Genomic DNA, 57,671 nt, shown 5'->3' with positions numbered 1-57,671 from the left:
GTTTAATTTCATTTTTAAAATCCTTACTAAACAAAATTTGAGATGCTTTTATGGCATTATCATAATCGTCCCTACTATGTACAAAAACGGTGACCTCTTCCGCCAAACGCTTTTGCAATAAACGTAAATGAGGTGTTGCCTTATGCTTTTCAATTACAGACTCTATCGTTGCATTATCTAAAAATGTAAAAATTTTGATATACTTTTCGGCATCTTCATCTGTAGAATTGAGCCAAAATTGGTAAAATTTATAAACAGACGTTTTATCTGCATCCAACCAAATATTTCCACCTTCAGATTTTCCAAATTTAGAACCATCAGCTTTTGTAATTAAAGGACAAGTCATGGCATAGGCTTTTGCTTGATCGTCACCATCGTGCATGCGTCTTACTAATTCGGTGCCTGTGGTGATATTTCCCCATTGATCGCTGCCACCCATTTGTAATTTACAACCCATGGTTTTATACAAATAATGAAAATCGTAACCTTGAATCAATTGGTACGTAAATTCAGTAAACGACATCCCAACATTCCCTTCGTCACCACTTAAGCGTTTCTTTACGGAATCTTTAGCCATCATGTAATTAACAGTGATGCGTTTGCCGACATCGCGTGCAAAATCGATAAAGCTGAAATCTTTCATCCAGTCGTAGTTATTCACTAAAACTGGTGCGTTTTTTTCACTGGAATTAAAATCCAAAAAACGGGATAATACCGTTCTTATACCAGCGACATTGTGGGCTAAAGTTTCTTCATCCAACAAGTTTCGTTCATCACTTTTCCCAGAAGGATCACCAATCATACCTGTTGCTCCACCAACTAAAGCAATAGGTTTGTGCCCTGCTTTTTCTAAATGCACCAATAAAATTATAGGTACCAAACTCCCAATATGCAACGAATCTGAAGTAGGATCAAAACCAATATAGGCCGTCGTCATCTCTTGGTCTAATTGCTCTTCGGTTCCTGGCATGATGTCGTGGACCATACCTCTCCAACGTAATTCCTCTACAAATTTATTCGCCATTATTTTTTAGTTTGAAAATTGATTGGCGCAAAGATATGTTTCCGTGGTTAAAGACAAAAGACAAATCTAAAAAAGCGTAACTTTACCCTATGATTTTAGTCACAGGAGGCACAGGTTTGGTGGGTTCACATTTACTTTTTCAACTTTTGAAAAGTAACGTGTCCATTCGTGCTATATATAGACGTGAAAAGACTTTAAATCGTGTTAAGCATGTTTTTTCCTATTTTACGGATGATGCTGAAGCACTATATAACAAAATTGAATGGATTGAGGCAGACATCAATGATATTCCTAAACTTCAAGTGGCTTTTAAAGGTATAACCAAAGTTTACCATTGCGCTGCTTTTGTCTCTTTTGAACCTGACAAATACAAATTGTTGCGAAAAATAAATATTGAAGGCACAGCTAATATTGTCAATTTATCCCTCAGCCATCAGGTTAAAAAATTGTGCTATGTCAGTTCTATTGCAGCAATTGGACATCATGTTAATCCTGACAAATTAATTCATGAGAAAACCGATTGGAACCCAGAGGCTGACAATAGTGTATATGCCATTACTAAATATGGAGCGGAACTTGAAGTTTGGCGTGGCACTCAGGAAGGTTTGGATGCGATCATTGTAAATCCTGGAATTATTATAGGTGCTGGTTATTGGAATGGTGGAAGTAGTGGTAATTTATTTAAGCGCATTTACAGAGGTATGCCTTATTATACCAATGGTGTTACTGGTTGTGTAGATATTTGGGATGTGGTAAATATTATGCAACGGCTTATGGATAGTACTATTAAAAATGAATCTTTTGTATTAGTCTCTGAAAATTTAAGTTTTAAAACCTTACAAACCAAAATTGCTAATAGTTTAGAGGTCAAACCACCGAAGAAAGAAGCGAAGCCGTGGCTCTTAAACATTGCTTGGCGATTAGATTGGTTAAAACATCAACTTTTTGGTAAACGCAGAAGTTTAACTAAACAAGCCGCTAAATCTACCGTAAGTATTACAAAATATGATAATTCTAAAGTGAAAAATGCTTTGAATTTTGAATTTAAACCTATGAACGAATCAATTACTGAAGTGAGTCAGCTATATTTAAAGGAGGTTTAGAGCGCAATTCCTTCATATCGATACTATCTAGGATTTTTTTTAGTGAATCTTTTTTTCGTTTTCCCTTTTCATTAATGGAGTCTCTACGCTTTTGTATGGAGTCATCTCGTTGTTGCTTTAGAGCTTCATAAATATTCTTGTTTTGTTCCAATCTGGCTTTTACCTGCTCCACAATAGCGCTATAGGTTTCAGTATCAAAAGCATAATAGGTATTACTATCTGCGAATTGGGTGCTATCTATATTATATTTTTCTAAAATATAGTTTTCTGGGTTGAAACCATTGGTTTCCAAAGTTTTTCGGTTTACGCCTTTGGCAGCGTTAATAATATATAAGTCGTACAAAAGTTCGGTCATTTGTTCCTTTGAAATCAAATTAGCCGGTTTTTTAGGTCGGTCAAAATCCTGGCATGCCACCATCAAAAAACTTAGTACTATTATTAAGCTTATGCGTTTTGTCATATCTATCTGTCAAAAGTCAATCGTTGTCCTGCTTTAACGTCCAAAACCTTGAAATTGTTATAAGCCAATTGACCATTTACAAAAGTGTGCGTTATTCTACTTTTAAACGTATTGCCTTCAAAAGGGGACCAACCACATTTATACAAAATATTACTTTTATTAACTGACCAAGGGCTTTGAGGGTCGATAATAACCAAATCGGCAAAATAACCTTCTTTTATATAACCACGCTTTTCTACATTGAATAAAATAGCTGGATTATGACAGGCTTTTTCCACAATTTTTTCAACCGATATTTTACCTTGATGATGTGCTTCCATTAAAGCCACTAGCGCATGCTGCACTAAAGGCCCTCCAGAAGGTGCACTTGTGTATGGATTGTTTTTTTCTTCGAGTGTATGTGGCGCATGATCTGTGGCGATGACATCTATTCTATCGTCCATTAAAGCTTTCCAAAGCTGGTCTCTGTCTTTTGCCGTTTTTACAGCCGGATTCCATTTAATATGACTCCCTTTTTTAGCATAATCTTCATCCGAAAACCATAAATGATGCACACAAACTTCAGCGGTTATCTTTTTATCTTTTAATGGGATTTTATTTGAAAACAAACTCGTTTCCTTTCCTGTTGATAAATGAAATACATGCAATCTTGCGCCTGTTTTCTTTGCTAATTCAATCGCTTTTGAAGACGAAATATAACAAGCCTCTTCGCTTCTAATAATGGGATGCATTTTCATAGGTATGTTATCTCCATATTCGGCTTTATATTTGGCTAGATTTTCTTTAATCGTCGCTTCATCTTCACAATGTACGGAAATGACCATATCTGTACTCGAAAATATTTTTTCAATAACTTTTGGGTCATCGACCAACATGTTTCCGGTAGAAGAGCCTAAAAATAACTTTAATCCAGCTACGGTTTTAGGGTCAACTTTTAAGATTTCGTCTAAATTATCGTTGGTACCACCAAACATAAACGAATAGTTGGCATAAGATGAATTGGCTGCAATGGCAAATTTTTCTTCTAACTTTTCTACAGTTGTGGTTTGCGGATTGGTATTAGGCATTTCAATAAAAGACGTAATTCCTCCAGCGATAGCTGCTTTAGATTCCGATTCGATATTAGCTTTATGGGTTAAGCCTGGTTCCCTGAAATGCACTTGATCGTCAATCATACCAGGAACGACGTAATTTCCTTCGACGTCAATCACAGTCATATCTGCAGATTTCACGCTGATTGAAATGTCTATTTCTTTAATTATTTGGTTTTCGATGAGAATATCTCCTTCAACAATTTTTCCTTCGTTGACAATTCTGGCGTTTTTTATGAGGGTATTTTGCTTCATGTTCTTCTACTTACTGGCAAATAAACTTTTTAATCTTAAACTAATGACACCAAAAATAGCTTCGGAAATTATACTTCCGCTCATTTTCGATTTTCCTTTGGTTCTATCTTTAAAGATAACAGGAATTTCTACAATTCGAAATCCTTTTTTATAAGCTTTAAATTTCATTTCAATCTGAAATGCATAACCTACAAATTTTACTTTCTTTAAATGAATTGCTTCTAAAACCGATCTTTTATAACAAACAAAACCAGCTGTGGAATCCTTAACTTTCATACGTGTTATAAATCTTACGTAACGAGATGCTCCATAGGATAAAATAATACGAGACATTGGCCAGTTGACCACTGTAATTCCTTTAACATATCTGGATCCAACTGAAATATCAGCACCATCAATCTCGCATGCATTGTACAATCGAATTAAATCCTTTGGGTTATGCGAGAAATCAGCATCCATTTCAAAAATGTATTGATAATCGTTTTCTAAAGCCCATTCAAAACCTGCAATATACGCTGTTCCTAAACCACTTTTTTCTTTACGCTCTAATAAAAACAGTTGGTTTTTAAATTCTTGCTGTAAAGTTTTAACCGTTTCTCCCGTTTTATCAGGCGAATTGTCATCTACAATAAGTACATGAAATCCTTTAGGTTGCGAAAACACAGATCTGATGATTGATTCAATGTTTTCAATCTCGTTATAGGTAGGAACAATGACAATGGCGTCAGACATCAACTTACTTTTAAACTATGCTTTTGTGTCGGTATTAGAATTTTAACAAAAGTAAAGTTTTTAATGGATTATATGTTGGAATTAACTTTTTTGATAGAAATAGGGAAAAAGATATTAGACCGCTCCGCCGTTAGAGATTAGACATAAGACTTTAAGACCATAAAAACCATTTGAAATCAGTTAGATTAAGATAGAATTAGCGAATCCATTGTACCTTCTAACCGATATCAAAGAGGAATTATGTATTCTATTGAATGTAAACTTAAAATTCTTTTTAATTTAGCCACATGCGAAATTATGTCACACACGAGTGGTTTACCATCTTTACAATTATGGGATTGTTTGCCATCGTTGTTGCAAAATATTTGAACACCTTAAGATTCAATGATTTTTTAAATGTGATCGGCAATTCCAAATACCTTAAAATCTATAGTAAAGACCAGAAATTTATTGATCAATTTGATAGTTTTCTATTTGTAAACCTCAGTCTTTCATTGAGTATTTTTGCTTATTTTGCGTATTCTACATTTGTCTCGCCACAAGTTTTTGAACTTGAATCATTCCTAAAACTATTGTTTGCAGTTTCTGTCATTATCATTATAAAAACACTTTTGGAACGGCTTATTGGTAGTCTTTTTGAAATGGATAGTTTAATAGACCATTACCTGTTTCAAAAAACAACCTTCAAAAACTGGTCTGGTTTCGTGTTTTTGATTGCCAATTTGTTTTTGTTGTATACACATCGTTTTGATTGGTTATACTCAGATTATTATAACGAAATCATTATCATCATTGCCTTTTCATTGGTTTGTATTATAAATCTAATAGGCTTTTTAAGCACAGTTAAAAGCTATCAAAAGTTAATAAATCTTAATTTTTTCTATTTTTTGTTGTATCTTTGCGCTCTCGAAATTGGGCCTTATGTACTTTTATATAAGGTTATTACAGAGTATAACGCTTAAAACACAAGGTTTACGTATGAAAGTGAAAACAATTTTAGTATCCCAACCAGAGCCTAAAATAGAGAACTCCCCATATTTTGATTTGCAAGAAAAGCAAAAAGTCAAGGTGGACTTCAGACCCTTTATACATGTAGAAGGTGTATCTTCCAAGGATATAAGACAGCAAAAAGTTGATCTCAGTAAATTTACAGCCATAATTCTTACCAGTAGAAACTCCGTAGATCACTTTTTTAGAGTTGCAGACGAAATGCGCTTCAAGGTACCAGATTCCATGAAGTATTTTTGCCAATCTGAAGCGGTTGCCTATTATTTACAGAAATATGTGGTTTATCGAAAGCGTAAAATCTATGTCGGTAAACGTACGTTTGAAGATTTAATACCTTTAATCAAAAAATATAAAGACGAAAAGTTTTTACTGCCAACGACTGACAAAGTAAAACCTGTAATACCTGAAATTTTAGACGATTTAGGTGTGAATTGGAAACAAGCCACGTTTTATAAAACCGTAATCAGTGATTTGTCCGATTTATCAAATGTTACTTATGATATCCTAGTATTCTTTAGTCCTTCTGGCATAGAATCCTTATTCCATAATTTTCCAGATTTCAAACAAAACGAAACGCGTATTGCAGTATTCGGGAATACGACAGTTAAAGCTGTTAAGGAAAAGGGCTTGCGTGTTGATATTTCTGCACCGACGCCTGAAACACCTTCCATGACTATGGCTTTGCAGAAGTATATTGATTCTGTTAATAAGGGAAAATAATTATTTAACTGTACTGTTTTAAATAACTGAGACAGGATTGTTATAAGAAAATTAAAAATTCCGAAATTGTAATTATTGCGTAAAAGTACATTTCTGATAATTCCAATGTTATTACTCTGTTTTATAATCAACCAATCGCGTCGGTCCTTCCAACAAAAAGCGATCAATCTTTAAATTCCCATCTTCAGAAGTTACAATTTGCCATTTTATCAGCGAAATTGCTCCGTTTTCAATTTCAAGTCCTGTGATACTTCTTGGATGTACACAACTACCATCATTAAAATAGGCGATATCTCCAGGTTCAGGAAATCGTGGTCTGTGTGTATGACCAACAACAGTAATTAAGTTGTTGTTTTCTATAATCCATCGTTTGGTTCGTCGTTCTATTTTTATGAGTTCTGTATAATTTTTTGCGGGACTTGTTGGATCTGCGATGCCCATCACATTCAAAGGTTTCCACAGAATGCGAACCATAAAACGGCTCCATTTCCAGAATAGAAAATTCCACCAATCGGCTTGATGACCATGGGTTAAAAATAATTCTTGTTTGGTTTCTGCATGTTCTAAAATAAGGCCTTCATGATATTTTATATCGCAAAATAAGTCTTCATCCTTACCTGTTTTGGGATCAAAAAAAGTGTTTAATTGTTTCTCAACATATTTTGGATCACGATAGACCATATCGTGGTTGCCCCAAATCATATGTAAACGTTCGATATCGTGAAATTGCTTCATGAGCATATATACGTTTTTATGGGCGCGAAAGATAGATTCAAACGATAGGTTTTCCCATAACTCATCGCCATCACCGAGTTCACAATAACTAAAACCTTCAAGAAAATAATGTCTTAAAGCATGATAGTAAATGTTACGGTTATTGGCAAAATCATCCGCAAAACTGTTGTCGCCACGATGGCAATCGCTAAACAATATAAATTTAGAAGAATCGTCAAAGGGTATGCGTTTGGCATTTTTGTAAGCACGATCTAATCTCGATTTAGAGGACATGTAAAATGTTTCAACTAAAATAGTAAATCTTATTCGATTTTTATCTGTGCGATAGGAAGCAAACGTTCCACAAATTTAGCGTATGCCAGTTCTGAAGGATGTAATCCGTCTGAAGCTACGAGATCTGTATTTATTAAGCCTTCCCTTGTAATATCAGTAATATTTACAAATGTGATGTTTTCTTGATTACAATAATTTTCAGCAAAATTATTATACATATCAATTTCTGAAGAGGTGATTTCTGGATTTCCACTATTTTGTCCAAAAGGTGTAAAGGCATAATCAGGAATGGAAACAACAATAACATTCGCTTTATCATTTTGCGCAAATTGAATCGCTTTGGAAACCAATAAAGGAAACTCAGTTTCATAAAGAGAAAACGGTTTACTTTGGTATTGATTATTGACTCCAATGAGAAGTGTCACTAAATCATAGTTATTGGTAAGATTTTCATTTTCTATAGCATTGATAAGGTTAGTAGTTGTCCAGCCTGTTTGCGCAACAACTTTAAGGTTGAAGGTGTCTACAGTTGAAAATACCGAAACCAAACTATCTTTTAACTGTTCTGGAAAACGACAAGTATCGCAAACGCTTTCACCAATTGTATAACTGTCGCCAAGAGCAAGAATATTATAGGTTTGAGGAATTGTTACTTCGTCATCTTCGGCCTCCTCTTCAACAAATGCAATATTATCATCACTTGTTGAACAAGCAAAAAACAAAATAAGAACGTAAAACACAGTTTGATATAATCCTTTCATAATTAAATATACGATAACTGATTCATATAGGTTTTTATATGACACCTGTTAAGAGTGAAACCTATAAAAATGCTTCTCAATTATGAGAAGCATTTTAAGGTATAATCCCAACTTTATCTTTTATATAAAGGATCTCTACCAATTGTGCCGACTAACCGCTTTAAATATTCTGGGGATTTTGCTTCGTTATATAATTTTTTGGTATTCTCTAATCACGTATTTAATTGAAGTTCTTCAACCAAAATGTCATTTTGAGGACTCTTAATAAATGATTCTAAATACGCTATCTGAGAACCGTAATATTCAATGTCCTTTTGTTGTTTCAACGTTAGTCTTTCTTTGTACCAATCTGAATTAATGACATAATTTCTGTTGAAATAGGTTCTTAATTCTAGGTCGCTAATGTCTTTACCTTCATAATGTCCATAGGCCATAATATGTAATAGAATTTTTAAAGGTGGAATAGCAGCTTCTATACTACCATCTTCAAAATAATTTAAAGCGACTTTTTGTTGCGCTTCAGTGATATTTTTAATACCATCTACAAAATCATCTAAATTTTGTAATTCTGGTTTCAGCATGCGCTCATTAAATACAGCTGTAGGCTCATCAAACAATCTATTTAGACATAATAAAGAGAATGTTTTAGTGATTCTATAGCCTAAACGGCTAGCTAATATTTTTTCACCATTATGCTCAAAATCTTCAAGTTTTTCTAAAGAACCATTGGAGATTAAATTTTTAGGATCTCTATCTTCTGGAGCCATTCTCGCCCAAATCTCTGGGATTAATAAACTCACATCATGGTCTATTTTATTTTCTGCACCAACATAGCCTGCTGCTGTACTAAATCCGTTAGACTCTGTTAAGATATGAGATAATAAAGCGTTATTTAAATCTGTGGTTGGTGTCAACATATTAAATGGTGCTTTGGTTAACGCACCCTCAGATCCTGCTCCTGTGGTTGATGGTGATTTACCTGTTAAGCTACAAATAAAGTCCATAAACAACTCTGGAGTTTCTTGGTAATGGATTGGATTGTAAACTGCTAGTGGTCTAATACCAACTTCTCTTTCTGCTGGGTTATTTCTTCGGCCTGGTAATACCGCATTTACAACGTGGATAACTGGGTCTTCAGGTTTAATTCTTCTACATAAACGCACACCAATATCCGAAATATAAGTGGCTTCAGTTTCAGTATAAACTTGATTTGGTTCTAAATACCGTGGGTTTTTAGTAGGTTCACCATCCACAATTCTTGGATGGGATGGTAAAACAAATTGTATGTCATCTTCATCAGAATCGATGATTTCCTTTATAAAATCTTTAACGGGTTGGGTATATTTATCGTAATTTATGGTGTCTTCATAAATGGCAATAGCATCGGCTTTATTTAACATTTCATAATTAGTTAAAAATCTACCGTCAGTAACAATATCCAATTCAGCCAATTTATCATAACCTCTTACAATAGCTTCATCTGGTCGTTGAAATAAATGCGCTTCACAATTGGTTAAAACTTTGACACTTTGATTAGGGTATTCTGGATTTAGATTTTTAAAGCGTTCTTTTGGAAGGGTTATCGATGCCGTAATATCATCTTCGGTCTGAATCTTTTCAGAAGCAGCAAAATCTGAACGTAATTTATTAAGCATCCAATTGCCATCTTGATTGAAACCAATACGAACATAACTACCTACAACAGGTGTATGGTTGTACATTAAAGAGGTTCCTTTTACACCATTGATAAACTCTACAGACATCATATCTTTCCAATTAAGATTGGCGCCATGTGCTTGTCTGAATAAACGCTTTACAAATAAGACTAAAGAACGAATATGAACAGGAATGTTATTTAAAAATTCATTGAATTCATCAGAATTCTCATCATTTGGTGTTAACAATTTCACCACAGAACCCAAAGTTCGTTTTTCACTTAAGAATGATCTCGATTTTGGTCTATTAGGATCTTTAACTTTCCATCGTGTTGAATAATCGAATTCAATAATTTCATCGGCTTTCTTAAAATCTTCATCAATATTATGAATATTAAATGCGCTATAGGTAATGGCATTTTGCATGGATTTAGAAATCTCCGATTTACCACCACCAGAAACGGTACAAGGCTTGTGGCAAAAGACACCTTCAGGATAAGTTTCTATAAAACGCCATAAATCGATGGACTTATGTTTTTCTAGTCTCAACTTATTGCCAGAAGGATGAATATAAGTCTTAAAAGGCGAAATAGTTAATTGTTGCTCTTGGCCTTTATAGTTCCAAGTGATACTATTTGTAGCCGTATTAAAATAAGATGATTCAGGAATATATACGATATTGGGATAATTTTTATCTATCGCATAATTTTCAGGTTTTACATCAATTCTGTCACCTATTAAGGTTTTAACCTCTTCAAAAGTGTGGTCTAGTCCATAATAAATAGAGTAGTCTTCGCAATTTACGGTTTCTCCCATAACACGTCTGGCATAGGCTATCGCTCCACCAGCATGTTCTTCTTCTGCGAGACCAAAAAGGTTTGCAGAATAACTAATTTGGGTTTTTATTTCTTTTTTAGAATAGCCATAGTAGTTATCTGCAATTAGTGTTACCACAACACCTCGCTCATCTCTACAGGTAATTTTAAACGCACTACCTTCATTATAAAGTTCATGTTCCTGTTGCCAGCACATACCGTCTTTTCTCTGACGCTCAGTAGCATCGTCATAATGCGGAAGACCTACATCTTTCTTTTTCAGCTTTAATAATTGAGGTGCAAGAATGATACAGCCGGTATGGCCTGTCCAGTGTTCTGGATCTAAAGCCGCATCATTATGTGCTAAGTTAGGATCGCCAGCGTTGCCGAAAATAGATTCAACAAAATCGAGATTACTCACTAAAGTACCTGGAGCAAAAAAGCGAATTTCCAATGATTTTTCCTTAAGAACACCTTTTACTTCTGGACACACAACAGGTCTCAAGAGCATAGAGACCATAGTTTGAGCTTTCTCAGCTTGATGGGATGTAAAAGGTAATGTTTTTAAGTCCTCTGATGGATTGAAAGCCGCATGCAAAAAGTGAGCTAAAACAACTCGAGGAACTTCTTTTTTGTCTAATGGCACAGGAAGAGGTCCTTCTACGATATGGAACGTGCCCTTGGTGGTTCTTTTATCGTGTAAAGGATTGTTTAAAATCCCTTGTTTAAGACGTTTTGAGGTGACCAAATCGCTTTCGAAGGAATTGCCATTTGGCGGTAAACTAGCTTCTCTAGCTTGTCCTTTTCGTGAAAGTATCAACGTATTATTTGGAATTACATACGATTTATCGATGCTTACATCTTTCAAATAATCGTCTATAAAATTTTGAATTCTTGAATCCGCAGGACAATGATGACTCGCTAAAAGTCTTGATTTCTCTCGAATACTTCTAATTAAACCATTTGTGAGAGCTTCAAATTTAGGGTCGTAAAATTTATCTTTACTATCCTCTGTATCTTTATAAATGGGTTGTCCTATAGACGCTAATTGTAAGTTAATAAATTGAATAAGTTCTTGTCTTGTCCCTGCCATGATATTAAACTAAATAAGTGGTTGCATATTTTGATTAGAAGGCAAAAATAAGTCTCATAAGACAAAAAAAACCTGTCAAATGTCAGTATTTCAATAATTTATTAAGAAAACGATTGAGTTAAAATAATTATTTAAAAGCGTTTAAACCTGTAATATCAAGACCTGTGATGAGCAAATGAATATCATGAGTCCCTTCATAAGTAATTACACTTTCCAAATTCATGGAGTGACGCATAATCGAATATTCTCCGGTAATTCCCATACCACCAAGCATTTGTCTGGCTTCTCGAGCAATAGTAATAGCCATGTCCACATTGTTACGTTTTGCCATTGAGATTTGCGCTGAGGATGCAGTTCCTGCTTCTCTCATAACTCCGAGTCTCCAAGCTAATAATTGTGCTTTGGTGATTTCGGTAATCATTTCAGCTAACTTTTTTTGCTGCAATTGAAATTGTCCAATAGGCTTCCCAAACTGCATACGTTCTTTACTATAACGTAAAGCCGTATCGTAACAATCCATAGCAGCACCAATCGCTCCCCAAGCAATTCCAAAACGAGCCGAATCTAAACATCCTAAAGGTGCACCTAATCCCGATTTGTTTGGTAATAAATTTTCTTTGGGCACTTTGACGTTATCAAAAATTAGCTCACCTGTTGACGAGGCGCGTAAAGACCATTTATTGTGTGTTTCTGGAGTAGAAAACCCTTCCATTCCACGTTCTACTATTAGTCCATGAATTCGTCCACTTTCATCCTTAGCCCAAACCACAGCGATTTGACAAAAAGGTGAATTGCTAATCCACATTTTGGCGCCATTCAATAAATAATGGTCACCCATATCTTTAAAGTTGGTTGTCATACCACCAGGATTAGAACCATGGTCAGGCTCTGTTAACCCAAAAGAACCCATCCACTCTCCAGAAGCTAATTTTGGCAAGTATTTTTGACGTTGAGCTTCGTTTCCATATTTCCAAATCGGATACATTACTAACGAGGATTGAACCGAAGCCGTACTGCGTACGCCAGAATCTCCACGCTCAATTTCTTGCATTATTAGACCATAAGAAATTTGATCTAAACCTGCGCCACCATATTCTTCTGGAATGTAAGGACCAAAAGCGCCGATTTCTGCCAAACCTCCAATAATTGACTTTGGAAATTCTGCTTTTTGAGCTGCTTCTTCTATAATTGGCGACACATCACGCTTCACCCATTCTCTTGCAGCATCGCGCACTAATTTGTGCTCATCAGTCAATAGTTCGTCAAGGTTATAATAATCTGGTGCTTCGAATAAATCTGGTTTCATGTGTTGTTTAATTTATGAAAGCAAAAGTAACGAAAACGTTTTCAGCGAACAATTTAAATTGTAATTTTCATAGGATTTGATGTGCCTAAAGAACATTGAAATTGATAGAAAAACGGGCCTTTTCATCTTCAGCTTAAAAAAGTCAATCCTCTTTATTTAATATATAGGCATAGGCTTCCATTCCTTTGGTATGATCAAAAATCACTTTTAATACGCCTATTAGTGGTAATGAAATAACTGCGCCTACTATTCCCCATAGTGCAGAAAACAAAATGACCCCAAAAATTGTGATAAATGGATTTAGGTTTATTTCGTCACCAATAATCCAAGGCGTTAGTAAATAGTTTTCTATCAATTGTGCTGCACTTACAACGCCAATTACGATGAGAGCTGGTGTTTGACCTGCATATAAAAAGGAAAGTATCACTGCGACTCCGCCGCCAATGAAATTACCCAAATAAGGAATGATGGAAAAGAGTGCCGCAAATAGCGCTAAAAATAAAGCGTAAGGTACCGATCCAATAGTAAATCCGAGATAGTAAATTCCAAAGAGAAATAGCATAATTTTACCTTTTCCGAGAAAATAACCTTTGACAATCTTGGCTGCATTCATTAAAAGGGAGTCTATCGCTTCATTATTGGAAAAAAGTTTTCTGAAAAAATTGAGGAATTGCTTCTTTTGAATCAAAAACAAGATAATATAAATAAAAACAATAAACGATTGTGATAGTAGATTCATTAAGGATGATAGAAAAGAACTAGCAAATACTTCAGCTTTTTGAACCAGTTTTTTATTGTTTTCAATATAATCTTTATAATCCCACCTCAATGTGTTATTTGCCCATTGGGATAAGGTATTTAATTTTTCCGTTGCTTTTTCTTTGATAACAGGCCAGTCATCTGCCATGTTATTGATTTGCGAACTTATCAACCAAAAAAGTAGAAAAAAAACAATGAGCATCAATAAAACCGATACTGTAATGGAAAGCCATTTAGGTAATCCAAATGTACTGAGTTTCTTCACGGAAATATCAAGTAAAATAGCAATAATTGCAGCAACCAACAAGGGCATAATTAAGCTTTGACCAAAGTATATCAGGGTTAGAATACATCCTGTAATTAAAAGTGCCTTAATGAAATGAGTAGCTGAAACATTTATTTTTGGAGTGTTCAAAGCATTTGGTTTAAACGTGTTCAGTATAAAATTACTGGAAAATTCAGTAAAACCTGAGATTTTAAATCAAATTTTATAGTAATTATTGCTATTGAGTCCCTTTAAAGTGCAAGAAGAGTTGAATAAAAAGTGTTTATTGTCTACATTTTAAGATAAAATTCTTGAGTCAAATTAATGTAAGCCTCTGTATATTGATGTCGGGCACTTTCTATGACTAGCTCGGAAGTTTCAATTTCAGTTTCTTCAAACGAGAACTCCAACAAACTTCGTTTAATTTCTGAATTTGGATGTCCTTTTACACGCAGTATGCGTTTAGGGTATAAATCTACTTTTGAAGTTAAATTTACAAAGTTGTCTTCCGCTTTATATGGAATGACCACAGCGAATAATCCAGTGTCCGATAATAAATTTACCACTGCATAAATTAAATGTTCAAAAGGCATGGCATCATTAAATCGTGCTAAATCTCTCGCTTTGCTATCTGTTTTGTAATCTTCGGTATAAAAAGGCGGATTACAAATGATGAGGTCATATTTATCTTCAATTTCTTCAACAAATTCCAATAAAGACGCATGATAACAAAACAGACGATCCGCCCAATCCGAGTTTTCAAAATTTTCGGAGCATTGTTCAAAGGCATCATCGTCAATTTCAATGGCTTCAATAGTCTCTGCTTTACTTCGCTGAGCAATCATTAAAGATAAAACACCAGTTCCTGCACCAATATCTAAAACTGAAAATGGATTATTCGCTATAGAAGTCCAAGCACCGAGTAAAACGCCGTCTGTACCAATTTTCATGGCACAACGGTCTTGGTTGACTGTGAATTGTTTGAATTGAAATGGCTTTGACAAAAAGTTAGGATTTATTCAATATAAAGATCAATCAACCCTTCAGGAGTATCTACCTCGATGGTTTTATTTTTTCGATCTACTTTAACTATAAATTCATCATTCATAGGAATAAGAATTTCAATACCATTTCTATCAATTTCAAATAACGCTTGTGCAGTAGAATCGTTGATGCCTTTTAAAACACCAACTTTACCATAATTTTTGTCTTTTATGGTAAAACCTATAACTTCATGGAAATAAAATTTATTACCGTCTAATTTGGGCAATAAATCTAAGGGTAAATACAATTCGGTCTTTATTAAAGCATCTGCATCAGCTTCCGTATTAACGTCTTCAAATTTTAAACGGAGTAAATTTGACTTATGTAATTGAGAGGATTCAATAAAGAAAGGTACTAAATTCCCTCTAAGATCTATAAAAATAGCATCTAGGCCATCGTACAGATCAGGTTCATCAGTATCTAGTTTTGCTAAAAGTTCACCTTTAAAGCTGTATTTTTTTACGATTTTACCTAAATAAAAACATTCTTCTTTTTTCATGACAAATTTTATTTGTCATCCTGAACTTGATTCAGGACCTCTTAGTGTTATGTATAAATATTTTGAGAGCCTCATTTGTATGAGGATTATTACATAAAACCTTATATTCATTTTATGTAATAAAAAAACCCTGACGATACAGGTCAGGGTTTAAAAGTATAAAAAATAATTTCTTTATTCTTCTTCGCTAGACGCTTTTGCATCTTCTGTTGTAGCCTCAGCTTCTTCAGCAACTTCTTCTTCAACAACTGGAGCTGCTGCAGCAATACGTGCTTCATTTACAGCTTTTTCAGCTTCATGTGCTTTAGCTTTTGCATCAGCATCTGCTTTAGACAAACCTTCAGATTTAGCTTCAATCTTAGTTGCTTTCTCTTCCAACCATGCGTTGAATTTTTCTTCGGCTTGCTCTTCAGTCAAAGCCCCTTTTCTTACGCCACCAGCTAAATGATTTTTTAGCATTGCTCCTTTATAAGATAAAATTGCTTTTGCAGTGTCGGTTGGTTGTGCACCGTTTTGTAACCATGTTACAGCTCCGTCAACATCTAATTCGATAGTTGCAGGATTGGTGTTTGGATTGTAAGCACCTAGTTTTTCTAAGTATTTACCATCTCTTTTAGCGCGCGAATCCGCTGCTACGATCCAGTAATAAGGTTTTCCTTTTTTACCGTGTCTTTGTAATCTAATTTTTACAGGCATAATAATTAATTAGTGAGGTTCTCGACCTCTGTTATTAATGAGAGCCAGCCCGACATTAAAATTATGTCGCTCAGGCGGGCGCAAAGGTACTAATTAATTTTAATTTAGATCTCATTTTAGCCTTTATTTTAATGCTGTTTTTTATTGGTTTTAAAGTTATTTAAAAAGATGTGCTTTAGTATATCTAGTTTTAGCTTCCAATTCTAAAAAAAGTTTAAATCATTTCAATTATCAAACACTTTTCAGTCATTAAAAGACGCATTATAAAATGCCATTCCTAGTGTGGCTTTGTTGTTTTGGTCAAATAGTGTGGCATTATCCCAATGTGATCCTTGTGCCCATAAAGTATAACAATTGGTAGAAACCCAAGCCGGCTCCCAGTATACTAAACCTTGTCCACCTGCATTTTTTATAATTGATTTCAGTTTGTTGAGATAATCTAACTGACCTTGTTGAGAAGCAGGATAGTCATTGACCAGAGCATCAGATCCTAAAATATTATTGGCGCTATCAGCATTGTCTAAAGTAAATGGATAGGCAGTTTCAACAATCATCAATTTCTTATTGTAAGTATTAATAAGAGTTGAAAGTGGTGATTGTACCTCGTTTAAATCGTAATCTGACCAGATAGGGTAGTAGGACAACCCTATCCAATCAAAATCTATAACGCCATTATCTGTAGCTTGTTCAAACCACCACAGACCATTTTCGGGTTGTGCGATATGAAGCATTACCTCAATCGTTTCATTTTGATCTTCAGCAATAGTCCTTACGGCGTCAATGCCTTTATTTATTAAGTGCGAATTCCGAACCCAATCAATTGGCCATTCTAAATCTCCATCCTGAAGAATCATTGGGTTAATTTCATTGCCCACTTGTACAATGTTGGGCAGTAAATTTTCATTGGCTAATTCTAACAAGGTAGTATAGGTATAATTGTAAAGCGCATTTCCTAAAGTTTGGGTATCATCAATAATATTAATCCATGCTGCAGGTATTTGTTGTTTTGAAGGATCTGCCCAAGTGTCTGAATAATGAAAATCTAAAAGTACATGCATACCTTGATCTTTAGCACGCTGAATAGACTGTTTTACATCTAGAAGATTAGAATAATCAGTCCATGTTGGGCTATGCCATAATCTTAGACGGACTAAGTTAGCCCCTTCATTTTTAAAAATCTCATATGGATCTTGAACGATGCCGTTACTATTTTTGTAGGTAGCTCCGCAATCTTCCATTTCGTTAACGTACGATAAATCAGAACCATAATAAAATGAGATAGGTGGTTCATCCAGAACCGAAATATCAATTGAATCATTATTATTACAAGAAAAACTACATAAAATGAATATTAGCAATAACATTTTATTGATTTTTCGAAATGCTGATTTGGTGCTCACCATGATTTTTTATTAGAAATCTTGTGTCAAGTAATAAATAGGACAAGAAAATAGAGTCAATTTAAGTAAAATTAGAAATTTGCATTAAATATATAAAAAGAGCTTCTCAATTGAGAAGCTCTTTTATGCTCAAATAACACTTAATAATTAGAGCTTGACTAATTTTGTTGTCATCGTTTGATTAGTATCGTTTTGGACTTTGACCATATACATGCCAGAATTTAAAGATGAAATATCAAAAGTATCTGTTCTTGTAAATGAGCCTTTAAACGATTTTACCAGTTTTCCTGTTAAATCGTAAACTTCAACATTTGAAACATTGACATTTATACTAAAGGATATGGAAGAAGGATTTGGATAGATGTTAAACCCAAATAAAGCTTCGTCATCAACACTTAAAACTGTAGATGCTTTGTTTCCAAAAATCCTGAACTGACCAGCTGGAATAGAAATAGTACTCGCAGAATTACTTAGTGTAGTGTTCCCTGTGGCATCCATGAGGTCATACCAAGTTGTAGTTACGCCAGCTGGAAAATTAGTGTTAACCGTTTGGGCAGTCACATCAAAATTGGCAAAAATGATCACATTTTTCAATTCTGAAGTTGGTATAGAATTATCGAAGACATCTATCCTAGGAGTTAAACCTCCTGAGGTAATTGCATAATCGCCTTCAAAGACAGGTTCTTCAATTTTTAATTTGTTTAGTTTTGCCCAATCACTGTAAATCTGACTTCTTAAAGCATCATTTAACCAGTTATTATCCCATTGCGGTTGCGGTTTAGTCGAAAGCTTACAGCCATCATTATTATAACTACCGTCTGAACATGTAAAAATTGAATTATCCATGCCTAAATCAGCAAAGTGCCATATCATTTTTGGTCCTGGAATAGTTAAACTTACGGCGCCTAGTGCAGACATTCTTGATAATGCGATACTTAAATCTCTGACATTGTGTGACCCATTTGAGTTGTTACCAAATTCAACAGCCTCATACATTACGCGTTCTTCATCATGACTTTCTGGATATCCCATTAGTCGAGGAGCATTATAACCGCGACTTTCATGTCCCATCCGGTTAATACTACTACTAAAGCCCTGGAGTAAATCAGTATATTCACCTGTCATTTTACCCCACATCATAATACCTTTAGGGTTGGCATCTCCAAGACGATAATTTGCCCATTCACGCTCTTCATTATCTGTTCCTAAATGCTCAAAAATAACATAATGGTTCTCATCTATATTCCATGAATGATCGGCATATTCTTTTAAAACCTGCACGCGATCTGCCTGATATGTATCCGTACAACCTCCAGCAGATCCTGGTCCACAATTTTGTGTGAATCCTTTGGTTAAATCCCATCGGAAACCGTCGATTTTGTAGGCTTCAATCCATTGAGAGATGACGCGTTTTGTGTAATCTTTGGTCAACGTACTTTGATGATTAAAATCGTTGAAAACACTGTATGCATGCTGAGCTTCGGTATTAAAATATGGATTTTCTGTAGAAGGTCCTCCCCAACCGTCATCATCAGGATCGTCCATCCACATTCTTACTAATGGATTTCTACCAGTGGCATGGTTTAGTGCTATATCCAAAATGACAGCAATACCATTTTGATGACATACATCAACCAATTCTTTAAATTTATCTGGAGTACCATAAAATTTATCTAATGCCATATGAAAAGACGTATTGTATCCCCAAGTCTCATTACCATCAAATTCCATAATTGGCATCAATTGAATGGCATTAACATTTAGGTTTTTAAAATAGTCGATTCTATCAATTAAATCTTGATAATTGCGATCCGCATCAAAATCCCTTACAAGAACTTCATAAACAACTAAATCTTCTTTTTTCGGTGCGTTAAAATTGGCAACCTGCCAATTATAAGGCGTTTGTCCGGTTTGTAAAACAGTAACTTCACGATCTTGACCATCAGGATACGTTGGTAGGTTAGGATAAGAGCTTGCAGGAATGAAAGGGTCATCAAACGGTGATAAAACAAGGGTTGAAAAAGGATCTGCAGTTTTTACCAATGAAGGAGAATTTGAAATAGGATTGGTGTCGAATACCCAATATTGATATGTTTCAATTGCACCTGAAGTTAATCCTGATATTTCCAACCAATATTTACCTGTGGATGGATCACGTTTCATCACATCTGTATTTGATGGCGTATAGTTGTTCCAACTTCCTGCAACTTGTATAAATTCTTTTCCTGGAGCTGTTAAAACTAATGTCGCTTTAGTAGCATCTGCATGATAATTAATACCATCAACTACGTTTGCAGGTAGTACTGCTTCAATAACAGTTGGTGCTACAACAACATCAAAACTAACTTCTCCTGTTTCTGTTGATCCGGGAGGTGTGCCTACAAATTTAACGGTACCGCTTTCTGTAATATTTGAAATGGTTGAGTTACATGCAGGAAAACCACAAGATCCAGTTGCTATAGATACATCGTTGTAAAAAATCTCAAAACTGCCTTGAACTGTTGAAGAGCCTTGGAAAATAATTGTGGCACTTACCGAAAGATTGCTGCCAGAATTTACTACAACTACATCACTAGAAGGTTGTGTTAAATTGATAATAACGCTTCCAATAGGAAAAATAAAATCGAGACAACCATCGTCTTTAAATTCTTGAGAGCCGTCAGCATTTCTAAACACCATACCTATTTGAGTTGCGGCATCTGCTTGCGCTTGAGTAATACCGTAATAGGTTTGTGGCGTAATTGTGATACTAAATGTACCGTCTCCATTATTAGTCATTTCACCGACACCATCATCCTGTCCCCAATTACCGATAACATTAAAGCCGAAAGCATCAGAGTTATCACCGATTCCTGAATGCATGTATACTTTGGTAGGATTATTAAATCCATTACAATTAGTGGCTGAACTATTAGTATCCACTGTAATTGTAACAGGTTCATCTACTTCAATAGCACCAACACTCAAAGAAACTTGGGCAAATGCATTTATGGAAATTAGAGTTATTAAAAAGCATAAAATTTTTTTCATAGCTATTTTGTTTTTAAAAAAAAAGCCATGCGTAACGCATAGCTTTTTTTAGTATATTAAAATTTACTCAACAGTAATTGTTAAGTTTCCAGTATCAACTGTAAGTGTATAAGTTCCTGGTGTACCATCAAAATAGAAATTACTATCGCCATCCATGGCATTAATTAAATCTGAATCAATAGTATAGCCATTGCCTTCATAAGTTGGATAATTTGTTCCTGAATCCCAATCACTATTTACTGAAAAGAATCTAAAGGCATCATTAGTTAATGCGACTTGCCCAGAATAAATTCCTGCTCCAGTACAAGGTAAAGCCACAGGAGTATCCCAAGCCCAACCAGCATCAACAACACCTGCACCTACTAACCATAGTTGTTCAAATTCGCATTCTAGCTCTTCTGGACCTAGAGTTATTGTTTTGTTGATATCATCTACAGTCAAGAAATAAGTTCCTGGTGTACCATTGAAATAGAAATTACTATCACCATCCATAGCATTATTAAAGTTGCTATCAATAGTATAACCATTTCCTTCGTATGTTGGATAATTAGTTCCAGTATCCCAATCATTATTAACTGAGAAGAATCTGAAAGCATCATTTGTCAAAGCAACATTTCCTGAGTAGGTTCCATTACCTGTACAAGGTAATGCTACTGGAGTATCCCATGCCCATCCGGCATCAACAATACCAGCGCCAACTAGCCATAGTTGATCAAAATTACAATTTGGACCAACAACTGGAGGTCCTAATGTAATCGTTTTATCCGCTGTATTAATTTGTATAAAATATTGTCCTGGTGTTCCAGTAAATTGGAAGTTGCTGTCACCATCCATGGCATTAACTAATTCGGTGTCAATTGTATATCCAACGGCTTCGTAGTAAGGGTAGTTCAAACCTGAATCCCAATCTGATGCTACGGTAAAGAATCGAAATGCATCGTTAATTAAATTAATATTTCCCGAATAGGTATTACCTTGTAAAGGTAACTCAACAGGAGTTGTCCAATCCCAGCCTGCATCTACAGCACCAGCACCAACTACGTATAATATTGGAGCTAGTTCTACACTGAAAGGCGTAGCGGTAATGGTAACAACATCAGAGAAGCGTTCCATATTTCCTGCAGTCATTTCTATGGTTGCTTTAACTCTAATATCTAAACTTCCTGCTTCTTCTGCAGTTAGACCAGCATTCAAAACAAGCTCGTTAAAAGCTTCATGAGAACTAGAAAATGACATGCCGTCAGTACTTTCTGTTATGGCACTAGCAAAATCTGTTCCTGCTTGTGCAAATTGCACTTCGTAATTAACAGTTACAGAGCTATTAGCTCCAAAGTCTGGATCATCCCAAGAAATTGCAATGGCTTCTTCTTCTGGAGTAGTTTCGAGCAGCACAAGTTCAAATGTATTATCAGGACTTGTAATTACCGGTGGAGCTTCTGAATACGAAGAAACGCTAAAGCTAACACTATTAGAAGAGTTGGCTCCTGCAGTTACTCTTATATATACTGCAAAAGGTTCAAAGGCATCACCTCCTGCACCTAAGACAATATTATTGAATTCAGCTACTGACATCGTAAAACTATCTGTAGTAGAAGAACCAATTACCGTAGATGAATCAAATTCGCTATCTGATGATAATTCGATCATATAGCTATCTCCGGAAGATAACTGATCTTCCCATACAATTGTAAATGCCGGATTATTAGGCAAATTGTAATTTAAATTGATATTAGAAGCCGTAGGTTCTAAAAGTTTAAATGAAGCATCTGGCTCTGTAAGTACGAGACCGTCGTCAGTATCGCACGCTGTAAAAACCAGGAATAAACTTAGTATAAGCGTAGTGATTTTATTAATTTTCATAGTGTTTCTTTTTATAAGTTAAGTGGGATCATTATATAATCTCCAGTTAAGTCGTTAAACCAAACCTCATAGTCATCTTGAACAATCACTGGAATTGGTCCTCCACCTTCAGTAGCTACACCAGAAAAGGATGTACTTCCTCCCCAAGTTGCTCCTGTATTAGTTGTAAATTGAACATCACCAGAACCAAGATTTATACTATTGATATACCATAAATGGCTATCAAATGTGGATTGTGTAAAATCGGTATCTGTTCCAGCGGCACTTCCTTGAAGCGTTATACTTGTATAATCAGTAGCGCCAGAAGCATCATAAGGAACCGTTGTATAGGTGTTAGATGAAAAATTGATAGTAAACGTATAATAGCCATTATCTGGAACTCCGAAACGTCCAGGATCACTATCCTGAGTACCAGGATTCCCCGCGATATCACCAGATTCTACAATGTCGTCACTGCCTTCGTCAGCTGCAGTTCCCCATTGTGGCTGCCATTGTCCTCTTTCTTCTAAAACTTTAAATCTTCCATCATCGTTACCTCCACCACCTTTGGTAAAGTAGCCAGTATAGGTGTAAAGATTTTCATTTCCTACATCTCTAAACAATGGTGGGTTATCATTGTTATTGTTCCAATCTGCAGAAGTACCATTTCCAACTAAATAATAGTCATTAAAGTCATAACTAAATGAAGGGGTTACCAAAAAATTAATAATGTTGGAGGTAACTGCCAATTCATCCTGAACACCTAAAGATGCAATTACTCGCGCATATACTGTATTTTCTTGTAATGGAGGTAAACCTATTGCACTTGTCGCAGTGTTTAATGCAGCCATCGACATTGATATAGAGCTCACACCTACAGCACTCGCTACGTCTGAAGATTCTGTAAATTCTTGATTACTTGAAAATTGTACCGTGTAATTTTCTACTACGGCTTGATTATAATCAGCATTGTTCCAATTAAAGGTAATAGCCGGATTGCTCAAATTGCCACCATCAACAACAATTTGAGAAATTGGCAATTCTTCTAAAAGAATAGGCGTTGATTCAGTTGCATAAAATTCAGGATCATCCTCACACGACATAGTGAAGGTAAGCGCTCCTAAAGCCAGCAAAACATATTTTATATTTTTTATAAACTTCATAATATAGTCTTTTAATATCCTGTGTTTTGTTCTAAATTGGTGTTAATACCTAAATCCGTAGAAGGTATGGGCATTACATCTCTAAATGATTCAGTGGTGGTTCCTTGTTGCACACCACCTTTCCATTGCCAAATTCCGTTACTTGAAAATTGATTGAATCGTATTAAATCTGTTCTTCTATGGCATTCCCAATACAATTCTCTAGAACGTTCACTAAGGATAAAATCTAAATCCATATCGGCGGCACTTATATCACCACTATTATCTCCATAAGCACGTTCTCTAAGTTCATTGATATAACCGACAGCAGTATTCATATCACCACCGCCATCTTGTAAAACAGCTTCGGCATACATTAAATAAACATCGGCAAGTCTAAACATCGGAAAATCAATATCAGTATGATCACCTGATGTATCTGATCCTGGATTTCCACTCACATCAACATTTCTGTATTTAGATACAGCATAGCCATCAGTAAATGTTGAAACCGAACTGATATTTTTAGTTTGACCTTCTGTAAAAAATAAGGCACGTCCATCTGCAGAATTTTCTTCACCTGGAAACTGCTCTACAAAGGTAGGTGTTGTTCTTACTCCAGCCCATCCGCCGTTAATTCCAAAATTTGTAGGGTCCATTTCGCCACCTACAGGCGCATGGGTTAAAAAGGTCATCCCACCAAAAACTTGCGTTCTCAGACCATCGTAAGGTATTGTAAATATTACTTCATCTTGAGCACCATTAGTATTATTATCTGCTAAGAAGGAATAATAATAAGGTATATTTGGAATTGAGTAACCTGCTCCTATAATATTAGTTGTGTAAGTAATAACATCGGTATAACGTGGTGTGCCAGTATATACTTCAGCATTAAGATATAATTTAGCCAATAGCATCCAAGCTGCAGCTCTATCTGCTCTGCCATAGTATTCTACAGGGTCTGCATTTGGCTCTGCTAAATCATCTAAAATCTCCAATAGTTCGGATTCTACATAATTAAATAAATCTGCTCTTTGAATCTGAGGCGGTAAGAATGCTCCAACAGGATCATTTTCAGTTATAAACGGCGGATTCTCATACAGGTCTAAAGCATGCCAATACGTCAAGGCTCTCATAAAACGTACTTCTGCTCTATACGTTTGGATTTCTGCTCTTAAATCACCAGTAACGCCTCTTCCGTCCAGTTTGGTGTCGGTAGTTTGACGTAAAAACTCATTGGTTAAAGCCACTTGATACATCAAACGGCTATACATGGTTCTGATAAATTCATTACCAGACGTCCAAACTTGTGCATGTAAGTCTTGTATGGTACCATCATTCCAAGCAATAAGTGCTTCATCCGTGGTTAGTTCTTGCATTTTCCAATACAATCTTAAGTAATTGGAAAATCCTTCATCTAGACCTTGTAAATCTGCTGATCCTGCAGGACCTTCTTGTCCACTCAATGAAATTCCAGCATAAATCTTTGCTAAAAATTGCTGATAGGAGTCTGGGTCTTCAAAAGCTGCTTCGCCAGTGAGACGACTGTCTTCGGGTTGTAAGTCTAGTCGTTCTTCACACGATTGCACAAATAGCGCAAGGGTAAAGACAACCAGAATACCTTTAATTGTTCTTAACATCATAGCTTTGTTATTTATATATTTAGTTTTCATATTTTTTAGAACGTAAAGTTTAAGCCTAAAACAACATCTCTTGTTCTAGGATAAAAGTTGTTTTCAATTCCATTCGAAATTTCTGGATCTAAGCCATCGTATTTTGTGATTACAAATAGATTCGATGCCGTCAGTGATGCTCTCAAGGTGATTTTTTCAAACGGAATAGTATAACCAAGTGAGACATTATCCAATCTTACAAAATCGGCACGTTGGATATAATAATCCGAAAATAAATTTTGGTTGGTAAAGCCTGTATCCAAATAGTTGGCATGGGCATTAGCCTGATAACCTGGTTGATTTACAACTGCATTAATGTTTCCACGATCAGAAGCACTATTATTGTAAACATAGTTACCAAAACTACCTCTAAAAGTAAAATTCAAATCGAATTTTTTATAATTAAAATTATTTGTGAAACCAATAAATGCGTCTGGTGTTGCTTTTTTATAAGGTTGTCTATCCGCTTCTGTAATTTGATTATCTCCATTGACATCTACGTAAGAACCTTCGATAGGGTTTCCTTCACTATCATAAACTTGACGGAAAACGAAGAAAGTCGATGGGTCATAACCAGGTTTGAAAATTTGTATTTGATTTCCGACACCACCACTAATGCCGCCAGTAGGTATAAAATAATCAGGGTCATCATTTAAACTAAGAGATGTAATTTCTTGTTGTTGAAGGGTAATATTAAAATTAGTATCCCATCCAAAATTTTCTTTTTGATAAATAACACCGTTTAAACTTACCTCTAAACCTCTACTTGTAACAGCACCTACATTGGTTAAGAGTATATCTGTTAGGTTAGCTCCTGCAGGTACTGGAACCCGAGATAATAAATCTTCGGTCTCTCTATAATAACCATCAATAGTACCATTAAGCCTATTGTTGAAAAAGCCAAAATCTAAAGCCACGTTATATTGTGTGGTTTCTTCCCATTTCAAATTCTCATCAAACCCTTCAGGACGTAATGTTGAGATAAAAATTGGTTCACCGGTTGATGTAGAACCGATTTGTATGTTCGCAGCGTTATTTCTAGAAGGCGTATAAATTCCTAAGTATCCGTAATTAGAACCTATTTCCTGTTGGCCTGTAACTCCCCATCCAGCTCTAAGTTTTAAATTAGAAAAGAAAGAATCCTCTAAAAAACTCTCATTCATCAATTTCCAACCCACAGAAACTCCCGGGAAATAACCTACACGATTATCTTCACTGAAACGAGAAGAGCCGTCTCTTCTGAAACTTGCAGAAATTAAATATTTATCGGCAATATCAAAACTCGCTCTTGCAAAATAAGACTCTAAAGCATTTCGGTTAATATCGGTTTGCGTGATGTTTGTATTTGTAGTTCTATCAAAAAAGCCTTCGATATAAAACTCCTGAAAGGCATGTCCTGCAGTTAGATCGATTTTTGTATTAATCGATTCGATATCTTTCTTATAATTTAAGTAGAAATCTAAAGACGTGTTTCTATTTAAACCATTAGAGACTTCATCAGTAGGGAATCCTCCAGCATTGTTTGGATTAGCTGCAATGAATTTGAAACCATCATTTTCTGCGTAATCTATACCAGCGTTTAAGTTAAACGTTAAATCTTTTAAAAACCAAAACTTATAATCGATATTAAAGTTAGATATAACACGTTTAATCGTTTGCCGATCTTCATAATTCTCTAGTAAAAATAATGGATTCACGGGTGCTAAATTCGCACTTGTACCATATTGTGTGTAATCACCATTCTCATCCCTAACAGGTTGTGTGGGATCAAACGAGATTGCCGCACCAATAGCACCAGCATCTCTTTTATATGAATATTCATCTTGAATAGCTTTACCAACGAAAGTTAGTTTTAAATCATTGTCCAAAAGTCTTTGTACATAAGATACATTCAAACCATTTCTTTCATATAAATCCTCAAGTGCACCCTCTTGCGAAGCATGATTAAAATTGATGCGGTAATTTGAATTTTCAAAACCTTTAGATACAGTTACGTTATGGATTGCACCAACACCAGTGGAATAAATTTCATCCTGCCAGTTAGTACTAGCGTTTCCAAGTGTGGTAGAATCAAAATTTGGATTAGAGGCTAAATCTCTATACTCTTCGCCACTTAAGACATCAACCGTATTTGCAACACGCCTTGTTGACACTTGTAAACCATACTCAATTTTTAGTGGCTGGTTTACAGAACCTTTTTTAGTTGTAATTAAGATAACACCGTTTGAGGCTCTTGAGCCATATATGGCCGTTGCAGAGGCATCTTTAAGAACAACGAAGTCCTCAATATCAGCTGGATTAATGGCATTCAAAGCATTTGCACTTCCTTGAGCACCTCCCCTTTGATCAATAGGCAAGCCATCAATAACAATAAGAGGGTCGTTTGTGGCTGATAAAGAAGCGCCACCACGAATTCTAATTTCACCACCTTCACCTGCAGCACCACCATTTGATGTAACACGCACACCAGCGGCTTTACCTGAAATAAGTTGTTGAGGCGCTACAATAGCACCACGGTTAAATTCTTCATCACCTACTTTTTCAACGGCACCCGTTGCATCTTGTTTGGTAGTTGATCCATAACCAATCAATACCACCTCATCCAATTGAGCAGCATCTTCTTCAATAGCAACATCAATAGTTGATTGCCCAGTAAATTCAATCTCTTTCGTGGTATAGCCAACATAAGAAAATACAAGAATTTCACCTTCACTAATTTCTATGGAATAATTACCATCAAAATCTGTTGAGGCGCCTCTGGAAGTACCTTTAATAATAACGTTTACACCTGGTAAAGGCATAGCATTTGCTTTATCTGTAACAGTACCTGTGGCAGTAGACTGGGCCATCAAGGTTGCTGGTAGCATAATGAGACAGAATAGTAAAGCATTTAAAACTGTTTTCATACAATGTTTTTAAGTTAATTACTTAGTTTATTGATTTATATTTTCACTTCTCGGGATAAATCTATGTAAATTTAATGTGATTCGAATGTTAATTTACATGACGAAAGTCACGAAAACGTTTTCGTGTTAAAAACTTTTTCGATTTTATGAAGATTGGTAGTGAAATAATGAAAAACTGAGCTTTTTTCAATAAATATATAGAAAAATTATCAAGTCGGAAATAGCGAAACTAAATTTTAACTTATCTTCGTCCGATTTTAAGTTAAAAAAAATGAAGCGAAAAATAACCTTAAAACAAATAGCTAGAGAATTAGATGTGTCTATTTCTACGGTATCAAAAGCCTTAAAAAACAGCAAAGAAATTAGTGCTGATACCATTCAAAAAGTTCAAGCATTTGCTAAGCTTTATAATTATAGGCCTAATAATATCGCTCTCAGTTTAAAGAACAGAAAAACAAATACAATCGGCATCATTATTCCTGAAATAGTCCACCATTTCTTTTCTAAAGTGATCAGAGGTGTAGAGCTAGTAGCGAATAATAGAGGCTATAATGTTATTATTGGTTTGTCCAATGAGTCTTTTTCTAAAGAAGTCATAAATATGGAAATGTTGGCCAATGGAAGTATTGACGGTTTTATTCTCTCCATGTCTAAAGAAACTTTACAACAGCAGGATTACCATCACTATAACGAAACGATGAATCAAGGCATGCCAATTGTAATGTTTGATCGTGTAGTTTCTGAAATTAAATGCGATAAAGTGATTGTGGATGATTTTAATGGTGCCAAAAATGCGGTAGAAAAATTAATTTCTAACCAATGTAAAACTATTGCATTAATTACCACTAAAGATTATGTAAGTGTTGGAAAACTCAGGACACAAGGCTATTTAGAAGCGCTGCAGGCAAACAAGATAACTCCTCAAGCCGAATTAATTCTAAAAATGGACGATACGCTTGATTATGAAGTTCATTTAGAAGCCTTAGAAAGTGAAATAGAACAGCTTTTTAAAGCGCATAAAAACATTGACGGTGTGTTTGCTGTAAATGAATTATACGCATTGTCTGCCATGAAAGTCGCTCGAAAATTGGGATTACATGTGCCTAATGATATTCAGGTTATTGGCTTTACTGATGGTGTACTTTCTAAACATTCAACACCTAGTTTAACAACAGTAAGTCAACATGCGCAGTTGATGGGAGAGCGAGCTGCTGATCTCTTAATTGATAAAATTGAAAAGGAATATGATACTGAAGAAGAACAGTTTCAGACCGTTGTGATTAATACAGAATTAATAGAACGAGAATCCACCAAATAGAAATTTATCATTGTCGTTTTAAAATCTTTTATATCTTTACGGCATAGAAGTGATTTAAATTTTCAAAAAAGTTTAAATCACTTCTTAAAATCAAAACTTATATTTTCACTTCTCACATAAGTTTTGATAAGCTAAGCTTGTCAGAATAGTATTAATATTAACATACTATTTAATGGAAAAGCGTAGATTAAGTTTCTGGCAAATCTGGAACATGAGTTTTGGGTTTCTTGGAATCCAGATGGGTTTTGCCCTTCAAAATGCTAACGCAAGTAGAATACTTCAAATTTTCGGAGCAGACGTTCACGAACTGTCATGGTTTTGGATAATCGCACCTCTAATGGGACTCATAGTACAACCTATTGTTGGACATTATAGCGATAAAACTTGGGGCAAATTAGGAAGAAGAAAACCGTATTTTTTGGTAGGCGCTATTTTAGCGTCCATTGGTTTGGTGCTTATGCCGCAAGCCGATATGTTTATTGCGTTTTTACCAGCACTATGGGTTGGAGCAGGCATGTTAATGATTATGGATGCTTCCTTTAATATTGCCATGGAGCCTTTTCGTGCTTTAGTTGGAGATAATTTAAGAACAGACCAACGAACTGCAGGTTTTAGTATTCAAACGGCATTAATTGGTTTTGGTGCTGTTATTGGTTCATGGTTACCATATGCCCTAACCAATTGGTTTGGTGTTTCAAATGAAACGGTTGCAGGTGTAGTTCCAACTAATTTAATTTTATCCTTTATCATTGGAGCCGTAGTTTTAATTATTTCAATTTTAGTTACTGTAGTCACAACTAAAGAGTATTCACCCGAGGAATTAAATAGTTTTGAGGATGAACATTTAAGTCCAGATATAACCACAAATGATTCTGAAAAGGAATCTAGTTTGCTAGATATTTTTGAAGATTTTAGAAAAATGCCAACAACAATGCGTCAATTAAGTTGGGTACAATTCTTTTCTTGGTTTGGGCTATTTGGCATGTGGGTTTTTGCAACTCCAGCTATCGCGCAACATATCTATGGCTTGCCATATACAGATAGTAGTAGTTCTACTTATCAAGATGCTGGTGACTGGATTGGTATTTTATTTGGAGTTTATAACCTTATTTCTGCGTTTTATGCATTTGCATTACCTTATATAGCCAAGAAAGTTGGAAGAAAACGTACACATGCAATATCTTTAGTTATTGGTGGACTAGGCTTACTTTCAATTTATATGATGCCAGATAAAAATTGGCTTATTGTTTCTATGGTAGGTGTTGGTATTGCTTGGGCAAGTATTTTGGCGATGCCTTATGCTATTTTAGCTGGATCTATTTCACCTAAGAAGATGGGAGTTTACATGGGGATTTTTAATTTCTTCATTGTAATTCCTCAAATAATTAATGCCTTAATCGGTGGGCCTCTTGTTAAATACGCTTATGGAAATCAAGCCATATTTGCCTTAATGATGAGTGGTGTCAGTTTCTTAATAGCGGCAGCATTAGTATCAAAAGTAAAAGATGTTGATGATGTCATTCAAAATTAACTAAATGAACAAAAAAGGATTTATATTCGATCTCGACGGTGTCATCGTAGATACCGCAAAATATCATTTCTTAGCCTGGAAAGAACTCGCTAAAAGTTTAGATATCGAATTTACAGAAGAAGAAAACGAACAATTAAAAGGCGTCAGCCGCGTACGTTCCTTGGAAAAGATACTAGCTTGGGGAAATAAAACCATTTCCGAAGAATTGTTCCAGGATCTTATGGGTAAAAAGAACGAAGAGTATTTAAGTTACATCTCAGAAATGGATGAAAATGAAATACTTCCAGATGTACCAAGAGTATTAAACGTTTTAAAGGAAAAACAGCAACCAATTTCTTTAGGTTCGGCAAGCAAAAACGCAAGAACTATCTTAGAACGTGTGAATCTAAAATCGAGTTTTGATGCTATTGTTGATGGTAATGATGTGAGCAAAGCAAAACCAGATCCTGAAGTGTTTTTGATAGCTGCGAAGCAAATTAATATAAAACCAGAGGATTGTATCGTTTTTGAAGATTCAGTTGCAGGCGTTACTGCTGCAAATACGGCAAATATGATTTCAATAGGCATTGGAAGCAAGTCAGTTTTAGGGCATGCTAAGTATGTTTTCAAAAACTTTACTGAAATCTCAGATGATTTTATAACATCACTAATCGAAAATTAATCAAAAAAAAAATAAAATGTCTCCTAACAGAGGCTTTTAAATAATATTATAATGAACCTAGATTATATCATCCCAAACAACTGGTCTATCATAGAAGAAGGATTCGACCCAGATCAGGTTATGGCATCAGAAAGTATATTCAGCTTAGGTAATGGAGCTATGGGGCAACGTGCCAATTTTGAAGAACACTATTCCGGACCCACTTTTCAAGGCAGTTATATTGCAGGTGTTTACTATCCAGATAAAACCAGAGTTGGTTGGTGGAAAAACGGCTATCCTGAATATTTCGCAAAAGTGCTGAATGCACCAAGCTGGATAGGAATAGATATCAACGTAAACAATGAACAACTCGATTTATTCACATGTAAAAAAGTAGAGAATTTCAAAAGGGAATTGAATATGAAAGAAGGTTGGTTGTTTAGGAAATTTACAATCACACTTCAAAATGATATAGAATTACAAGTTGAAACCAAACGTTTCTTGAGTTTAGGTTTGGATGAAGTTGGTGCCATCGAATATTCTATTACACCTTTAAATTCTGATGCTAACGTTGTCATTACACCTTATATTGATGCTGGTATCACAAATGAAGATTCTAATTGGGATGATACCTTCTGGAATATTTCAAACTTAACCGTTGAGAATAATCAAGCGTTTATTGAGGCACAAACCATGAAAACTAATTTTCATACTTGTACCTTTATGCAATCCGAGTGTTTTGTCAATGATCAAAATATTGGGTTGCAACCTCAAATTGTGAAGACTGACAATAAAATCAGTTGTATTTATAAAGTATCGATTGAACAAAATGAAACATTTACAATCCATAAATTTGGTGGCTATACTGTAGATCGTAATCACAATCAATCTGAATTGGTTGCTGCAGCAAAATCCACATTGAACAAAGCCACAACAGCAGGTTTTTCGAAATTATTAGAAGACCAAAAGCAAGCTTGGGCTCAGATTTGGGATATGGCAGATATTACTATTGAAGGTGATGTAAAAGCGCAACAAGGGATTCGTTTTAATATATTCCATCTTAACCAAACCTATTTGGGTACGGATGCGACCTTAAATATTGGACCAAAAGGATTTACCGGAGAAAAATATGGAGGAAGTACTTATTGGGATACGGAAGCGTATTGTATTCCTTTCTATATGGCGACCAAAGATCAAGAAGTGGCCAGAAATCTTCTAACCTATCGCTATAACCATTTGGAAAAAGCTATTGAAAATGCCGAAAAATTAGGATTTTCAAATGGCGCAGCGTTGTATCCAATGGTAACCATGAATGGCGAAGAATGCCATAACGAATGGGAAATCACTTTTGAAGAAATCCATAGGAATGGTGCCATAGCCTTCGCCATTTATAACTATTTCAGATATACGGGCGACTTTAGCTATATTCCAGAAATGGGATTGGAGGTATTGATAGGCATTTCACGTTTTTGGCATCAAAGAGCGAATTTTTCAGTACAGAAAAATAAGTATGTAATTCTTGGTGTCACAGGACCCAACGAGTACGAAAACAATGTAAACAATAATTGGTACACAAACTATATCGCCAAATGGTGCATTGATTATACTTTGGAAACCATTGAAAAAGTAAAAGAAGGCCATAGTGATGATTATGCCAGAGTCTCGGGCAAAACAAAAATCACACATGAAGAATTAGACCTTTGGAAAAAAGTAGCGGATCATATGTATTTTCCGCATTCCGAAGAACATAATATTTACTTACAACAAGATGGCTTTTTAGATAAAGAATTGATTACAGTTGCGGATTTAGATAAAGCGCAAAGACCTATAAATCAAAAATGGTCTTGGGACAGAATATTACGCTCGCCATATATAAAACAAGCCGATATTCTTCAAGGGTTTTACTTTTTTGAAGATCATTTTTCCACAGAAGAATTAGAACGTCATTTTGAATTTTACGAACCATTTACAGTTCATGAAAGCTCATTGTCACCCTGTGTACATAGTATTCAGGCAGCGAAGTTAGATCGAATGGATCAAGCATATACCTTTTATTTGAGAACATCAAGATTGGATTTAGACGATTATAATCATGAGGTTCATGAAGGGTTACACATTACCTCCATGGCAGGAACATGGATGAGCATCGTTGAAGGCTTTGGAGGAATGCGTGTAAAAAATGACACCTTGTCTTTTGAACCAAAAATCCCTCAGCAATGGGAAGGCTATTCATTTAAAGTGAATTTTAGACACCAGATTATTAAAGTGAGTGTTAGCCAAGATGAAACACGGTTTGAATTGGAAGGCGATAAAGATTTGGAGATTTTTGTTAATGGTAAAGAAACAACTATAAATCCTAATAAAGTTTTAACAGTTTAAGTGATCAAAGTTCTATTGAATTCGCAGAACTTAACAGGTCTATAATGATGAAAATAATTAATTAACTTGAAAATGAATCAGATTATATCCTGTACTTAGTGACGCATTAATTTCAGATCTATCTTGTAGAATATTATCTTAATAAATATAAAAAAACATGAAAGCACTAAAACATATCATAATAGTTGTCTTGTTATTTAATGTGATGTGCAATGTAGTCACTTCACAAGAAACCGTTACTGAAATAAAAAACGATATTCAAAGAATAGAACCACCAAACTGGTGGACGGGTTTCAAAAATCAGAAATTACAATTATTGGTGAAACATCCAAATATTGGCACAGCAAATCCAATAATCAACTATTCAGGCGTTAGCATAGAAAAATTTCATGGAGCAGATAGTCCTAATTATCTGTTTATAAATTTAAAAATTTCAGAGACTGCAAAAGCAGGAAAATTCAATATTAGATTTCAGCTTGAAGATGACTCTGAGTTAATTCAAAGCTACGAGTTAAAATCAAGAAAAATACCAGCTGAGGATTATGTTGGGTTTGATAGTTCAGATGCCATTTATTTGATTACACCAGACCGTTTTGCGAATGCCAATCCTAAAAATGATGAAGTAGATGGACTACTGCAACAAGGTATTGACAGAACAGATGGTTATGCCAGGCATGGAGGAGATATTGAGGGTATTACCGAACATTTAGATTACATAGCAGATTTAGGATTCACCGCAGTTTGGCCATGTCCTGTGTTAATTAACGATATGCCTTCAGGTTCTTATCATGGATATGCAATGACGGATTTTTATAAAGTAGATCCACGATTTGGAACTTTAAATGAGTATCGAAAATTGGCAGATGAACTAAGAGTACGAGATATGAAACTCATCATGGACCAAGTAGCAAATCATTGTGGTTTAGAACATTGGTGGATGAAAGATTTGCCGTTTAAGGATTGGGTAAATTATCAAGATCATTATCTAAAACATATAGATAATTGGAATCGGGAAACCACAAAAATGTCCAATCACAGGCGAACAACCAATCAAGACCCTTACGCTTCCAATAAGGACTACCAAGAAATGGCAGATGGTTGGTTCGTTCCAGGTATGCCAGATCTGAACCAACGTAATCCATATATGGCGAACTATATTATTCAGAATAGTATTTGGTGGATTGAAACATTAGGATTAGGAGGCATCAGACAAGATACTTATCCCTATCCAGACAAAGAATTTATGAGCAATTGGGCAGGAGCGATAATGACTGAATATCCCAACTTTTCGATTGTAGGAGAAGAGTGGAGTTACAATCCATTGTTAATTGGCTATTGGCAAGAAGGACATAAAAATAAAGATGATTATGATTCCAACTTAAAATCGAGTATGGATTTCGCCATGCAAAAAAACATTGTTGACGCGCTTAACGATGAAGAATCTTGGGACAAAGGACTCGTAAAAATATACGAAGGTTTAGCCAATGATTTTGCCTATACCTCGCCAAAAGATATACTGGCATTTTTAGACAATCACGATAAAAGCCGTGTTTACACAGAACTCAAAGGAGATATTGTCAATACCAAAATAGCGCTGGGTTATTTGTTGATGATGCCAAGAATTCCTCAGATTTATTACGGCACTGAAATTTTAATGGACGACTTTGATAATCCAGGGGACCATGGCTTCATTAGAACTGATTTTCCCGGTGGTTGGAAAGGCGATGCAGTTAATGCATTTACTGGAAAAGGACTCTCGGATGACCAGAAAGACATGCAAATCTATTTGAAGAAAGTTTTGAATTATAGAAAATCAAGTGAAGCGATTCACAATGGGAAAACTATACATTTCGCACCAAATGATGGAATTTATGTGTTAGCACGAATCACAGATAATGAAACGGTTGTGTATATTATCAATAAAAATGAAAGTTCGCAAGAATTAGATTTATCGCGATTTGCAGAGTTGGCATTAGAAGGAAAAAAGCTTTATAACATCATTTTAGACGAAATCATAATTTGGGATACGACGATACAATTAGAAAAAAAAGGAAACATGATATTAACGACGAAAACTAAATAATATGAAAAACGCTCGATTATTTTTATGTTGTTGTTTACTCTTTGTTTCTTGCAAAAACGAGTCTAAAACGAATGAAATTAATCGTCTTGAAACACATTTGGTTTTACCAGATGTCAACTTTCAACACTTAAAATCTGCTGAGCTTTTTAAAGGCGAAATTCATCGTATCGATAGTTTCCCTTCAAAATATATAAAACCAAGACCTGTCGATGTTTGGCTGCCCGAAGATTATATTGAAGAAAAGGACTATGCTGTTATTTACATGCATGATGGTCAAATGCTTTTCGATTCTACAGCCACATGGAATAAACAAGAGTGGAAAGTGGATGAATGGGCTTCAAAATTAATGTTCCAAGGAAAGACTAAAAATTTTATAGTTGTAGGTGTTCACAATATACCAGAAATTCGCTGGCAAGATTTATTCCCGCAAAAAGCTCTTGGTTTTATAGACAAATTAACTAAAGATAGCTTAAGGGACATTTCAGGTTCTAAAGATTTTAAATTAAATGGCGATAATTATTTAAAATTTATTGTTAAAGAGTTAAAGCCAAAAATAGATAAAACGTATGCCGTTCATAACGATAAAAAAAATACATTCGTAATGGGTTCGAGTATGGGTGGATTAATGTCTATGTATACCATTTCAGAATACCCCGAAGTTTTTGGTGGTGCAGCATGTTTATCAACCCATTGGCCTGGGGCAATGCCTGTGGAAAACAACCCCTATCCTAAAGCCATTTTCAAATATATGGAAGCGAATTTGCCAAAAGCTGGTTCACACAGAATTTATTTCGATTATGGCAATCAAACCTTAGATCAACACTATCCGCAGTATGCACCTATAGTTGACGATATTTTAAAGGCAAAGTACTATACAGAATTAGATTCTAGAAATTTGTTTTTTAAAGGTACAGACCATTCTGAAAATTCTTGGAACGAAAGACTGAATATACCAATAGAGTTTTTATTAGGAAAAAAAGCCAATAACGATAATTGACCTGAAGTAGGGTTGTAATATCCTTAAAGGGTTCAAAAAAATTAAGAATGAAAAACATAAATTTATTTATAGTAGCCTTCTTTTCATTTGCGTTTTTATCAGCTCAAAACACCAATAGAGTTTTTAAAAGTGCCGTTAAACAAGGCTTAGATTTAAAAATTGAAGTTAATGATGGCTACTATATCATAAAGCCTTATTCTTCAAAAATTATAGAAACCACTTTTGTACCTAAAGGCGAGTATTTAAAATCACAATCCCATGCTGTAGTAGCGAAACCTTATGGCTCTTATTTTGAAATGGCAGACAATGGCGATGTGGTCATCTTAAAAACAAAAGGTCTACATGTTAACATTAAAAAAAGCCCATTTCAGATTTCATACTATTATAAGGACGATTTTATCATTTCAGAAAAAGAAGGTTACGCTAAAAATGACAGTCTGGAAACCATTCAATTCAACCTTAATAAAGATGAAACGTTATATGGCGGAGGCGCAAGAGCTTTGGGCATGAATCGTCGAGGAAATCGTCTACAACTCTACAATCGCGCACATTATGGTTATGAAACTCATAGTGAATTGATGAATTATACCATGCCAATCGTAGTATCATCAAAACAATATATGCTACATTTTGACAACGCACCTATTGGCTTCTTAGACTTAGACAGTAAAGGCGATAACACGTTGATATATGAAACAATTTCAGGCAGAAAAACCTATCAAGTTATCGTTGGAGACTCTTGGATGGATATGATTGATAATTACACAGATTTAACAGGAAAGCAACCTATGCTACCGCGTTGGGCTCTGGGTAATTTTTCGAGCCGTTTTGGTTATCATTCGCAGGAAGAAGTTGAAATGACCATTGAAAAATTTAAAGACGAAAAAATTCCTGTCGATGCTATTATTCTCGATTTATATTGGTTCGGAAAAGAACTAAAAGGTACGATGGGGAATTTAGAAGTTTTTAGAGATTCTTTTCCAGATTTTGAAGGCATGGTAAAACGCCTCAATGATAAAGGTGTAAAAACCATCACCATTACAGAACCTTTTATATTAACGACCTCAAAAAAATGGGATGAAGCTGAATTTATGAAAGCTTTAGCGAAAGATTCAATCGGAAAACCAGCTACTTATGATTTTTATTTTGGCAATACTGGAATTATAGATTTTTATAATTCTAGTGGAGAATATTGGTTTAAAAGTATATATAAAGATTTAATCAAAAAAGGAGTTGCAGGAATTTGGGGCGATTTAGGTGAGCCAGAAGTTTTACCGTCTTGGGTTAACTTTACAAAAGGTTCAGCAGACGAAATTCATAATATTTATGGACACGATTGGGCGAAATTAGTTTACGAAGCAAGTAAAGAAGAACAACCAAACACAAGACCATTCATTCTAATGCGCGCAGGTTATTCAGGTTCGCAAAGATACGGCATGGTGCCTTGGTCTGGAGACGTCAACAGAACTTGGGGAGGCTTACAGTCCCAACCCGAAATCGCGCTGCAAATGGGAATGCAAGGTTTGGCCTATATGCATAGCGATTTAGGTGGTTTCGCAGGCGATAATTTAGATGACGAACTCTATGTGCGCTGGTTACAATATGGTGTATTTAACCCAATTTTTAGACCACATGCACAAGAAGATGTACCAAGCGAACCCATTTTTAGAAGTGAAAAAGCAAAAGCATTGGCAAAAGAAGCGATCGAATTACGTTACAAGCTATTACCGTATAATTACAATTTGGTGTATGAAAACAGCCAATTAGGAAAGCCACTAATGCGACCTTTGTTTTTTGAAGAGCCAAATAATGAAGACTTATTTGACTATTCCAAGACCTATTTGTGGGGAAATGATATTTTGGTATCACCAGTTTTAGAAGAGGAAATCACAGAACAAGAGGTTTACTTCCCAAAGGATAATATTTGGTTCGATTTTTATACAGATGAAAAGATAAACGGAGGACAAACCAAAACAGTAGAATTAAAAGAAAATTCAATACCAACATACATAAGAGCTGGAGCTTTTATTCCAAACGCAAAAGTGTTTCAAACTACTGAAGCATATGAAGATACTGTTTATAAAATAGATTACTATCACGATGCATCTGTACTATCGAGTAGCCGACAAATTTATTCGGATGACGGTAAATCAGCAAATGCGATGGCGGACGAACATTTTGAAATTTTGAATTTCGAAATGAATTCGAAAGGTAATGTGTTAGAATTTGAAATATCCGATGACATAGGAAAGAATTTTAATCCAAAATCACGTACTTTCTATCTAACCATTCATGGATTGGAAAAGAAACCAAAACGAATTACGGTAGGCAAATACTCAGCATTCGATTGGTCAGAAACTTCAAAAACTGCAACAATTCCTATTGAAAAGAAATCTGGGGAAACGACCTTGATTACTGTTAAACTCAAAAGATAATCCAAATGAAAACCATTAAAAATAGCTTTATACTATTAGTTCTATTAAGTTTTTTAGGATGTAAGAACGAAACTCAAAAAACGGTCACCGAAGATGGTCCAAGTGACAATGAAATAAAAGAAAATATGAAGAAAAAAGAAGTGGTCTATCAAGTTTTTACACGCTTGTTCGGAAATACAAACACGACCAATAAACCGTGGGGAACACTCGAAGAAAATGGCGTCGGAAAATTTAATGATTTTACAGAAAAAGCCTTACAAGAAATTAAAGACTTGGGCGTAACCCACATTTGGTACACTGGAGTTCCGCATCATGATGTCATTACGGATTACACTGAATTCGGTATTTCAAACGACGATCCGGATATTGTAAAAGGTCGCGCTGGATCACCTTATGCGGTAAAGGATTATTACAACGTAAATCCAGATTTAGCTGTAAATGTTGAAAACAGACTGGAAGAATTCGAAGCTTTAATTGAGCGTTCTCACAATGCAGGATTAAAAGTCATAATAGATATCGTTCCCAATCATGTAGCCAGAAATTATCAAAGCCTCACTAATCCCGAAGGCACATCTGATTTTGGGGCCGAAGATGATAAAACAAAAACATACGATGTAAACAACAACTTCTATTACAATCCAGGCGAAGCCTTTAAAGTGCCAGAATGGAAAAACGGTTACCAACCTTTAGGTGGCGAAAACCATCCAATGGCAGATAGTAAGTTTGAAGAAATACCTGCAAAGTGGACAGGTAATGGTTCAAGAGCATCGCAACCCGACATCAATGATTGGTACGAAACCGTAAAAGTAAATTACGGCATAAGTCCTGATGGGAGAAAAGATTTTGATGAATTGCCTAACGGATTTGAGAACGAAGATTACAAAAGTCATTTCGAGTTTTGGAAGGGTAAGACCGTTCCAAGTTCATGGATAAAATTCAAGGACATCGCTTTATATTGGACAGCAAAAGGAGTCGATGGCTTCCGCTATGATATGGCAGAAATGGTACCTGTTGAGTTTTGGAGTTATATGAATTCCCATATAAAAATGAAAAATCCGGATGCATTTTTATTGGCTGAGGTTTATAATCCTAGTTTATACCGAGATTACATCCGAAGGGGAAAAATGGATTATTTATACGATAAAGTTCAGTTATATGATACCTTAAAACATGTGATGCAAGGTCATGGAAGTACAGATAACATTCCGCCAATTTTAGATGATTTAAGCGATATTGAACATCATATGCTACACTTTTTAGAAAATCATGATGAACAGCGCATTGCTAGTCCAGATTTTGCAGGAAGCGCAGAAAAAGGAAAACCGGCAATGGTCGTTTCGGCGACATCATCTACTGCACCAACAATGATTTATTTCGGTCAGGAATTTGGAGAGCCAGGCGCAGAGGATTTAGGTTTTGGCGATCCGACCAGAACGTCGATTTTCGATTATGGTTCCGTGCCAAGTTATGTGCGTTGGGTAAACGATAAAAAGTTTGATGGCGGACAATCCACGAAAGAAGAAGACAAGCTTCGAGATTTTTACAAACGTTTGTTGAATTTTACAATTAACAGTTCAGCATTAATGGGCGACTATCAAGATATTCAACATTACAATCATCAAAATACAGAATGGTATAATGATAAAGTTTTGTCGTTTGTGCGTTGGAGCGATGATGAAAAACTAATCATCATTTCAAATTTTAATGCAGATAATGCCTATGGTTTTGAGTTGCAATTACCAGAAGATTTAGTTCAGAAATTAGAACTTCAAAATGGAGAATACGCAGTAAAAGATCAATTGTATAATAAATATACATCGACCTTAAAGGTTGAAAACGGAAAAGCACGAGTGAGAATTGATATTCAACCTTTGGAATCTTTTATTCTAAATATTGAAGAATAAAGTTGAATTGTTCAAGTCCTTGCAGGTTTCCAAAACCTTGCAGGTCTAAAATGATTAAAGCATTAAATAGCTCTTATGAAAAACCTGATAATATTAGTTTTTGCTGTGTCAAGCATTCTTGCCTGCACAAATGATAAGGGCGTATCTATAAACGCTAACGAAACAATGGAACCAAAACTTGACCCTTTTCCAGAACCTTATGTGAAACTTTCACATCCAGAATGGAGTAAAAACGCTTCGATTTACCAAATAAATACACGTCAGTTTTCAGAAGAAGGGACATTTAAAGGAGCACAAACACAACTGCCACGTCTCAAAGAATTAGGTGTAGATATTATTTGGTTAATGCCAATCCATGCCATTGGGAAAAAAAACAGAAAAGGTAGTTTAGGAAGTCCGTATTCTGTAAAGGATTATTACAGTGTCAATCCAGAATTTGGAACACTTCAAGATTTAAAAGACTTTGTAAATGCAGCCCATGACCAAGACATGTATGTGATTTTAGATTGGGTGGCCAATCACACAGCGTGGGACAATGTTTTGGTCGAGGAGCATCCAGATTGGTATGATAGGGATTACAAAGGCGATTTTCGTCCGACACCATGGTGGGATTGGTCCGATATTATCGATTTGGATTACCGCAAACCTGAAGTTAGACAATACATGACCGAAACGCTTAAGTATTGGGTCGAAGAAGCCGATATTGATGGTTACCGATGTGACGTTGCAGGTTTTGTTCCAATGGAATTTTGGAATAACGTGCGAAAGGAATTAGATGCTATAAAACCTGTTTTTATGCTAGCCGAATGGGAATCTAGAGACCTTCACGCCAAAGCCTTTGATATGACTTATGCTTGGAGCTGGAACGAAGCGGTTCATAAAATATGCCAAGGTCAAGCAGATGTAAATGCGTTATATATTTATTATTCATGGAATGAGAGCGCATTTCCAGATAATAGTATGCGCATGACTTTTGTAAGCAATCATGATAAAAACGCATGGGAAGGCACCATGTACGAACAATTTGGTGAAGGTTTGGAAGCAGCAATTGTATTATCTGTTATTGGAGAAGGTATGCCATTAATTTATAATGGACAAGAAGCGGGTAATTCCAAACGACTTGAGTTTTTTGAAAAAGACCCGATCCAATGGAAGGATCATGTTATTGGAGATTTGTACAAAAAACTATTCGCGCTAATGAAAGAAAATACAGCACTATGGCATGCCAAATGGGGAAGCCGAATGATAAAGGTGCCAAACAATCATGAAAGCGACGTGTTAAGTTTTGTGCGCCAAAACGAAAATGATAAGGTATTTGCAGTGTTTAATTTTTCAGATAATCCTAAATCCGTCGAATTTAAAGAGGAACTTTATCATGGAACTTTCAAGGAGTTTAATGCTAAAGAAACTGTAATGTTAAACACAAATACCGTTTTGGAATTAGCACCTTGGAGCTATAAAGTTTATATAAAATGAGTTCAATAAAAAAGACAATCATAAGATGAAAAAATCTCTTGTATTAATAGTGTTAACACTAATCATGATAAGTTGCAAGTCAAATAAAGAAGAAGCTAAAGAAGTCGATTCAGTAAAGTCCGAAACAATCGAAACACCATTCGTTTGGGAAGGTGCCAATCTCTATTTCTTATTAACGGATAGATTCAAAAACGGAGATACTTCTAACGATGTTAATTTCGGTAGAACCAAAGAAACCGCAAAATTAAGAGGTTTTAAAGGAGGCGACATTAAAGGGATAACCCAAAAAGTAAAAGAAGGTTATTTTACAGATTTAGGAATTAACGCCATTTGGATGACACCAATCGTTGAGCAAATTCATGGCGGAACCGATGAAGGCACAGGAGAGACTTATGGTTTTCATGGCTATTGGGCAAAAGATTGGACAGCTATTGATCCTAATTTTGGCACAAAGGAAGATTTGCATGAGTTAGTAAAAGAAGCACATGCGAGAGGTATCAGAATTGTATTGGATGCTGTCATTAATCATACAGGTCCAGTTACGGAAAAAGATCCAGTTTGGCCAGAGGCGTGGGTAAGAACCGAGCCACAATGTACCTACGATAATTACGAGAATACGATAAGTTGTACATTGGTTGCCAACTTACCAGATATTAGAACCGATAGCAATACCAACACCGAGTTGCCTCCACAATTGGTAGAAAAATGGGAAGCGGAAGGACGATACGAGCAAGAAATTAAAGAACTTGATGAATTTTTTGAGCGAACAGGTCATCCAAGAGCACCTCGTTTTTATATCATGAAATGGTTAACAGATTACATTACCGAATTCGGAGTCGATGGTTACAGGGTCGATACCGTAAAACATGTTGAAGAATATGTTTGGCAAGAATTCAAAAAAGAAGCGGATTATGCATTTTCGGAATATAAAAAGAACAATCCTGAAAAAGTTTTAGATGATAATAATTTTTACCTCGTTGGTGAAGTCTATAATTATGGCGTAAGCACAGGACAGGAATTCGATTTTGGAGATAAAAAAGTGAACTATTTTGATCCACCAAGTTTTCAAAGTTTGATAAATTTTGAATTCAAATACAATTCAAAAGATAAAGATTATGAAAACCTATTTAAACATTATGATTCCATTTTACATGATGAATTAAAAGGGTTCGGAACATTAAATTATTTAAGTTCCCATGATGATGGTAACCCTTTCGATTCTCTAAGAAAAAAACCTTTTGAAACGGCAAATAAATTATTGTTATCGCCCGGAACATCTCAAATTTACTATGGAGATGAGTCCGCAAGAACGCTCGCTGTTCCAAATACAGAAGGCGATGCTAAGTTGCGTTCAATGATGAATTGGGATTCTATTGCAAAACGTCCAAGAACTAAAGAAGTCTTAACACATTGGCAAAAATTAGGAAAATTTAGAGCGAAGCATCCTGGTATTGGAGCGGGAACGCATCAAATGATTACGAAATCACCATATTATTTTTATAGAAGTTATCAAAAAGGAGACTTTAAAGATTTAGTGGTTGTTGGATTAGAATTGAAGAAAGGAGAAAAAGTGATTGATGTTTCTAAAGTTTTTGTAGATGGCGATATCTTACATGACGCCTATTCAGGGCAATCATCGGAAGTTGAAAATGGAAAAATCACGATAACATCACCATTTGATGTGGTTTTATTAGAGAAGAAATAAATTATAAACACCCCTAAAGTCCCCTCAAGGGGACAATCCACTCAGTTGACTAGGACTATTGTCCCCTTGAGGGGACTTTAGGGGTGTAATAAAAGCATACCTAATAGGTTTTCAAAACCTTACAGGTCTTAAAATATTAAATTATGAAAACACATTTATTAAGTTTCGGAATCATATTAACGATATTCTCATGCAATACAAGTGAAAAACAAACCACAGAAATCACATCGCCAAACGAAAAGATGACCGTGAATTTCAATGTAAATAAGGAAGGACAACCATTTTACCTAGTTAAATTCAACAATAAAACAGTTGTAGATACCTCTTATTTAGGTTTTGAATTTAAAAATACTCCAGCCTTCAATAAAAATTTCAAAATTAAAAATACAAGCACTTCGACGTTAAATGAAACATGGCAAATGCCTTGGGGAGAACAATTGGATGTCGTAAACAATTATAATGAGTTAAAAATTGAACTTCAGGAAAAAACAAGTCCTGAACGACTTTTAAATATCGTATTTAAGGTTTATGACGATGGTATCGGTTTCCGGTACGAATTCCCAGAACAAGAGAATTTAAAAGACGATATTTTCATCACAGAAGAACATACCGAATTCAACTTAACAGCGGATTACAAAACCTTTTGGATTCCTGGAGATTGGGATATTTATGAACACTTGTACAACACCACAAATCTTTCGGAAATTGATGCTTTACAATTTGCCAATCACAAGAATTTAGCTCAAACTTATATTCCAGAAAATGCTGTAAACACACCAGTCACTATGGTTGGTAAAGATGGCACGCATTTAAGTTTTCACGAAGCCGCTTTAATTGATTATTCAGGTATGACCTTAAAAGTGGACACCAATCATTTGAATTTAAAAAGTAATTTGGTAGGTTCAGAAAACACAGATTATAAGGTAAAGAAAACAGTGCCTTTTAATACACCTTGGCGAACCATTCAAATTACGGATAATGCACCAGATTTAATTGAATCCAAACTCATCGTGAATCTTAACGAACCAAATAAATTAGGCGATGTGTCTTGGTTTAAACCTATGAAATATACTGGTGTGTGGTGGGAAATGCACTTGGGAAAATCCTCATGGGATTACGGAATGACACAAGATATGAGTACGTGGACCGATGGTGGGAAATCGCATGGCAAACATGGTGCTACTACTGAAAACGTAAAGAATTTCATTGATTTTTCAGCAAAGAATAATATTGGAGGTGTTTTAGTTGAAGGCTGGAATACAGGCTGGGAACATTGGATTGGTTTTGAGGACAGAGAAGGGGTTTTCGATTTCGTAACACCGTATCCAGATTATGATATTGACGAGGTGGTACGATATGGAAAAGAAAAAGGAGTTGACATCATTATGCACCATGAAACCTCTGCGGCAACCGAAACTTACGAAAAGCAACAAGATACAGCCTATGCTTTAATGCAGAAATACGGAATGCATGCTGTAAAATCAGGTTATGTCGGTAAAATTTTACCAAAAGGTGAATATCATCATGGACAATATATGGTGAATCACTATAACAACGCAGCCATAAAAGCAGCAAAATATGAAGTAGCGGTTAATGCTCACGAACCGATTAAGGCAACTGGGTTACGCAGAACCTATCCAAATATAATTTCGAGGGAAGGTTTACGTGGACAAGAGTTTAATGCGTGGGCGAGTGATGGTGGCAATCCACCAGAGCATTTACCAATTGTGGCTTTTACAAGAATGTTATCTGGACCTATTGATTATACACCTGGTATTTTCAACATAAAATTTGATGAGTATAAAAAAGACAATCAAGTCAACACAACCATTGCTCAGCAATTGGCTTTGTATGTGGTCATTTACAGTCCTGTACAAATGGCAGCCGATTTGGTGGAGCATTATGAAGCTAATCCAGAACCTTTTCAGTTCATCAAGGATGTTAGCGTAGATTGGGAAAAAACTGTAGTTTTGAATGGTGAAGTGGGTGATTTTGTGACCATTGCCAGAAAAGAGCGTCAAACTGGTTATTGGTTTGTTGGTGGAATAACCGATGAAAACTCGAGAAGTATGGAGTTAACATTCGATTTTTTAGAGGAGAACCAAAACTACGAAGCCATACTCTATAAAGATGGAGAAAAGGCACATTGGGACAATAATCCTTTGGATATCAACATTGAAAAGATGGAACTTAATGAGGAATCAAAATTAAGTGTAAAGTTAGCTGAAGGTGGAGGTTTTGCCATTAGCCTTATGAAGAAACAATAATAAAATTGATAACGCCTTATGAAAAACATAATTACAATACTTGTTTTGGTGCTGTGCTTCAATGGCGCGTTTGCTCAAGTAGGAGTCGGCACTACAGATCCTAAAAGTACATTAGATATTAATGGGAATTTATCGCTTAAGGTTGTGAGTTTAAATGGTGGACCTGGTGGTTCTGCTACTCCTATAGACGATGGTGTTTATATAAACTTATCTCCAACTCCCTTTAATGTTGAGTTTATTCTGCCTGATGCCACAACAGTTCCTGGAAGAATATATATTCTAAGGAATATATCAGATTCAGAAAACGCACTAATATATACATTCGGAGCAAATGCCACTGCTGGAGCAGGAGTTGAATTTTTTCGAGGAGATGGAAGAAATAGTCAAGGACCACTTGGTTCTGTAACAATGGCGCCAGATATTGGAAATGATGGTGGAGACATTACTAAAACATTAATCTTTATTAGTGATGGCTCCAACTGGACTTATGGACATTTGGGACTTTAGTTTATTTTAATAGACGGATAATATTGCTTTCTTTTTTCATTTAATAAAATTGATGTTTTTAAAATGTTCCTATTATAAGTGTTTAACGTCAAGAGTATCCTTTAATAATTGATAAAACCAATGTAAGATAGTAGAGCTAAAAGCGACTAGTTCAATTATACGTATCTTAGTATACTAAACCAACCACAGTTTTGGACATAAACGAGCACATAGAAACACCCTTTGAGATTAAAATTAGTTTCAATAAAATATTAAATCAGTATGAAAATTTGATTGCTGCTGATAATGATTTTATTGCGGCTAATGCACGACGTGTTTTGAAAATAGCAGAAGAGAATCCCATTTTAAGAGATGGTTTTAGTGATTTTTCATTATTAAAAACCTACGAAAAAGAAATAGAGGGATTGCTTCAAGATGCTTTCAGTCCTTTGTTGACTAAAAACGAGATTAAAACAGCGACTATTCCGTTTCATAATTTTACGTTTAACCGATCAGAACGTTTTAAAAATATATTAAAGACAGCAGGTGATGATTTTGAACTACAAATATTGAATATGCCTGCAGACGAGAAATATATTTTTGTCTGTGCTGTGATTTTAAACTTTTGCTACGGTTACAATATCAATTTCAAGCGTCCTTTTTTCTACGAAATACCAGATGCCAATGGCGTAATGCGCTATTATAAAATGCTGTACAATGCAGATTTTATTGAAATAATTCCAAAAGAAAATGCGCCAAAAATAACAAAATCAGATTTTGACGAACTATTGGATAATTTTGAAAATATAGAATTATGGAAGGAAAAATTTCCGCCAAATAGTTACGTTTTTAAAGGCTTTGTAATTTCAAATCTTTTTGATATTACGGACGACCAGTCCATATCTAATATAAAAACAAGTTTAATAGGCGATGACAAGCGAAAAAGTAAAAGCTTTATGGAAAACTTCCATGAAATATTTCGTTCGCTGTTAGGCTTAAAGGATATTCATGTTGGTTTTTCTACATACAATAAGGATGAAGATTCCTTTGAGCGCGTTTATGGTTCAGGTATGAGAAGTTTTTTATTAAATGATTTAGAAACTTCTCACTGCTCGGATACTTTGTGCAATTGGTCTTACAATCGCTTACTAAACGAAAAAAAATATTTTTCTATTTCAGATGTCAAAAAGCAATTTGAACATCCAGATAGAAATGCACCACACATAAAAATTCTGAACCAACAAGGTATCCAAAGTGCTATTTTTGCGCCAATTGCAAACGATGAAGGTTTAATGGGTATACTCGAAATTGTATCAGAAAAGCCAAAAGTTTTAAACAGTATCAATGCGAATAAATTAGCAGATGTTATGCCTTTTATTGTTTCTGCGGTCGAACGGTCAAAGAAGGAAGAAGAGAATTTAATCGAAGCTATTATTCAAAAAGAATGCACGTCCATTCATAAGAGTGTACATTGGAAATTCGTTCAAGAAGCAAGACATTACATCAAAGAGCAGCTTGAAAATAATGAAACACCAACCTTCAAAAAAATAGCGTTTGATGATGTTTATCCTTTATTTGGCCAATTAGATGTGAAAGGCTCATCTGATGCCAGAAATTTGGCAACTCAAAAGGATTTACAATTGCAACTTGGTTATGCCGAAAAAATCTTGAATAAAACACTGGATGAGAAAAGTCTGCCCATTTACGAACAGATAAAATTCCAAATTTCAGAATATAGTTCAGCTTTAAAAGACCATTTTAAAGTTGATAGTGAGCATGCGATAACTGTATTTTTAACCAAAGAAGTTTTACCAGTATTTCAACTTATCGCTGATACACAACCACTTGTTAAAAAAGAAATAGAGGATTATATTAGTAAGTTGGATAAAGAATTGGGAGTCGTTTATTTTTACAGAAGACATTATGATGAAACCGTGAAGTTGATAAACAACAATATGTCTTCTTTATTGGATGAAAAGCAGCTTGAAGCGCAGAAAATGTACCCTCATTTTTTTGAGCGATTTAAAACCGACGGCGTAGAACACAATATGTATATAGGAGAGTCTATAACCAAGGATGATAGTTTCAATGTGATCTACTTATACAATTTAAGGTTGTGGCAACTTCAGGTGATGTGCGAGATGGAGAACGAATATTATCAAAACCGACACGACTATCCCGTTTCTTTAGATGTAGCTTCCATGATTTTAGTTTTTAATCAGCCTTTATCCATCCGATTTAGAATGGATGAAAAACGTTTTGATGTTGATGGAACCTACAACGCACGTTACGAAGTGGTAAAAAAACGTGTCGATAAAGCGTACATTAAAGGTACTGAAGAACGTATTACTCAAAAAGGAAAACTAACTATAGTATATTCTCAAAAAGAAGACGAAGAAGAATATGAAAGATATATTAAGTTTCTGCAGTCCAAAAAAGTTTTAGATAATGATTTAGAATATCTTGAACTTGAAGATTTACAGGCTATTACAGGCTTAAAGGCCTTGCGAATAAGTATACTCTATCATAATGATAAGGATGATAAAACATTCTATACTTACAATGATTTAATGGAGACGATAAAGGCTTAAAAAGCTTTCGTAATACTGCCTATAGACTTGATAAAAAATGTCAACACATCGTCTATGCGACCTGTTTTTCTATTTAAGACACATCCAAAGATTCAGTAGTATTGTGTAAACCACAAGAAAGTGAGTACTCAACACCCAAATTCCGACATCGTCGAAACCAACGATTTTCAGAAATAATGAGCAACAATGGTGCTACTGACAATGACTCTAGGATTGGAACTTATCGAAAAAAACAATGTTTTATGATTAATGTATTGGCGAATGGTGCTTTTGCAATTTCCTAACAAATCGTTATGATTTTTTGGTTCGTTTTGCATCAAGGCAAAATGAACGTATATAAAAACCAATTCTATATCATGATAACCATGTTAAAACACTTAACGTATAATTTCAATAGAGACCATTAAATCCCAAATAATTTTCGCTATCCTCAAAATATCCTTGATTATAAACCGTCAATACATCATCTATATCAGAACCAGGATTGGTTTTTATAGCAATGGCAAACGAAATTAAGGATACAATAATTCCGATCATAAAGACTGTATAGGTTATACGCAATAATCTGTATTTTCGTTCCAATACAACACCTAAGAAATAGAGATCTTTAGTTAGTGCCTTATAAATATAATCTCGGTCTTTGACCATTTCACCAATAGCCCATTCGTATTCCTCTAATTTCATTTTATGGAAATTACCGAAAAAACTTAAATTTACCTTTTGGTTCTTGACATCTTCCTTGGTAAATTGGCCACTAGTAACATTGGGACGTGTAGCGATTATGGATAAAATCATGGAAACCACACAAAATAACGTGAATATAACTGTAGGCCAAGTTAAATAAGGGTTATTGTCTAATTTAGAAATAAGATTGGCAAGAACAACAGAAATAATAATAGCATTGACGGACAATAAAATATTTGCTTTGGTATCCGCAATATCGCTCAATTTAATGTGGTTTCTGAGTGCCACTCTATAAAACGTCTGCACACCACGTGATGAACTTTCATCTTTGTATTGTGCTTTGTACTTGGCTTTAAGCTTTTCAATATTAAGTTTCTTTTTACGCTTTTTCTTTTTCTTTAGTAGTTTGGCTAAGTTTTTTTCCTTTTGTGCTTGCCAGTTCTTTAAGGCATATTCTGTATAAAACTCGTGCTCTTTAGTGAGGACTTCAATATTCTCTTTTCGCCATTCGGAAGGTGTAAAGCTTACTCTGCCCTGTACTTCCAATTCTTTTCTCAAAAACTCACTAGCCTCTCTAAAATAGTCCTTCCCAAAATGTGAGGAATCGGCATCACGTATTATTTTCTCTAGTTTTTTAGTAGGTTTGGTATCAAACTTAGTCGCCATGATACAGTCAGCCACCGATTTAATAATGTCTTCATCTACCTTTTTGTCTTTCAAAAATTTAGTGGCTATTCTTACACCTTCCTCTTCATGGTTATCACAGCCTTTGGTATAACCTACATCGTGGAGTAAAGCCGTAAGCTCTAATATTTTCGCTTCTTTTTCAGTGACATCAGAATTTTCTATGAGTTCCCTTGTACTTCGCAATACACGTTCGGTATGTGTATAGTTATGATATATAAAAGTACCTGGTAGTTCGTTTTTTATAAGGTTAAAAACGAATTCCTGAGTTTCTTCAATTAGAGACTTTGACATGGGTCTTAATAATTTTTGTATGATGTGAAATTACAAAAAAGATGTAAGACTTAACATTTATTTTGGCATATGAGTTACAATGAAATCGTATTTTTATACAAAACCGAAATGAAATGTTTTAATATCGTAGTCGACCAACTGAGTTCAATATAAAGAACATTTCTTCTGAATCAAATAGTAAACTAATGCGTTTAAACTTAAGTGATACATTTAATGTAGAATTGCCATCTGATTCCAATACGACAAATACGAGACGCCAAGTCTCAAAGGCAGCCTATTCTTATGTGACACCAAAAGTACCGTCTATTCCCAAATTAATTCACGCTTCCAAAGACATGGTTGAAGCAATTGGTTTAGAGCTTGACGATATTGATTCTCAAGACTTCTTAGATATTTTCTCTGGAGCTAAAGTCTATCCAAAAACAAAACCCTATGCCATGGCTTATGCTGGTCATCAATTTGGGAATTGGGCTGGGCAACTTGGCGATGGAAGAGCAATTAACTTGTTTGAAGTAGAGCACAATGCTAAACGTTGGGCAATCCAACTCAAAGGATCTGGCGAAACACCATATTCTAGGCAAGGCGATGGTTTGGCCGTTTTACGGTCTTCAATTCGTGAATATCTATGCAGCGAGGCCATGTATCATTTGGGTGTGCCAACCACAAGAGCATTGAGTTTAATGTTGTCGGGAGATGATGTGCTTAGAGATATGTTGTACGATGGTAATCCGGATTATGAAAAAGGCGCTATAGTGGCGAGAGTAGCACCAACTTTTATCAGGTTTGGTAATTTTGAATTGTTTGCAGCCCGAAAGGACACAGAAAATCTAAAAAAGCTAACAGATTACACCATTAAACATTTTTATCCTGAATTAGCAAAACCTTCCAAAGATACCTATATCAAATTCTTTAAAGAAGTCACCAACCGAACTTTAGACATGATTATCCATTGGCAACGTGTTGGTTTTGTACATGGCGTGATGAACACCGATAACATGTCCATTTTAGGTTTAACGATAGATTATGGTCCTTATGGTTGGTTGGAAGATTTTGATTTGGGTTGGACACCAAACACAACGGACAGACAAAATAAACGGTATCGTTTTGGCAATCAACCTAGTATTGGACTATGGAATTTATTACAACTCGCCAATGCGCTTTTTACGTTAATTGAAGAACCTGAACCCCTAGAATCCATTCTCAAACAATATCAAAGAGATTTAGAGCAAAAATCACTGGATATGATGCGTTCTAAATTAGGGCTGTCACATCAAGAAGAAGCGGATGGAAAATTAGTGACAGATGTGCAAGATTGTTTATTGCTTTCTGAAACTGATATGACGATTTTCTTCCGATTATTAGCCAATTATAAAACAGGAAACCCGAAAAAAGGTTTAGACATAATACATGAAGCATTTTACAAACCAGAAGAAATAAAGGATGCTATTGAAGACCAATGGAAAGTTTGGTTTCAGGCTTACGACCAAAGATTACAAAAAGAGAAGTTATCAGATTCAGAGCGCCAAAAACATATGAACACTGTAAATCCAAAATATGTGCTTAGAAATTATATGGCTCAATTAGCTATTGATAAAGCCAACGAAGAAGATTACAGTTTAGTGGATGAATTATTTCAACTGCTAAAAAAGCCTTACGATGAACAACCTGAAAATGAAAAATGGTTTGCCAAACGTCCCGAATGGGCAAGACATAAAGTGGGTTGTTCTATGTTGAGCTGTAGTTCTTGATCATAAAAACAAAATAAAAATATGGATTTTTCAAAATTAAAAGTACTGTATATCAATTGTACCTTAAAAAAATCGCCTGTGCAGAGCCATACGGAAACGCTGATGAAAGTGTCTCAAAATATTCTGAAAAAGGAAAAGGTCTCGTTTGAAACCGTTCGCCTTATAGATTTTGACGTAGCTCCGGGAATTTATCCAGATATGACAGAACATGGTTGGGACAAAGATGAATGGCCTAGTATTTATAAGAAAGTCAATGAAGCAGATGTGTTAATTGTCGGAACACCGATTTGGCTAGGAGAAAAATCGTCTGAAGCCCAAAAATTAATTGAACGCCTTTATGCAATGAGCAGCAAAACCAATGATAAAGGACAGTACATTTACTATGGCAAAGTCGGTGGATGCATGGTTACAGGTAATGAAGATGGCATAAAACATTGTGCAATGGGAATCCTATATGCATTACAACACGTCGGCTATTCTATTCCGCCACAAGCGGATTGCGGATGGATAGGAGAAGTGGGACCTGGTCCAAGTTATGGAGATACGGAATGGAAAGGAAAAACCGAGGAGCCACCAGTTGGGTTCGATTCTGAATTTACAAATAGAAACACCACTTTTATGACCTATAATCTTCTGCACTTAGCAAAACTATTGAAAGAAAATAAAGGCTACAGCAATTACGGTAATTCGCGTGAAGCTTGGGATAGTGGTACACATTGGGCTTTTGATAATCCAGAATATAGATAAACGCAAAATTCGACTTAACAGTTCCTGCAAAGCACTGTACTCGATTTATTCTCAGTATCTAAAAAACCTGGCAGGTTTATAAAAACACGAACTATGAAAGCCATTTGGAATAATAAAATAATAGCAGAAAGTAATGATACCGTTGTAATCGAAAACAACCATTATTTCCCACATGAAAGTATAAAGGAAGAGTTCTTCAAACCGAGTAAACTAAATTCTGTATGTCCTTGGAAAGGAACAGCGTCATATTATACTATAGAAGTTGATGGGAAACAAAATACAGATGCAGCTTGGTTTTACCCAGAAGTATCAGAATTAGCAAAAGGTATTAAAAATCGGGTCGCATTTTGGCGTGGAGTAAAAATTGAAGACTGATGAAAAGCACCAAACTAAAGATAAAAAATAGAAAAGGATTAACTCTAAACGCCCATTTAGAATTACCAGCAAACCAAAAACCGAACTACTATGCCATTTTTGCACATTGTTTTACCTGCAGTAGCAGTTTTAGTGCGGTAAAAAATGTGAGTAGAGCACTCACTCAAGATGGTTTTGCAGTGTTGCGATTCGATTTTACAGGTTTAGGAAGAAGCGAGGGCGAATTTGCCGATAGTCATTTTTCGGCTAACGTAGAAGATTTGTTAGATGTTCAGACTTATATGACTGAAAATTACAAAGCACCAAGTTTATTGGTTGGTCATTCGTTGGGTGGCGCAGCTGTACTTGTCGCAGCTTCAAAGATTGATGCCATAAAAGCCGTGGCAACAATAAGTGCGCCATCAACCGTAGAGCATGTTAAACATTTGTTTTCCCATCAAGTTGAAGAAACAGAAGACAAAGGCGATATTGAGGTCAATATTGGAGGAAGACCATTTATAATCAATCAAGATTTTGTAAAGGAATTTGATAATACGGATTTGCCAGAAATAGTGAAGAATTTAAGAAAGCCGTTATTGATTATGCATTCGCCTTTCGACAATATTGTTGGAATTGAAAATGCAGAACAATTATATAAAAATGCACATCATCCAAAAAGTTTTATAACACTAGATAATGCTGATCATTTACTGTCCAATGAAAAAGATAGTCAGTACGCTGGAGAGATGATTGGTACTTGGGCAAAACGGTATTTTCCAAAAGTTGAAAATGTAATGTTAAGTACCGAAGGCGAACAATTAGTTGGTCATTTGAATATTGAAGAAGATAATTTTACAACATCAATTCAAACCAAAAACCATAGCTTTATTGCAGATGAACCAGCAAGTATTGGTGGCAACGACTTTGGGCCTTCGCCTTACGAATATCTCAATGCAGCACTGGCAGCATGTACGGTAATGACCTTAAAAATGTACTCAGAAAGAAAAAAATGGGATCTGAAAGAAGTATTTGTATATATTTCTCATTCCAGAAAACATAGTGACGATTTACAGGTAGCTGTAGATCAACCAAAGTACATGGACCACATTACTAAAAAACTAAAATTTGTCGGTGATTTAGATACTAAACAACAAGAACGATTAAAAGAAATAGCATCACGTTGCCCTGTGCATAAAACCATAGCCAGCGACGTCATTTTTGAAACTGAAATTATAAACAATTAGAAGTGCAGACATTACTAAAAAATACAATAACCAAAGATCGATTTTTAGAAATTAGACATCAAACGGCGTTAATTTGTAAATCCTTAAAACCTGAAGATGTTTCCATCCAACCCGTAGAATTTGTATCGCCATCAAAATGGCATTTGGCGCATTCAACCTGGTTTTTTGAACAATTTGTTTTAACGAAATACAAGTCGGGTTATAAAGTTTTTAATGATGATTTCGCTTACTACTTCAATAGCTATTACAATAATGTGGGAAAACGCGTGATGAGAGCAAATCGCGGCACTATGACACGCCCTACTTTGGATGAGGTTTTAAAATACAGAACCTATGTAAACCAAAAGCTTTCAGATTTTATCGAAGAAGGCATTTCGGATGACATTTCAGAGGTTATAGAAATCGGTCTGCAACACGAACAGCAACATCAAGAATTATTAATTTACGATATCAAGTACATTTTTGGTCATCAACCCTCGTTTCCTGTTTTGGATTTTCAAGTGCATTTACTAAAAGAAAATCAACCACAAGAATTTATTCACATTGAGGAAGGCGTTTACGAAATTGGTCATACCAATGAAGGCTTTTGTTTCGATAATGAACTAGGAAGGCATAAGGTTTACCTTCATGATTTTGAAATTTCCAATCGGCTTGTCACCAATTCAGAATATATTGAATTTATAGAAGCTGGTGGTTACAAGGACTTTAATCTTTGGCATGCTGATGGTTGGGAGTTTGTTCAGAATAACGAATTAAAATCGCCAATGTATTGGCATAAGGTCGATGGAAAATGGATGCAATATACCTTGCAAGGATTTAAAGAATTGGAAGGAGATTTACCAGTAAATCATATAACATTTTACGAAGCTTTTGCTTATGCACAATGGAAAGATATGCGATTGCCAACCGAGTTTGAATGGGAAGTGGCCTCAAAACAATTTGACCATGGGCAACTCTGGGAATGGACCAATAGTGCTTATTTACCTTACCCAAATTTCACCAAAGTAGAAGGCGCATTGGGTGAGTACAATGGTAAATTTATGGTCAATCAAATGGTATTGAGAGGTGGCTCGGTCGCAACCTCTAAAAACCATTGCAGACCAACTTATAGAAACTTTTTTACAGCTGACATGCGTTGGCTATTTTCAGGAATTAGATTAGCAAGATAAGCCCATAATGGGCATATGGCAAAATGATATTTGTAATAATAAAAACTATTCTTAATGACAAAGAATAATGCATTAGACATTGAAATGAAAAACACTTTCGCACAAGACGTGCTTAAAGGCTTAACAGCCAAAAACAAACACTTACCATCTAAGTATTTTTACGATGATAATGGAAGTCGCATATTTCAGGAAATTATGAATATGCCAGAATATTATCCTACCAATGCAGAGTTTGAGATTCTGTCCATGCAATCCAAACAGATATACAAGGCGCTCAAGTTTTCAGAACCTTTTAATATTATTGAATTAGGTGCTGGAGATGGCTTTAAAACTTTCAAGCTTTTAGAATATTTGGTAAATCATAATATTGATGTCCATTACATCCCTATCGATATTTCCCAAGAGGCTATGGATTTACTTTCGAATCGATTGACAGAAAAATTGCCTAATTTGAAAATACATCCAAAAGTGGGTGATTATTTTGAAATATTAAAGGGCAATCTCGAAAGCGATTACCCAAGTTTGTTGCTATTTTTAGGTGGAAATATTGGGAATTATCAAGAAGAAAAAGCGAAAGAACTATTAAACCTTTTTAATAAAAACATGAAGGTTGGTGACAAGCTTCTAATAGGTTTCGACCTAAAGAAAAAC

41 protein-coding genes (2 of these 41 running past the window's edge) are annotated in these 57,671 nt (G+C 35.2%); 22 read left to right on the top strand and 19 right to left on the bottom strand.

Translation table 11 applies throughout. From position 1 onward, the window contains the following. On the bottom strand, positions 1-1,024 hold the 5' portion of the coding sequence (gene tyrS / locus HM990_RS17110) for a tyrosine--tRNA ligase (RefSeq protein WP_178990715.1). It extends 293 nt beyond the left edge of the window; 1,024 of the gene's 1,317 nt are visible here — the first part of the coding sequence; the start codon lies at positions 1,022-1,024; its stop codon lies off the left edge, out of view. Between the two features lie 89 nt (positions 1,025-1,113). On the opposite strand from tyrS, the gene HM990_RS17105 reads away from it, so the two are divergent. Beyond that, entirely contained in the window at positions 1,114-2,127 is a 1,014-nt protein-coding gene (locus HM990_RS17105; RefSeq protein ID WP_178990713.1) for an NAD-dependent epimerase/dehydratase family protein, read from the top strand. Here the strand turns inward: HM990_RS17105 and HM990_RS17100 are convergent. The 3 genes from HM990_RS17100 to HM990_RS17090 form a co-directional block, all read right to left on the bottom strand. After that, positions 2,090-2,500: a DUF4296 domain-containing protein gene (locus HM990_RS17100; RefSeq protein ID WP_178990711.1), complete on the bottom strand. Its 411-nt coding sequence runs from the start codon at positions 2,498-2,500 to the stop codon at positions 2,090-2,092. The genes HM990_RS17105 and HM990_RS17100 overlap by 38 nt on opposite strands. Positions 2,501-2,589: 89 nt before the next feature. Further along, positions 2,590-3,933, bottom strand: coding sequence for a dihydroorotase (locus tag HM990_RS17095; protein WP_178990709.1), 1,344 nt, complete (start codon positions 3,931-3,933; stop codon positions 2,590-2,592). Positions 3,934-3,939: 6 nt separating this feature from the next. After that, positions 3,940-4,665, bottom strand: a complete 726-nt coding sequence (locus tag HM990_RS17090; RefSeq protein WP_178990707.1) for a polyprenol monophosphomannose synthase — start codon at positions 4,663-4,665, stop codon at positions 3,940-3,942. 287 nt (positions 4,666-4,952) lie between these two features. On the opposite strand from HM990_RS17090, the gene HM990_RS17085 reads away from it, so the two are divergent. Continuing rightward, positions 4,953-5,627: a DUF4271 domain-containing protein gene (locus HM990_RS17085; RefSeq protein ID WP_178990705.1), complete on the top strand. Its 675-nt coding sequence runs from the start codon at positions 4,953-4,955 to the stop codon at positions 5,625-5,627. A gap of 16 nt (positions 5,628-5,643) precedes the next feature. Next, positions 5,644-6,393, top strand: coding sequence for a uroporphyrinogen-III synthase (locus tag HM990_RS17080; RefSeq protein ID WP_178990703.1), 750 nt, complete (start codon positions 5,644-5,646; stop codon positions 6,391-6,393). Between the two features lie 111 nt (positions 6,394-6,504). Here HM990_RS17080 and HM990_RS17075 read toward each other — a convergent pair whose 3' ends face one another. From HM990_RS17075 to HM990_RS17010, 14 genes are all read right to left on the bottom strand, one after another. Continuing rightward, on the bottom strand, positions 6,505-7,401 hold the full coding sequence (locus HM990_RS17075) for a metallophosphoesterase family protein (RefSeq protein ID WP_178990700.1): 897 nt from the start codon (positions 7,399-7,401) through the stop codon (positions 6,505-6,507). 29 nt (positions 7,402-7,430) lie between these two features. Further along, positions 7,431-8,162, bottom strand: coding sequence for an SGNH/GDSL hydrolase family protein (locus tag HM990_RS17070; RefSeq protein WP_178990698.1), 732 nt, complete (start codon positions 8,160-8,162; stop codon positions 7,431-7,433). Positions 8,163-8,374: 212 nt separating this feature from the next. Continuing rightward, complete coding sequence (locus HM990_RS17065; RefSeq protein WP_229719304.1) at positions 8,375-11,725, bottom strand: hypothetical protein; 3,351 nt, start codon at positions 11,723-11,725, stop codon at positions 8,375-8,377. Positions 11,726-11,852: 127 nt separating this feature from the next. Then, on the bottom strand, positions 11,853-13,031 hold the full coding sequence (locus tag HM990_RS17060; protein WP_178990696.1) for an acyl-CoA dehydrogenase family protein: 1,179 nt from the start codon (positions 13,029-13,031) through the stop codon (positions 11,853-11,855). Between the two features lie 142 nt (positions 13,032-13,173). Next, positions 13,174-14,205, bottom strand: a complete 1,032-nt coding sequence (locus tag HM990_RS17055) for an AI-2E family transporter (RefSeq protein WP_178990694.1) — start codon at positions 14,203-14,205, stop codon at positions 13,174-13,176. Between the two features lie 140 nt (positions 14,206-14,345). Continuing rightward, positions 14,346-15,059 carry a tRNA1(Val) (adenine(37)-N6)-methyltransferase gene (locus HM990_RS17050; RefSeq protein ID WP_178990692.1) on the bottom strand — a complete coding sequence of 238 codons (714 nt, stop codon included), beginning with the start codon at positions 15,057-15,059 and terminating at the stop codon, positions 14,346-14,348. Positions 15,060-15,070: 11 nt separating this feature from the next. Continuing rightward, positions 15,071-15,598 carry a ribosome maturation factor RimM gene (rimM, locus tag HM990_RS17045; RefSeq protein WP_178990690.1) on the bottom strand — a complete coding sequence of 176 codons (528 nt, stop codon included), beginning with the start codon at positions 15,596-15,598 and terminating at the stop codon, positions 15,071-15,073. Positions 15,599-15,772: 174 nt separating this feature from the next. Further along, positions 15,773-16,294 carry a 30S ribosomal protein S16 gene (locus HM990_RS17040; protein ID WP_178990688.1) on the bottom strand — a complete coding sequence of 174 codons (522 nt, stop codon included), beginning with the start codon at positions 16,292-16,294 and terminating at the stop codon, positions 15,773-15,775. Positions 16,295-16,536: 242 nt separating this feature from the next. Next, the gene (locus tag HM990_RS17035; protein ID WP_229719303.1) at positions 16,537-17,658 is read right to left on the bottom strand and encodes a glycoside hydrolase family 53 protein; all 1,122 of its coding nucleotides are present in this window, start codon (positions 17,656-17,658) and stop codon (positions 16,537-16,539) included. A 183-nt stretch (positions 17,659-17,841) separates the two neighbouring features. Then, positions 17,842-20,724 (bottom strand): alpha-amylase family glycosyl hydrolase, encoded by a 2,883-nt coding sequence (locus HM990_RS17030; protein WP_178990684.1) that lies wholly within the window; start codon positions 20,722-20,724, stop codon positions 17,842-17,844. 63 nt (positions 20,725-20,787) lie between these two features. Next, complete coding sequence (locus tag HM990_RS17025) at positions 20,788-22,584, bottom strand: SusE domain-containing protein (RefSeq protein ID WP_178990682.1); 1,797 nt, start codon at positions 22,582-22,584, stop codon at positions 20,788-20,790. Between the two features lie 11 nt (positions 22,585-22,595). After that, a complete protein-coding gene (locus HM990_RS17020) occupies positions 22,596-23,726 on the bottom strand; it encodes a SusE domain-containing protein (RefSeq protein WP_178990680.1) in 1,131 nt (376 codons plus the stop codon). An 11-nt stretch (positions 23,727-23,737) separates the two neighbouring features. Further along, a complete protein-coding gene (locus tag HM990_RS17015; protein ID WP_229719302.1) occupies positions 23,738-25,378 on the bottom strand; it encodes a RagB/SusD family nutrient uptake outer membrane protein in 1,641 nt (546 codons plus the stop codon). Positions 25,379-25,383: 5 nt separating this feature from the next. Then, positions 25,384-28,284, bottom strand: coding sequence for a SusC/RagA family TonB-linked outer membrane protein (locus tag HM990_RS17010; protein ID WP_178990679.1), 2,901 nt, complete (start codon positions 28,282-28,284; stop codon positions 25,384-25,386). A 271-nt stretch (positions 28,285-28,555) separates the two neighbouring features. Between HM990_RS17010 and HM990_RS17005 the strand changes: the two genes are divergently transcribed. The 13 genes from HM990_RS17005 (at position 28,556) to HM990_RS16945 (ending at position 50,096) form a co-directional block, all read left to right on the top strand. Next, positions 28,556-29,602 (top strand): LacI family DNA-binding transcriptional regulator, encoded by a 1,047-nt coding sequence (locus HM990_RS17005; protein WP_178990677.1) that lies wholly within the window; start codon positions 28,556-28,558, stop codon positions 29,600-29,602. 172 nt (positions 29,603-29,774) lie between these two features. Next, positions 29,775-31,133, top strand: a complete 1,359-nt coding sequence (locus HM990_RS17000) for an MFS transporter (protein WP_178990675.1) — start codon at positions 29,775-29,777, stop codon at positions 31,131-31,133. A gap of 4 nt (positions 31,134-31,137) precedes the next feature. Continuing rightward, complete coding sequence (gene pgmB / locus HM990_RS16995; RefSeq protein WP_178990673.1) at positions 31,138-31,794, top strand: beta-phosphoglucomutase; 657 nt, start codon at positions 31,138-31,140, stop codon at positions 31,792-31,794. 51 nt (positions 31,795-31,845) lie between these two features. Then, a complete protein-coding gene (locus HM990_RS16990; RefSeq protein ID WP_178990671.1) occupies positions 31,846-34,152 on the top strand; it encodes a glycoside hydrolase family 65 protein in 2,307 nt (768 codons plus the stop codon). A 157-nt stretch (positions 34,153-34,309) separates the two neighbouring features. Continuing rightward, the gene (locus HM990_RS16985) at positions 34,310-36,235 is read left to right on the top strand and encodes a glycoside hydrolase family 13 protein (protein WP_178990669.1); all 1,926 of its coding nucleotides are present in this window, start codon (positions 34,310-34,312) and stop codon (positions 36,233-36,235) included. A 1-nt stretch (position 36,236) separates the two neighbouring features. Then, the gene (locus HM990_RS16980) at positions 36,237-37,232 is read left to right on the top strand and encodes an alpha/beta hydrolase (protein ID WP_178990667.1); all 996 of its coding nucleotides are present in this window, start codon (positions 36,237-36,239) and stop codon (positions 37,230-37,232) included. A gap of 47 nt (positions 37,233-37,279) precedes the next feature. Continuing rightward, positions 37,280-39,667 carry a TIM-barrel domain-containing protein gene (locus HM990_RS16975; RefSeq protein WP_178990665.1) on the top strand — a complete coding sequence of 796 codons (2,388 nt, stop codon included), beginning with the start codon at positions 37,280-37,282 and terminating at the stop codon, positions 39,665-39,667. Between the two features lie 5 nt (positions 39,668-39,672). Further along, the gene (locus HM990_RS16970) at positions 39,673-41,571 is read left to right on the top strand and encodes an alpha-amylase family protein (RefSeq protein ID WP_178990663.1); all 1,899 of its coding nucleotides are present in this window, start codon (positions 39,673-39,675) and stop codon (positions 41,569-41,571) included. 75 nt (positions 41,572-41,646) lie between these two features. Continuing rightward, a complete protein-coding gene (locus HM990_RS16965) occupies positions 41,647-43,047 on the top strand; it encodes an alpha-amylase family glycosyl hydrolase (RefSeq protein ID WP_178990661.1) in 1,401 nt (466 codons plus the stop codon). Between the two features lie 25 nt (positions 43,048-43,072). Next, positions 43,073-44,752, top strand: a complete 1,680-nt coding sequence (locus HM990_RS16960; RefSeq protein WP_178990659.1) for an alpha-amylase family glycosyl hydrolase — start codon at positions 43,073-43,075, stop codon at positions 44,750-44,752. A gap of 143 nt (positions 44,753-44,895) precedes the next feature. Next, on the top strand, positions 44,896-47,019 hold the full coding sequence (locus tag HM990_RS16955) for a glycoside hydrolase family 97 protein (RefSeq protein ID WP_178990658.1): 2,124 nt from the start codon (positions 44,896-44,898) through the stop codon (positions 47,017-47,019). An 18-nt stretch (positions 47,020-47,037) separates the two neighbouring features. Beyond that, the gene (locus tag HM990_RS16950) at positions 47,038-47,526 is read left to right on the top strand and encodes a hypothetical protein (protein ID WP_178990656.1); all 489 of its coding nucleotides are present in this window, start codon (positions 47,038-47,040) and stop codon (positions 47,524-47,526) included. Between the two features lie 191 nt (positions 47,527-47,717). Beyond that, positions 47,718-50,096, top strand: a complete 2,379-nt coding sequence (locus HM990_RS16945; protein ID WP_178990654.1) for a GAF domain-containing protein — start codon at positions 47,718-47,720, stop codon at positions 50,094-50,096. Between the two features lie 390 nt (positions 50,097-50,486). Here the strand turns inward: HM990_RS16945 and HM990_RS16940 are convergent, their stop codons facing one another. Continuing rightward, a complete protein-coding gene (locus HM990_RS16940) occupies positions 50,487-51,758 on the bottom strand; it encodes a Pycsar system effector family protein (protein ID WP_178990652.1) in 1,272 nt (423 codons plus the stop codon). A 185-nt stretch (positions 51,759-51,943) separates the two neighbouring features. On the opposite strand from HM990_RS16940, the gene HM990_RS16935 reads away from it, so the two are divergent. The 6 genes from HM990_RS16935 to HM990_RS16910 form a co-directional block, all read left to right on the top strand. Then, a complete protein-coding gene (locus HM990_RS16935) occupies positions 51,944-53,506 on the top strand; it encodes a protein adenylyltransferase SelO (protein ID WP_178990650.1) in 1,563 nt (520 codons plus the stop codon). A 21-nt stretch (positions 53,507-53,527) separates the two neighbouring features. Further along, entirely contained in the window at positions 53,528-54,253 is a 726-nt protein-coding gene (locus HM990_RS16930) for a flavodoxin family protein (RefSeq protein ID WP_178990648.1), read from the top strand. Positions 54,254-54,346: 93 nt separating this feature from the next. Then, the gene (locus HM990_RS16925; protein ID WP_178990645.1) at positions 54,347-54,628 is read left to right on the top strand and encodes a DUF427 domain-containing protein; all 282 of its coding nucleotides are present in this window, start codon (positions 54,347-54,349) and stop codon (positions 54,626-54,628) included. Continuing rightward, on the top strand, positions 54,628-55,851 hold the full coding sequence (locus HM990_RS16920; RefSeq protein ID WP_178990643.1) for a bifunctional alpha/beta hydrolase/OsmC family protein: 1,224 nt from the start codon (positions 54,628-54,630) through the stop codon (positions 55,849-55,851). The genes HM990_RS16925 and HM990_RS16920 overlap by 1 nt, the downstream gene beginning before the upstream one ends. Before the next feature lie 2 nt (positions 55,852-55,853). Beyond that, positions 55,854-57,020: an ergothioneine biosynthesis protein EgtB gene (egtB, locus tag HM990_RS16915; protein ID WP_178990642.1), complete on the top strand. Its 1,167-nt coding sequence runs from the start codon at positions 55,854-55,856 to the stop codon at positions 57,018-57,020. A gap of 54 nt (positions 57,021-57,074) precedes the next feature. Next, positions 57,075-57,671, top strand: the 5' portion of a protein-coding gene (locus HM990_RS16910) for an L-histidine N(alpha)-methyltransferase (RefSeq protein WP_229719301.1). 378 nt of this gene lie beyond the right edge of the window; 597 of the gene's 975 nt are visible here — the first part of the coding sequence; its start codon is at positions 57,075-57,077; its stop codon lies beyond the right edge, outside the window.

Source organism: Winogradskyella schleiferi, assembly GCF_013394655.1.
In the GTDB taxonomy this organism is placed as follows: Bacteria; Bacteroidota; Bacteroidia; order Flavobacteriales; family Flavobacteriaceae; genus Winogradskyella; species Winogradskyella schleiferi.
Note: the sequence above shows the minus strand (reverse complement) of the source record. Positions and strands in the feature narration are given on the sequence as shown.

Bases quoted from the DNA above. Each gene is read 5' to 3' on its own strand.
- pgmB (WP_178990673.1), top strand. From the start codon at position 31,138: ATGAACAAAAAAGGATTTATATTCGATCTCGACGGTGTCATCGTAGAT.
- HM990_RS17010 (WP_178990679.1), bottom strand. From the start codon at position 28,284: ATGAAAACAGTTTTAAATGCTTTACTATTCTGTCTCATTATGCTACCA.
- HM990_RS17070 (WP_178990698.1), bottom strand. From the start codon at position 8,162: ATGAAAGGATTATATCAAACTGTGTTTTACGTTCTTATTTTGTTTTTT.
- HM990_RS17095 (WP_178990709.1), bottom strand. From the start codon at position 3,933: ATGAAGCAAAATACCCTCATAAAAAACGCCAGAATTGTCAACGAAGGA.
- HM990_RS17075 (WP_178990700.1), bottom strand. From the start codon at position 7,401: ATGTCCTCTAAATCGAGATTAGATCGTGCTTACAAAAATGCCAAACGC.
- HM990_RS16950 (WP_178990656.1), top strand. From the start codon at position 47,038: ATGAAAAACATAATTACAATACTTGTTTTGGTGCTGTGCTTCAATGGC.
- HM990_RS16970 (WP_178990663.1), top strand. From the start codon at position 39,673: ATGAAAACCATTAAAAATAGCTTTATACTATTAGTTCTATTAAGTTTT.
- HM990_RS16920 (WP_178990643.1), top strand. From the start codon at position 54,628: ATGAAAAGCACCAAACTAAAGATAAAAAATAGAAAAGGATTAACTCTA.
- HM990_RS17080 (WP_178990703.1), top strand. From the start codon at position 5,644: ATGAAAGTGAAAACAATTTTAGTATCCCAACCAGAGCCTAAAATAGAG.
- HM990_RS17040 (WP_178990688.1), bottom strand. From the start codon at position 16,294: ATGCCTGTAAAAATTAGATTACAAAGACACGGTAAAAAAGGAAAACCT.
- HM990_RS16925 (WP_178990645.1), top strand. From the start codon at position 54,347: ATGAAAGCCATTTGGAATAATAAAATAATAGCAGAAAGTAATGATACC.
- HM990_RS17105 (WP_178990713.1), top strand. From the start codon at position 1,114: ATGATTTTAGTCACAGGAGGCACAGGTTTGGTGGGTTCACATTTACTT.
- HM990_RS16965 (WP_178990661.1), top strand. From the start codon at position 41,647: ATGAAAAACCTGATAATATTAGTTTTTGCTGTGTCAAGCATTCTTGCC.
- HM990_RS17060 (WP_178990696.1), bottom strand. From the start codon at position 13,031: ATGAAACCAGATTTATTCGAAGCACCAGATTATTATAACCTTGACGAA.
- HM990_RS16935 (WP_178990650.1), top strand. From the start codon at position 51,944: ATGCGTTTAAACTTAAGTGATACATTTAATGTAGAATTGCCATCTGAT.
- HM990_RS16975 (WP_178990665.1), top strand. From the start codon at position 37,280: ATGAAAAACATAAATTTATTTATAGTAGCCTTCTTTTCATTTGCGTTT.
- HM990_RS16990 (WP_178990671.1), top strand. From the start codon at position 31,846: ATGAACCTAGATTATATCATCCCAAACAACTGGTCTATCATAGAAGAA.
- HM990_RS17065 (WP_229719304.1), bottom strand. From the start codon at position 11,725: ATGGCAGGGACAAGACAAGAACTTATTCAATTTATTAACTTACAATTA.
- HM990_RS17085 (WP_178990705.1), top strand. From the start codon at position 4,953: ATGCGAAATTATGTCACACACGAGTGGTTTACCATCTTTACAATTATG.
- HM990_RS17035 (WP_229719303.1), bottom strand. From the start codon at position 17,658: ATGTTATTGCTAATATTCATTTTATGTAGTTTTTCTTGTAATAATAAT.
- HM990_RS17025 (WP_178990682.1), bottom strand. From the start codon at position 22,584: ATGAAAATTAATAAAATCACTACGCTTATACTAAGTTTATTCCTGGTT.
- HM990_RS17015 (WP_229719302.1), bottom strand. From the start codon at position 25,378: ATGAAAACTAAATATATAAATAACAAAGCTATGATGTTAAGAACAATT.
- HM990_RS16985 (WP_178990669.1), top strand. From the start codon at position 34,310: ATGAAAGCACTAAAACATATCATAATAGTTGTCTTGTTATTTAATGTG.
- HM990_RS16930 (WP_178990648.1), top strand. From the start codon at position 53,528: ATGGATTTTTCAAAATTAAAAGTACTGTATATCAATTGTACCTTAAAA.
- HM990_RS16960 (WP_178990659.1), top strand. From the start codon at position 43,073: ATGAAAAAATCTCTTGTATTAATAGTGTTAACACTAATCATGATAAGT.
- HM990_RS17005 (WP_178990677.1), top strand. From the start codon at position 28,556: ATGAAGCGAAAAATAACCTTAAAACAAATAGCTAGAGAATTAGATGTG.
- HM990_RS16940 (WP_178990652.1), bottom strand. From the start codon at position 51,758: ATGTCAAAGTCTCTAATTGAAGAAACTCAGGAATTCGTTTTTAACCTT.
- HM990_RS17090 (WP_178990707.1), bottom strand. From the start codon at position 4,665: ATGTCTGACGCCATTGTCATTGTTCCTACCTATAACGAGATTGAAAAC.
- HM990_RS16955 (WP_178990658.1), top strand. From the start codon at position 44,896: ATGAAAACACATTTATTAAGTTTCGGAATCATATTAACGATATTCTCA.
- rimM (WP_178990690.1), bottom strand. From the start codon at position 15,598: ATGAAAAAAGAAGAATGTTTTTATTTAGGTAAAATCGTAAAAAAATAC.
- HM990_RS16980 (WP_178990667.1), top strand. From the start codon at position 36,237: ATGAAAAACGCTCGATTATTTTTATGTTGTTGTTTACTCTTTGTTTCT.
- HM990_RS17030 (WP_178990684.1), bottom strand. From the start codon at position 20,724: ATGAAAAAAATTTTATGCTTTTTAATAACTCTAATTTCCATAAATGCA.
- HM990_RS17020 (WP_178990680.1), bottom strand. From the start codon at position 23,726: ATGAAGTTTATAAAAAATATAAAATATGTTTTGCTGGCTTTAGGAGCG.
- HM990_RS17000 (WP_178990675.1), top strand. From the start codon at position 29,775: ATGGAAAAGCGTAGATTAAGTTTCTGGCAAATCTGGAACATGAGTTTT.